The sequence below is a fragment of the Paenarthrobacter nitroguajacolicus genome (assembly GCF_029952445.1).
Classification (GTDB): domain Bacteria; phylum Actinomycetota; class Actinomycetes; order Actinomycetales; family Micrococcaceae; genus Arthrobacter; species Arthrobacter nitroguajacolicus_B.
The window spans coordinates 114,067-169,268 of record NZ_JAQPPK010000010.1; the positions used below are offsets into that span (position 1 = coordinate 114,067).

A 55,202-nucleotide genomic window follows, 5' to 3' on the forward strand; every position below is an offset into this window, starting at 1 on the left:
CGGTGGCGGATTCGGCCCAGCCGTACTTCCTCGCGGCAGATGCCACCGCTACGGCGTCCCGGCCAACAAGAACCTTCTGCTCGAAGGCCGGGACGTCGAAGAAGCTGGCCACATTCCGCCACGCGTTGGAGTGGGCCTTACCCATGAAGGCGTAACCGATCGCGGCTACACCCAACGGACGGCCGGCGGGCTGAGGGATAGCGGTCATCGTGCCTCGAACCAACCCCGGGCAGGATTGGAAACCTCCGGCGCTTCGCGGAAGACGCCGGGCTGGGCCACCCAACCCACACCGTTGGCGATGACCTTCTGGATCTGCGCCTGGTGGTACACCGGGTATTCCTGGTCGCCGGGGCTGAAGTAGAAGATCCGGCCCTTGCCGCGCGAGAACGTCACGCCTGAACGGAACACCTCTCCCCCGGAAAATGAGCTGATGAAGATCAGGTCATCGGGCTCCGGAATGTCGAACAGTTCCCCGTACATTTCCTGCTGCGGAATCACGATCGGGCTTTCAATACCCGCCGCGATCGGGTGCGACGGCTTGACCGTCCACACCAACTCCCTCTCGCCTTCGTTGCGCCACTTCAGCGAGCACGTGGTCCCCAGCAAGCGAGTAAAGATCTTGGCGAAGTGCCCCGAGTGGAGGACCACCAACCCCATGCCACCGAGCACATGCCGCTGCACCCGCTCAACCACTTCGTCAGAGACTTCCTCATGCGCAATATGGCCCCACCAGAGCAGCACGTCGGTCTGCGCCAGGACCTCTTCGGACAGGCCGTGCTCCGGATCAGCCAAAGTAGCTGTGGTGATCTCAGAGTCCGGGTAGAAGCCGCGCAGCCCTGCGGCGATGGCGCCGTGGATCCCTTCGGGGTACATCTCGCCGATGGTTGCGGGCTCGTTCCGGGCCTCGTGGACGCCTTCGTTCCAGACAACAATCTTCAATTTCGTATCAGTCATTTAGAGCACCACTTCACGTTGTTCAAGGGCGGATTTGTAGCAAGCATCGAGCACCAGGGCACGGCTCAGGGCGAGCGAGCCATCGTGGCTTCCCCACACGGTCTCACCGCCGCGGACGGCGGCAACAAAGTCGTCGACGACGGCCTGGTGGGCTCGCCCGGGTTCGGCCACCACCTCGAAGTCGGCGTTTTCGCCGTCCTTCTCGGTGAAGACGTGAACGTCCGCTACCGGGTTCTCGGAGGCGCCGACCGAGCGCAAGTCCGCACCGCCGTCGGTCCCGTAAACGGTGAAGTCCATCAGGTCCCGCTCGTCGCGGTACGTGGCCCATCCGGCTTCCAGGATCAGCGTCCCGCCGCCTTCCAAGCGGATGAACGCAGAGGCGAAGTCTTCCACTTCAAACTTGTGGCTCGCGCTTGAGGCCGTGTAGCGGGCGTTGCCGCCGAGCCCGCGCGGGCCAAGTTCGGAGTGGGTCGACGCCGAGACGGCCAGGACTTTCGGCTCGCCGAGGAGGTGCAGCGAGTAATCCAGGACGTGCACCCCGATGTCAGCCAACGGTCCGCCGCCGGCGAGCGCCGGGTTGGTGAACCAGCTGCCGAGCATCGGAATGCCCTGCCTCCTCAGCCACGACGCCTTGGCGTAGTACGGACGGCCCAGCGTGCCGGCGTCGATCACTTCCTTGAGCGCCTGGATGTCCCCGCGGCGGCGGTGGTTGAACGCGACGTCGAGAACGCGCCCCGCCTTGCGGGCGGCGTCCACCATTTGTTGACCTTCGACGGCGTTGCGCGCCAACGGCTTTTCGCTCAGCACATGGAGGCCTCGCTCAAGCGAAGCAACCGCGATGGGCGCGTGCAGGAAGGTCGGCACGGCGACGCTGACGGCGTCGAGGTCTTCGAGCTCGATCATGTCCTCCCAGCGGGCGAACGCGTGCGGGATGCTGAACTCCTCCTTCAACTGGGCAAGGAGGTCAGCTTCCATACCGGCGACGGCGACAATCTCGACGCCGTCGATGTTGCTGTACGCCTTGAGGTGCTGCTGGCCGGCCCAACCGATGCCCACAACTCCCACCTTGAGGGTTGTGGACGGGGCCTGCTGCTGAATGCTCACGTTGGTTCCTGTTCTTTCTGGGGTTACTAGGTTTGGGGTTAGCCCTTGACCGCACCGGCCGTCATGCCCGAAACGATGCGTTTCTGGCACAGCAGCACGAGGATCACGAGCGGGACGGTGATGATCACCGACGCGGCGCTTATGGTGCCGAGGGGTTGGTCGAACTCGCTGGTTCCGCTGAAGAACGCAATCGCGACAGGCACAGGTCGGGCTTCCGGCGAGGTGGTCAGCGTGACGGCCAGGAGGAATTCGTTCCAGACCGAGATGAACACCAGGATCGCGGTCGTCGCCAGGCCGGGAACCGCCAGCGGAAGGATGACTTTGCGGAACGCGGTGAACGGCGTAGCGCCATCCATGTACGCGGATTCCTCGAGCTCCCGCGGGATCTCTTTGAAGAACGACGTCAGCGTGTAGATCGCCAGCGGCAATGCGAACGTCAGCTTCGGGATGATGAGGCCAAGCAAGGTGTCGTACAGCCCGATTTCGCGCCAGATGGAGAACATCGGGGCAGCAATCGCGATGGCCGGGAACGTGGTCACCGAGAGGATCAGCGTCAGGATCATCGCCTTGCGGCGCATCTTCAGCCTGGCCAGCGCATAAGCGGCGAAGGACGCGAACACCAGCGCCACTGTTGTAGTTACGACGGCGATAATCACCGAGTTGCGCAAGGCCAGGAGGAACTCGGGGTTCTGGAAGACCACGGCGTAGTTTTCAAGGGTCGGCTGGCTCGGGAAGAGCTCGCCTTGGGACAGGCTCGCGCCCTTCTTAAGGGACGTGTTGACCAGCCAGTAGAACGGGATGAGCGAGAAGCCCATGACGGCCACCACGAACACCCACACCAAGGGGTGCAGTTTCGATTCCCCACGCAAGCGACGCTTCGGCGCCTTGCCCGCGGTGGCGAGTGCCGGCGTCGTGCGTTCTGCAGTCAGCGTGCTCATTGTTCCTCCTTCGCGACGTCGCGGATGTTGCCGCCGGCGAAGCGGACATAGATGACCGAGACCACCATGACGGTGAGGAAGGTCAGGATGGACAGCGCCGACCCTTCGCCCACCAGCCGGTTTTCGCGCAGTTGGGTGTAGGCGAGCATGGACATGGACTCGGTGCCGTTGGCGCCGCGGGTGAGGACGAACGGCAGGTCGAAGACGCGGAGGGCATCCATGGTGCGGAAGATCGCGGCGAGGACGATTGCTGGACGCAGGAGCGGCAGAGTGATGTTCACGAAGGTCTGCCATTTGCTGGCGCCGTCGAGTTCCGCGGCCTCGTACGTTTCGGCGGAGATGACCTGCAGGCCGGCCAGGATGATGAGCGCCGCGAACGGTGTAGTCTTCCAGACGTCGGCCATGACGATCACGGCCATCGCGTAGCCATGCTCGCCGAGCCAGACGACGTCGCCGCCCGGAAGCCCCAGGGTGGAGAGGACGTTGGTGACCAGGCCCATGTTGGGCTGGAACATCGTTTGCCAGGTGATGGCGCTGACCACGGTGATGATCGCGTACGGCAGCAGAACCACGGTGCGCAGGACCGCGCGGCCCTTGAATGCGAGGTTGAGCAGCAAGGCCATAGCTGTGCCGAGGATGAGTTCCAGGGTGACCGAGAGGCCTGCGAAGAGGAACGTCTGGCCGAACGCCGCCCACCACTCTCGGCTTGCGAGGGCGTTGATGTAGTTTTCCAGGCCGACAAAACGGGACAGGCCGGCGGTACGGACGCTGTACTGGTTCAGGGAAAGCCAGATCGCGTAGCCAATGGGGACTGCTGCGACCAGCGCCATGATGACCAGTGACGGGGCGGTCATGCGGAACGCGAGCTTGCGTTCGGCGCGATCGCGGCCGCTTGTCTTCGCTGGGCCGCGGCTTGGCGAGATTGTTCTGGTGGCCATGGTTAGAAGCTCGCCTTGGCGGTGGTGATTTCGTCAGCCATCTTCTTCACGGCGTCCTCGGTGGAGGTGGTGCCGGAGAGGACGGCGTAGACGTTCTTGTAGATCGCCTGCGAGATCTGCGGGTAGACCGGGGAGATCGGGCGCGGCTTGGCACCCTTCACCGAGGCGAGGAGTTCCGTGGCAAACGGCATCTTCTGCAGTACCGCGGCGTCAGAGTAGGCAGCTTCGTTGACCGGGGCCTGCGAGTAGTCCATGGCCACGTGCTTCTGCCACTCCGGGGTGGTGGCGAAGTCGATGAACGCGACAGCCCCGGCCTGGTTGGTGGAGTGGGCCGAGATCGCGAGGTTCCAGCCGCCGAGCACGCCGGAGGCCTTGCCGCCTTCCCATGCCGGCAGGGGCGCCACGCCGAAGCTGGACGCCAGCGGTGTCGCGTTCAGCAACCGGTACACGTGCGGCCAGTTGCGCTGGTATCCGAAGTCGCCGGATTCGTAGGCGAGGCGGGCCGGATCCTCGTTGTAGGTGAGGACGGCGCGGTCGGCTGAGCCGTTCTTCAGGCCGTCGCTCATGAAGTTGAGGACCTCGCGGGTTTCCTTGGAGTCGATTTTGACCTCGCCCTGGTCGTTGAGGACTTCGCCGCCTGCGCTGTAGAGCATTTCGAGGAAGTTCACCGTGAGGCCCTCGTACTGCTTGCCCTGGTAGACGTAGCCGTCGCCGGGAGCTTTGGCGGCTTCTGCGTAGAGCTGCTGCCAGGTCTCGGGCTTGGCTACTTTGTCCTTCTGGTAGTAGATCAATCCAGCGTTGGTGAAGAACGGCGAGGCCCAGTACTTGTCCTGGTACTTGGTGGTCTCCACAGTGGAGGGAATGAGCCGGTCCTTGTTGGCTTCCACCAGCTTGGTCTGGTCCAGCAGCCAGCCCTGGGAGGCGAACTCCGAGGTCCAGATGACGTCCGTGAGGAAGAGGTCGCACTCGGTGGACTTGCCCTCGAGCCGCTGCACGATCTGCGTCCGGGCTTCATCCGTGGTGGCGCCGATCTCGGTGTACTTGGCCGTGACCTTGCCGTTTGCCTTGGTGAACGCTTCCGCCGTGCCCTTGTAGATGCCGCTCGCGTCCTTGACGCCGCAGATGTTCACGGCGCCGCTGGCATTAGCGCCCGACGCCGGATCGGCAGCTGCCGCTTGTTCGGCACCTTGGGGTGCTGCTCCCCCGCCGCATGCGCTGAGGAGGAGGGCTGTGGCTATGGCGGTCGCTGCGAGGGCTTTGCGGTTTGTTGCTTTGTTCTGGAGCGGAGAAGCAGGTCGGTTCAAGTCCACGAGTGGCTCCTTTGGTGACTGTGGGGATGGGTGGCGTTCAGTGCGCGTTTTTTGGCTGTCCCGCGTTCTGAAGGTGGCTTCTTTGCCGGTATTTCTTGCGATCTATGGAATCGATTCCAAATGTGTTCCAAAAAAATCGGCCTCATGGCCGTGGAATCGATTCCAAAGTAGTTTGTCAGTGGTGACTCGGGGCTGTCAACCCTTTTTATTTGGTGGAGTCTCTGATGACGAGTTCGTGCGGAAGGAAGGTCCGGCCCTTGCGATGGGAGCCCTCGACGGTCATCCGTTCGAGGAGTTCAGCGAAGGCTACGCGCCCCATTTCGTAGGCCGGCTGCCGGACCGTGGTCAGCTCCGGGACGCACATTTCTGCTTGGGCAGAGTCATCGAAACCTGCGACTGCGACGTCGTTTGGTACACGTAGGCCGGCGTCCGTGAGCTCGCGGACACACCCTGCGGCGACTACGTCGGTCCCGCAGAAGACGGCGTCCGGAAGGTCTTTTCCTTCGAGGAGCTTCTTGGCGAGGCTACGGCCAGCATGGAATCCGAAATTGCCTTCACCAAGCAGGACCTGATCTGATTCCAAGCCCGCTTCCGCGAGTGCCTGGCGAAAGCCTTCCTCACGCAGCCGGCCTGAGCGGGCACCCCTGTGGGCGAGCATGGCCAGCTTCTTGGCGCCCGTGTCGATTAGGTGTTTGGTGATGTCGTAGGCGGCCTGACGGTCATCGATGGACACTCCAAATGCCGCCTCGGCGTCGACGATTTCACAGACCTGAATGACGCTGAGTTGCTCCGCGACTGTGTTGACGTCCTCGTCCGGCATGGTTGGGGAGAAGATCACCAGCCCGTCCACGGACCCGTTTCGGAGCATGTCGACGAGTTGCTGTTCGCGGTCACGGTCTCCGTCGGTGGCTGCGATAAGGCTGACGTAGCCGTTGTCTGCGGCCGCGTCTCCGACGCCTCGGAAGACTTCGCTGATGACCAGGGAGTCCAGGTTTTTGGCAAGGGCGAGCACGCGCATGGTTCTGTCTCTACGGAGATCCCTCGCCGAAGCAAGAGGGCGGTAGCTGAGCTCCTTGATGGCGGCGTTGACCTTCTCCTTGGCCGAGGCGCTGACCGCCGAGCTCCCGTTCAAGACACGCGACACCGTCCCTACGGACACACCCGCAGTCCTGGCGACATCCTGAACTGTCGCTCGAGCCATTCGTTTGTCCTTCCGCGAGCAGTGAGATGGTCCTTGCGGCCGCGTCACTGCCGTGCCCACTCTAGCGACTTCCGGCTCCGGGAGCCATTGGTGATGCGCGCAGATATCATTACGTGAAAGCACATACTCTGCATTCCGGGCCCGTCTCTTATTGCTGCATTCCTATTCAATCGAAACGTGCTCCATCCAATCATTCAGTCAATTGGGCCGTCCGCGGTCAATGTACCGGAGTAATCCCCATATCCGTTCGAGAAGCCGCACACTGGAGGGGATCAGGATATGTGGTACTCCCATCAAATGACGCCTCCCTGCCGCCGTCAACGACGTCTCAAAAGGTTGGACTCCGGAGCCAAGGGCCCGCCAGGGCTAAGGCGCGGGTAACATTCCCGAATTCCCTCGTACCGGGGCCTCAAGTAGGTAGTAACTTATACGCGTGCATCCGAACATGTTAGTCGGTCCAACCTACAGTGGTTGGGTGCAGCGGGGCTTGTAAGGCCGGCGCTGGTTAGCATTTGCGTAACTTCATTGGTTGGAGGGATTCGCATTTCCCGTGATCCACTGGCACTTCATCGCGAGCTCTTCGGGCAAGGCCATCAGGATGAGGACGTTAGCTCCCTGGCACGTTTGGTCGCACACAGGCGTATCAGTGTGAACAGTGGGTAGGGCAAGGGAACAAGAAGCGGCGCAGGTCACACGCTTCCCGACGGCAATCGCGGACGCTCTAGGTGTGTTTCGCTCAGTCGAATCTGCTCGCGCACGCAACCGAGTTGCACTTAAAACACAACAAATTGTGTATCTGAAGCCTGTTGGGAATACCTTGGGGACGTGGCCTCATCAAATGCTTCCGTCGGAAGACAAACACCAGCTGGAATCTTGTTCGATCCAAGCGGAACAGTTCCGGCCTACTTGTCGAGAACTGACCATCGCCGCTTGGCATCTGGGGCAAGGAATAAATGGGCTGTACGTCCGCCGGAAGAATACGGCGTATTTGTCACATCGCATGTGGAGAGCTACCTATGCTCTAACGAGCACAACTGGGGATTAGGCGTGGGATTCGTGACTCTGGGGACCAACGGAGAGCGGGTAGCTAAATTTCCTAGAGCGGCAAATGCCAATGATGAGCGGCACGGCTACCCGGTATCGGCACGGGACCGAAAGAGAGAATTTGAACACAGGCCCCCACCGGAGCTCACCTCACGGTGGCGGGATCAGGGTCTCATTTCTAATCTCGATAAGGCCCGTATTGATAAGGGGAAAGTGTGATGCGGCACGTTTCCGCCTTCTTCAACGAGCCGAACGCCTTAGACGTCTTCGCCTATCGGGGATTCTTGTTCGTATTGACTTTCAACGGACGTATACTTCAATACGACGTCGCCGAGCTCGCCAGGCAGATGCAAAGCGAAGCGGAAGAGTCCGGGCTCGCCATAGCTTATGGGCTGTTCTCTAGCAAGGGCATCGGAGCGTGGCCAGAGATGAAAACAGCCTGGCAATCCTTCCACCTGTCGGAACAAAGACTGAAGATCACACCGATTCCGATGGCACGTTCGCGTTTCGTCATTGAAGCCTCAGCGCATCTCGATATGCGTGTATTTTACAACCAAATGTTCTTGGCAACCGATACGGGCACGATACGCATACCGCTTGGACCGCGAGGAACGCTCCCCGAAGACAGAGAGGATATCGAGCTGCTAGTTGACAAACCGACTGAATCCTTGAGCACAGGCCTTGGAGCGGTCGGGGCATCGCTGGGGGACGAGGGACTGGCGGTTTTCACAAATGTAGGCAGCAAAGGGAAAAGTTCTCTAATTCGTCTAGACATTCGCTCACTGAGGAGCAGTATAGGTTGGGGAAACACGGTGAATCACCCGACGCATGATTCCTACGAAGTCCTGCCAAGCGAAGTTGCTGAAAGCAAGTCGGGACGTAGAACGTTGGTCGGCGTCCGAGCCCCTGCCGAGGTCGCCACCGACAGCGAAACGCTTGACGAAGACTCATACGCGGTCTGGGAATCTGGCCGCCTTCTCGTCGGAAACATGTCAGGAGTAGATTCCCACGGACGCTTTACTGGACGTCGTCGATCACTTACCTACTCTTCCGACGGCAGCCCGTTGTTGTGGCTAGGCGCGACTGGCAATAGGTGCATCGTCACAGAAACGCCAACTCGGGTCGAAGTTATGCGCGGAGAGGAAAGTACCGTGCTGTTTGAGGGACCAACGGCGTCCATCAGGACATTTCCTTCGTCTCAGCGCTACAGGAGGCTCATTGCATCCACAGTTGAAGGCGGCTTCCTTCTAAGCGCCGCATTCCCGACCCCTGCCTAGCCACTAGCTGAGGCTCATTTCAAAGCGTATGTCCTGCCGTCTGCTGAGCTTACGCGGGAGAACTGAGTGCGGCTAGCAACTGACAGAACCGTTAGCGCCACGTCAGTATTGAACGAGGCGAAGATATAAACGCGAACCACCGATAGCAACACTAGCGCCGCCGAGGCAACAAGGGCCAAATGCACCTGAAGGAATCGGGAAGCACCCTTAAGCTCCTCCAGCGCTGTCGTTACAACGCCGTTCGTCGTTCGCTCATCCGACGATCTTGACACAAACCAGGTCCTATCGACGTGCCCGCCACTATCCTCAAGCAATAGAGCTCCGCATTCGTGTTGCGGAGCCCTATTGTCATCACAAGCTAATTGGTCATCGGCTCGTTCTTGATGGAAACCAGAACATAACTCGTGCGAAGTCGGCGATTCGTTCCTGCCGCGCTCAAATGAGTCGCCAGGAAGTTGGCGACAACCTTATTGCCAGGAACGGAAACCAGCTGTGCCACCTCCTGCTGAAGGTTCGGGGGAACAGACGCCGAGAAGGGTTTTTGTCTCTCCGCGAGGAAGCGCATCGTCCCTGTCGACCAGGTCCATCCGTCGCATTCACCTATTAGAGTCACCGGCACGACGTCGGAGTCGGTCTCAGTTGCAGCCCTGAATAGCCGCTGAGCGCCAGCCTCACTGAGTGAAAGCTCCACGGTGGGTCGTCCTCGGGCTTCCAGCCTGCCATCGAATTTCCAATGGGAGTCGACAATGGTTTTTGCTATGTGACGGACGGCGGTTCGAGCGGGAACCGGTAGCGATTGGGCGGCCGCATCCAAGCTCTCAGCTGCACTTTCAGCCTGTACAAGAAGGTTTGCCATCGCCCGGAGGGCTTGTGCATCGAAGGAGGCAACTTCAGTTCCACGGAGGTCGGCCTGCAGAGCTTTCATGGGAGGCACCTCGAAGTGCAGACGCACCGAACCAGGGGACGGAGCTACCGACACTAAGTTGTGAGACCAACGCGAGCGCCCAGACATGCCTTTGGCTATCTGTTTGACGGCTTCGGACACCTGAACCATGAAGTAGCCAAGTGAAGCCGTGTCCGTTGCGTGCCCCTTAACACCTGCACCCCTCAAATGAAGGTCAAGGCTTTCCTGGATTGGCTTCTTGAGGTCTAGCAGGGCCGCTTCGAGATCGTCACGCTGCGCAGCCAGAGCCTCTAGGGACCGCCGTGCCATTCTGCTCGCAAAATCCTCGCCTTGGGCGGACTCCCAGCTAGCGCGGAATGATTCTAGAGTGTCAGCCATCTGCCAATCTCACCTCCAGGTAACCCTTCGATTCTCCTACACTTCGAACACCGTTGACATAGACCGCCGACCACGATTCGTGCCATACGACCGACTGGTCGATGTCGCCTCGAATCGCGTAGAAGCCGTCAACCAGTCCGCCCATCGGCTGAATCCGGCTTCCGTCTGACCGCACATCCGTAAGGAGGGTCTCAAACGTGACTTGCTGGTCCGATGTCCACGAGTTCATGTCGTTCTTGCCTATCAACGCCGCCACATCTACATCCTTAGGCGGCTCATTCTTATATGTGGCGAAGCCGCCGTTGATCCAGAGTATTGCGCTAGGGCATAGTCCCCGTAGCAGCTCTACCCAAGTGCTGAACGCAGTGAAAACCATCCTGCGATGCTCCGAACAAGGCGCTTCCTCAACGAAAAACTGTTCAATCTCCGGCAGCGTAGTACGGTGCCGACCGGGAACTAGACGCCCTTTGGCGTCCAACGAGTAACTCATCTATGGCACGACCCTGTCACGTGCATACGACATTTACCTTCGACCCCCAAGATACCCGCCCAATCAAAACCTAATCACTGAAATCTAAGCCATCGACGGCTTGAATCTCTAAAACGGGTCAAAACCGTTATCAGCAAGTTTTACGAACCGACTGGTCTGCGCCTCGGGCCATATAGCTCCCAACCCATGGCACCGCAGCAGGTCAAGCAGATCCGAATGGGGCTCGGCCGGCAAAAGGAGTGCGAAGTGCTTGACCTCCAGCGGGGTGTAGCGCTTATAGTCCACTATCTGCACCCAGTCCCTTGTGGACGTGGCTACGGGTCGACTTCGCCTTTGCTTCGTATTGTTTCATCAAAGAGGTCCCTGTACAGCGGGGCGTCGACTCAGGAGGCTTGACCTTCCAGCGCGATAGCTTGCGGCCCCTAGAGCCGAGAAGCTCCCAGAAAATTGCTCACCACGGCGCGTCCCGCTTCTCCGCTGGTCAAAACCGGACTGGGTGCCCGGCCGCCGCTACGCTGTCGTAAGTCAACTCGCCCACTAACTTGACCGAGATCTGCCCGATGAGGCTCTAGGGGGGCTTCCCCCTGCTTGGTGCAACAGAGCAGATTGCCCCTGCTTTGTTCTGCAGCTGAGCCGAGCATTGACCCTTCAGCCGGCCATCTCAAGTACTGGATACCCTCTACAGAATCCCGCAAGCCTGCACCTGGTCACGGAAGACAGAGAGGCGGACTTGGCGCGCGCCCACGGCTCCTAGAATGCGGAGCGCTGAATAAATCCCAAATGCAATCGTGCCCACCGTATCGTGCCAACCTTGTGACGGGAGCCGGAGCTCATGGATTCCCATGCTCGGCGGGTGCCGCCGCTGGGGCGCCCTCCACTGCATCATGGCCGCACGAAACGCGCACATGATGCTTTTTGCAACCAGTCCTTGAAGTTCAAGCGTTCATCGTGCTCACCTTCAGGAGTCCGTAAACGACAACCAAGAAGGTCGTCCCGGCGCTGGAGAATAAGGACCTTGACCCGCCCGCAGGCCTTAGGTCTTTCGCCCGGCCGTTTTGAACCGACTGTCACTTTTCGAGGGTGCTTTGGTATCCCAAACCCCCACCTCCCACCGCACCCCTTGACTCACACCCCCACCTTCCCTAAACTTTTCATAAAGCAGAATCTAAATTCCATAAAGCGGAAACTGAGGCCAAACACCAAGGCAGCAGCCAAGCATCCCGGAAGATAGATCAAAGCCCCTCCTCGGAAGGACCTACGATGACGTACACAGTGAACTGCTCCATCCTCCTGACGGAGCTGCCCTTGCTCGAGCGCCCCGCCGCCGCGAAGGCAGCCGGTTTTGACGCCGTCGAGTTCTGGTGGCCCTTCGCCACTTCGGTTCCCACCGACAAGGAAACAACAGAGTTTGAAACCGCCATCAAGGACGCAGGCGTTCAGCTCACGGGCCTGAACTTCAACGCCGGCAACATGCCCGGCGGCGACCGCGGCCTGGTTTCCTGGAAGGGACGTTGCTCCGAGTTCAAGGACAACATCGACGTCGTAGCCGGCATCGGTGAGCGCCTCGGCTGCAAGGCCTTCAACGCCCTCTACGGCAACCGCCAGGACGAGTTCTCCCCTGAAGAACAGGACGAACTCGCCGTCAAGAACCTCGCCGCAGCAGCTGCCGGCGTCGCACGTATTGGCGGAACTGTTCTCCTCGAGCCGGTGAGCGGCGCACCCAAGTACCCGCTCCTCACGGCCGAAGACGCACTCAAGGTCATCGCCCGCGTCAAGGCAGAATCCGGCGCACAGAACATCAAGCTCCTCGCCGACTTCTACCACCTGGCAGTCAACGGCGACGACGTCGAATCCGTCATCGAGAACCACGCCAAGGACTTCGGCCACATCCAGATCGCCGACAACCCCGGCCGCGGCGCCCCCGGAACCGGCACACTCCCCCTCGGCGAATGGATCGCCCGCAGCCGCGAACTCGGCTACGACGGCTACATCGGCCTCGAGTACAAGGAACCGCAGGAAACGGCCTTCAGCTGGGCCATCCGCCAGCGCGCCAACGCCAACTAAGCACCGCAGCCCCATCTAGGTAACAGCAAACGCTCCACTGAGCACTCAGTACGACACTTACTGTCACCTAGTTGGGTAAGCACACCCGGGTTAAAACACACACAGACTTTCAAGAAAGAGAACCACAATGAGCAACGTTGCAGTCATCGGACTCGGAATCATGGGCCTCCCCATGGCCATCAACCTCGTCAAGGCCGGCCACACGGTCACCGGTTTTAACCGCAGCCAGGACAAGATCGACAAGCTCGTCTCCGAGGGCGGCCAGGGTGCCACCAGCATCGCGGACGCAGTCAAGGACGCCGACGTCGTCATCACCATGGTCCCGGACTCCCCCGATGTTGAAGGTGTTGTAAGCGGCAAGGATGGCGTCTTCGCCAACGCGAAGAAGGGCACCATCTGGATCGACGCTTCCAGCATCCGCCCGGACGTCGCCAAGCGCCTCTCCGACGAAGCCTCCGCAGCAGGCATCCGCCCGCTCGACGCTCCCGTATCCGGCGGTGAGCAGGGCGCCATCGACGCCGTCCTGTCCATCATGGTCGGCGGCGAGGCAGCAGACTTCGAGGCAGCACAGGATGTCCTGAACGCAGTGGGCAAGACTATCGTCCACGTCGGCCCGTCCGGCTCCGGCCAGACCGTCAAGGCTGCAAACCAGCTGATCGTGGCCGTCAACATCCAGGTCCTCGGCGAGGCCATCGCCTTCCTCGAGGCCTACGGCGTTGACACCGACGCAGCATTGAAGGTCCTCGGCGGCGGCTTGGCCGGCTCCAAGGTCCTGGACCAGAAGGGTCAGAAGATGCTCGACCGCAACTTCGACCCCGGCTTCCGCCTGGCCCTCCACCACAAGGACCTCGGCATCGTCACCTCCGCAGCCCGCGAAGCCAACGTCGCCGTCCCGCTCGGCGCCGTCGTCGCACAGCTCGTCGCCGCAACCGTCAACCAGGGCGACGGCGGCCTCGACCACTCGGGCCTCTTCAAGCAGGTCCTCCAGCTCAGCGGCCGGAAGTAAGCACCGCGCCAAGGCGCGAACAAGCAGCACGGGATACCCGCCGTCGTACATAAACGACGGCGGCTCCCTCACCACACCCTTTTTCCGCCCCCAACGCGGGGCGAACCCAAGATTTCAAGGAGTACACCATGGCTAAGATGCGCACCGTTGACGCGGCAGTCGCCATCCTGGAAAAGGAAGGCGCCACCGAGGCGTTCGGCCTGCCAGGCGCAGCAATCAACCCCTTCTACTCGGCAATGCGTGCCCACGGCGGCATCCGCCACACGCTGGCCCGCCACGTTGAAGGCGCCAGCCACATGGCCGACGGTTACAGCCGCGCAGCTGATGGCAACATCGGCATCTGCATCGGCACCTCGGGCCCCGCTGGCACGGACATGATCACCGGCCTCTACGCAGCGCAGGCGGACTCGATCCCCATGCTCTGCATCACTGGCCAGGCACCCGTTGCCAAGCTGCACAAGGAAGACTTCCAGGCCGTGGACATCGAGTCCATCGCCAAGCCCTTGACCAAGTTCGCCATGACCATCCTGGAGCCGGGCCAGGTTCCGGGCGCTTTCCAGAAGGCTTTCCAGCTGATGCGCTCGGGCCGTCCGGGCCCGGTTCTGCTGGACCTGCCCATCGACGTTCAGATGGCCGAGATCGAGTTCGACATCGACGCCTACGAGCCCCTGCCCATCGAGAAGCCCAAGGCTTCCCGCAAGCAGCTGGAAAAGGCCCTGGACCTGCTGACCGCGGCCAAGCACCCGCTGATCGTCGCCGGCGGCGGCATCATCAACGCAGGCGCTTCGGCCCAACTGGTTGAGCTGGCCGAGATCCTGAACGTTCCCGTTATCCCCACACTGATGGGCTGGGGCGCCATCCCGGACGACCACCAGCTGATGGCCGGCATGGTTGGCCTGCAGACCTCGCACCGCTACGGCAACGAGACGTTCCTGCAGAGCGACTTCGTGATCGGCATCGGCAACCGTTGGGCCAACCGCCACACCGGCGGCCTGGACACCTACACGGCAGGCCGTAAGTTCGTGCACATCGACATCGAGCCGACCCAGATCGGTCGCGTTTTCTCCCCGGACTTGGGCATCGCGTCCGACGCCGGTGCGGCGCTGGACGGTCTGTTGGAGCTGGCCCGCGAGCGCCAGGCTGCAAAGACCCTGCCGGACTACTCGGGCTGGGTTGCCGAGTGCCAGGAGCGCAAGGGCTCCCTGCACCGCAAGACCAACTTCGACAACGTGCCCATCAAGCCGCAGCGTGTGTACCAGGAGATGAACAAGGCTTTCGGCCGCGACACCACCTACGTGTCCACCATTGGCCTGTCGCAGATCGCCGGCGCACAGATGCTGCACGTGTTCGGTGCCCGCAAGTGGATCAACGCAGGCCAGGCCGGCCCGCTGGGTTGGACCGCTCCCGCTGCACTGGGCGTTGTTCGGGGCACCCCGGACGCTACCGTTGTTGCCTTGTCCGGTGACTACGATTTCCAGTTCATGATCGAGGAACTGGCCGTGGGCGCACAGTTCAACCTGCCATACATCCACGTTGTGGTGAACAACAGCTACCTGGGCCTGATCCGTCAGAGCCAGCGCGGTTTCAACATGGAGCAGAACGTTTCCCTGGCTTTCGAGAACATCAACTCCCCGGAGACCAATGGCTACGGCGTTGACCACATCAAGGTTGCCGAAGGACTGGGCTGCAAGGCCATCCGCGTTGAGGACCCCAACGATCTGCCTGCCGCTTTCGACAAGGCCAAGGCACTCATGGGCGAGTTCAAGGTTCCCGTGGTTGTTGAAGTGATCCTGGAAAAGATCACCAACATCTCCATGGGCGTTGAGATCAACGGTGTGAACGAGTTCGAAGAGCTGGCAGAGACCGCGGCGGACGCACCTACCGCGATCCTGACCAAAGCGTAAGCGTCTTTCGGCACCACAACAGTAAGGAGGCACCGGAATGCGTGTTGTCATCGCCCCGGACAAATTCAAGGGCTCGCTGTCCGCGCCCGACGTTGCCAAACACCTGGCAACAGGCCTGCAGGCCGGGTTCGGTAAAGGCATAGAAGCAACACGCATTCCGGTGGCCGACGGCGGCGAAGGAACCATCGACGCCGCCATCGGCTCCGGCTTCACCCGCCGGACCACCACCGTCACCGGCCCGCTCGGCGAGCCAGTGAAAGCCGACTTCGCAGTGCGGGACCAGGAAGCTGTCATCGAAATGGCGGCGGCTTCCGGTCTCGCCCTCCTGCCGGACGGCCCCACGAGCGAAACCGCAAAAACCGCAACCAGCATCGGAACCGGCGAACTCATCCGTGCCGCTCTGGACCTCGGCTGCCGCAAGATCATCCTGGGTGTGGGCGGCAGCGCCAACACCGACGCCGGCGCAGGAGTCCTGCAGGGCCTCGGCGCCGTGTTCCTGGACAAGGACGGCAACGATCTCCATGGCGGAGGTGCCGCTCTCGCGACCCTGGACAGCATCGACTTCTCCAACTTCGATGTGCGGATTGAGGCAACAGAGTTCGTGTTGGCGTCCGACGTCGACAATCCCCTTCTGGGGGCCAGCGGAGCCCCAGCCATCTTCGGTCCGCAGAAGGGCGCAACGCCGGACGACGTCGCCTCGCTCGATAAAGCGCTGCAACACTTCGTCGACGTCCTCGCCGCAGCTACCGGGCAACACGCCAAGTACGCCGCCAAGGCAGAGGGCGCTGGAGCAGCAGGCGGCGTTGGCTACATTGCCATCGCGGCACTGAAGGCAGAGCGGCGGCCGGGCATCGACGTCGTGCTTGAATTCACTGACTTGGAACAGAGGCTGAAGGGCGCCGACCTGGTGATCACCGGAGAAGGCAGCCTGGACGAACAAAGCCTGCTCGGCAAGACACCCATGGGTGTCTCGCGGGCGGCACAAAGGGCCGGGGTTCCCGTGATCGCCGTATGCGGCCGGAGTACCCTGAGCCGGGAACAACTCACGGATGCCGGCTTCCACACGGTCCACGCCCTGACCGACCTGGAAAAAGATGTCCAAAAATGTATCGCTGAAGCAGGTCCGTTGCTTGAACAATTAGGTAAGCACATAGGCGTGTACCTGGCGGAACGGACCGAAAATAAGGAGTACCTCAATGTCTGAAGCAATCGGCGCCTATGACCTCGTTATCCGGGGCCAGCGCATCCTGACCACCGCCGGCCTCGCAGCACGCGAAGTTGGCATCCGCGACGGCGTCATCGTCGCCATCGAACCCCTGGGCAACGGCCTGACGGGCAACGAGGTCATCGAACTCGCAGACGACGAAACCCTCATCCCCGGCCTCGTGGACACCCACGTCCACGTCAACGAGCCCGGCCGGACCGAGTGGGAGGGCTTCGCCTCCGCTACCCGTGCCGCTGCTGCCGGTGGAGTGACCACCATCATCGACATGCCGCTGAACAGCATCCCGCCCACCACCAGCGTGGACGGCCTGGAGCAGAAGCGCGTAGTCGCCAAGGACCAGGCGTTCGTGGACGTCGGATTCTGGGGCGGTGCCATCCCGGGCAACAAGAAGGACCTCCGCCCGCTGCACGACGAAGGTGTTTTCGGGTTCAAGTGCTTCCTCCTGCACTCGGGCGTGGACGAGTTCCCGCACCTGGACGCGGATGAGATGGAAGAGGACATGGCTGAGCTCAAGTCCTTCGACTCCCTCATGATCGTGCACGCCGAGGACTCCCACGCGATCGACCGCGCGCCGCACCCCGGCGGCGACCACTACGAAACCTTCCTGGCCTCCCGCCCCCGCGGCGCCGAGAACAAGGCAATCGCCGAGGTCATCGAACGTGCCCGCTGGACCGGTGCCCGCGCCCACATCCTGCACCTCTCCTCCTCCGACGCGCTGCCCATGATCGCCTCTGCAAAGCGCGACGGCGTCCGCCTCACGGTTGAGACGTGCCCGCACTACCTGACGCTCATGGCCGAAGAAATCCCCGACGGCGCCACGGCCTACAAGTGCTGCCCGCCCATTCGTGAGGCCTCCAACCGCGAGCTCCTCTGGAAGGGCCTGCAGGAAGGCACCATCGACTGCATCGTCTCGGACCACTCCCCCTCCACACTGGATCTGAAGGACCTGGAAAACGGCGACTTTGCAGTGGCCTGGGGCGGCGTCTCCTCGCTGCAGCTGGGCCTGTCCCTGATCTGGACCGAAGCCCGCCACCGTGGCATCCCGCTGGAACAGGTCGTCTCGTGGATGGCCGAGAAGCCCGCAGCCCTGGCCCGCCTGCACAACAAGGGCCAGCTTGCCTTGGGCTACGACGCCGACTTCTCCATCTTCGCCCCGGACGAAGCCTTCGTTGTGGACGTCACCAAGCTCAAGCACAAGAACCCGATCACGCCGTACGACGGCCGTCCGCTGGCCGGCGTCGTCCGCAAGACCTACCTGCGCGGCACCCCGATCGACGGCCAGAACCCCGGCGGCAAGCTGCTCCGCCGCGGCAACGTTTAGGCCAACCGTCATGGCAGTCAATGCCTACGGGCCACCGCCGTCGCGCGGGTCGTCCGCGCGACGGCCTGGTTTGACCGCCCACGGCCTGGCCCTCTGGGTCAACCCGGCCGAGGGCGACGAGATCGATCCCGCAGTCTGGGAGCGGGCAGCACGCCTTGTGCTGGCCCGCGCCATGAAACTTGCCCCGGAGGCGGAAGTCCGCATCTGGCCCGCCACCGGGGCACAGCACTCCGGCGTCGGCGACACTTCCTGGGGCGGCACTCCGCAGGAAGCCGCCGACGCCGGTACCAACGGCACACTCTCCCTCGCCGATGCCCTCGCGGACGCCCGGGCAGAGGCCCGTTCCGACGGCGACGACCGTACTGAAGCGGGCGGCAGCAGCGACGTCGAGCCCGTAACGTTGGCGAGCCGCCGAAGCCAACTTGCAGTGGACCTTGCCGCTGAAGTAGTCCTGCTTGATGGTGAGCCGGTTTCCTTTACTGGCATGGAATACAAGCTGCTGCGCTACCTCGTGGTGAACTGCTCACGGGCCATCAGCCGTGAAGAATTGCAACGTTTTTTGGAGTCATTTGACCTCCCCGGCGCGGCTTTTCGCTCGATCGACGTTTATGTTGGAAGGGTGCGGCGGAAGCTCGGCTCCGCGCGCCACACCGTCGCCACCGTCCGTGGTGGCGGCTACCAGTTCGTGCCAGGCCCATATGCCACAGTGCGCGGACCTGCGGAATACAGCATCTAGATTCGCTGTTCAGTCCATTAGACAATCCGCTTTTTTGTTTGAAATGACCGCCGGTGCACACCGGTTGAATGTAAAGGATCGCCATGACCCAGAAACTCATCGTCGGAACGCAAGCACCTGACTTCGCGCTGCTCGACGCCGACGGCACCAAGGTCTCGCTGTCCGATTACCGCGGACGCAACGTCATTGTGTACTTCTACCCCAAGGCAGCCACCCCCGGCTGCACCACCGAGGCCTGCGACTTCCGCGACAACCTCGCCAGCCTGCAGGGCAAGGGCTACGACGTCATCGGGATCTCCCCGGACGGTCCCGAGGACCTCGCAAAGTTCACTGGTGAATTCGCGCTGACCTTTCCGTTGCTCTCCGACGAGGACCACAAAGTGGCCCTCGCCTACGGCGCCTGGGGCGAAAAGCTGGTTGACGGCGAAATCGTGGAAGGCCTGGTCCGCTCCACGGTGGTCCTCGACGGCGACGCCACCGTGAAGCTCACCCAGTACCAGGTTGCTGCGCAGGGCCACGTCCAGGCGCTGAAGGAAGAGCTGGGCGTCTAACCCTCGCTCACATCCCACCCCCTTGAGCGGATCGCTCGCTCACATCCCACCCCCTTGAGCCGATCGCTCGCTCACAAAACTGCACAAAACTTGTAACGCCCGCTCACCAAAATTGAGCGGGCGTTACGTTTGTCTTTACTAAACGTGACAAATACCCAGCCGCATTAGTTAATGGAGCCATGGTCTCAACCTCGCCCCTTCGCCATGCTGTCGTCGTCGAAGATGACGCCGACATCCGCGGCCTCCTCGTACTGGTCCTCGAGCAGCTCGACTTCGTGGTGACCGAGGCTCCCGACGGACTGTCCGGCGTCGAGGCCGTCCGCAGGACCAACGCCGAACTGGTGACCCTGGACATCAACCTCCCGGACATCGACGGCATGGAAGTCTGCCGACGCCTGCGCGAATTTTCGGACGCTTACGTCCTGATGCTCACCGCCAGGGCTGACGAGATCGACCGCCTCAACGGCCTGGACACCGGCGCGGACGACTACATCAACAAGCCCTTCAGCCCCAAGGAACTCCAAGCCCGCATCCGCGCGCTGTTCCGCCGGGCCCGCACGCCGGCCGCGCCCGCCGAAGACCAGCGCCAGACCGATGAGCTCGAGCGGGCGGCAGTTGTACAGCAAAGCCTCCTCCCCCGCGAAACAGTCCGGTTGGAGGGATACGACGTCGCTGGCGCCTTCCGTCCCACGCGCAGCGTTGGTGGGGACTTCTACGACTGGTACCAGACCCGCGACGGCATGCACCTGACGTTCGCCGACGCCATGGGCAAAGGAATGGGCGCCGCGCTGATAGCTGCCACCGTCCGTGCAGTGATGCGTTCCGTAGCCGACACTCCGGCCATCGATGACGCCTTCGGCTCCGCCAGCCTCACCATTGCCTCGGACCTGGATCAATCCGGTTCCTTCGCCACCATGTTCCATGCACGGCTGGACAGCGCTTCCGGGAAGCTCAGCTACATCGACGCCGGCCATGGACTTGCGCTGCACATCCCGGCCGAGGGTCCAGCGAAGCGGCTCGTCTCGGCTGGTCCGCCCGTGGGCATCCTGGATGGCCAGCACTGGCCCGCCTCCGAACTGGACCTCGCGCCGGGCGATTCCCTGGTGATCGTCAGCGACGGCGTGCTGGACGCCCACGACTCACTGGAGGACTTCGTGCGGAACGTCGAGAAAGCCGCGCGCAACGGCTCCACCTCGGACGATGTCTGCGCCGCCCTCCTCGAGTTGGCACCAGCGGCAACAGCCGAAGACGACGTGACCGCCGTCGTCGTTCGCCGTAAACCTGACGCAACGCACTAGAGCCACAAAAGGGGGGATTGTGACACGTTTCTGGACTCGGTTGATCGTTGTCCTGACAGTAATTTTGGGCGTCAACTATGTGGCGTGGCGGTGGATGGCCTCGCTGAACTGGGATGCGTGGTGGATCGCGGTGCCGCTGGTGCTCGCGGAGACGTACAGCCTGATCGACGTGATGCTGTTCGGCCTGACGGTCTGGAACATCAAGTTCCGCAAACCGCCGCCCCCTGCCCCGGACACCGCCACCGTGGACGTCTTCATCACCACCTACAACGAACCGCTGGATCTGGTGATGACCACAGCCCTGGCCGCCAAGAACATCACCTGGCCGCACAGCACCTGGATTCTCGACGACGGCGACCGCCCCGAGATGCGCCAACTCGCCGAGTCGAACGGGATTGGCTATGTGACGCGCGGCGCGGACTGGACACCGGACATGCCGCGGCACGCCAAGGCCGGAAACCTGAACAACGCGCTGATGGTCACCTCGGGCGAGTACCTGTTGATTCTCGACGCCGACCAGATCCCCGAGCCGGACATCCTGGACAAGACGCTGGGCTACTTCAACGACGACCTCGTAGCCCTGGTCCAGACTCCGCAGTACTTCATCAACGTTCCCGCCGACGATCCCCTGGGCAGCCAGGCACCACTGTTCTACGGCCCCATCCAGCAGGGCAAGGACGGATGGAACGCCGCGTTCTTCTGCGGATCCAACGCGATCCTGCGCAGGGAGGCCCTCATGCAGCTGGGCCTGGTGGGCTACGTCAAGGCCACGGAAAAGAGCATCAAGCGGGCACTGGCGGCCTCCAAGCAAGCCATCAAAAAGGCACGCCGCTCCCCCGAAGCCGAGAACCCGTTGGTCGAGCAAATGCTGAACGACGTCGAAGCCGCCACCGAATCGGCCCAGAAGGAGCTCCAGGACGGCGCCTCCCTGAGCGAGATCACGTACCGCGTTCGGCGCAAAGTGGACGACGCCGTGCGAACGCTCGTGGCCGCAGACTTCTCCGCGCTCCAATCCGACCTCGAAGAGATCGCCGCGATGGAACTGGCCCACGTCGGAGAGTCGGGCGTCACCACTGTGGCGAGTGACGCCGTCGACCGTATGTCCGGGCGCGACTGGTCGCCCCTTGGCGCGCTGGAGTCCGTCCACGCCGTACTGGACGCGATCTCCGTGGAACGCACCGACGAAGCCCAGCCGATCATGCCTCTGGCCACCATCTCCGTCACCGAGGACATGGCCACCGCGATGCGCCTGCACGGCCTGGGCTGGAAGAGCGTGTACCACCACGAAATCCTTGCCAACGGCCTGGCGCCCGAGGACATCAAAACCATGCTGACGCAGCGCCTTCGCTGGGCGCAGGGCACCATGCAGGTCCTCCTCCGCGAGAACCCGCTGGTCCAGCGCCGCCTCAAATGGGGCCAGCGGCTCATGTACTTCTCAACCATGTGGACCTACTTGAGCGGCTTCGCGGCCGTGATCTATTTCGCGGCTCCCATCATCTACCTGACGCTCGGCATCCTCCCGGTCAACAGCATCAGTTTCGACTTCTTCATCCGCTTCATCCCGTTCATGGTGGTGAACCAGCTGCTGTTCCTGGTGGCCGGCCACGGCATCCCCACCTGGCGCGGACAGCAGTACAGCCTCGCGCTGTTCCCCACCTGGATCAAAGCCTGCACGACGGCGGCACGCAACGTTTGGTTCGGCCGTCCCCTCGGGTTCGCGGTCACCCCCAAGGCCCGCCAGAGCGGTGGGCCGAGTTGGAGCCTGATCCGTCCACAGATCATCGTGGCTGTCCTGCTGGCTGTGGCCTTGATCGTTGGCCTGATCCGGTTGCTCGCCGGAATGTCCGAACCTCTGGGAACACTGGTCAACGTAGCCTGGGTGGCGTTCGACCTCGTGGTCCTGAGCGTGCTGGTCAAAGCAGTTTTGTACAAGGGTTTTGTGCCTGAAAGTGGGCCGGAAGACGTTGGGCCCGAACGCCCCGAGGAAAGGAACGCAGATGCAGTTTAGCTACGAGGTGAAAGACTCCTACGCGGAGGTGAAGAGCGTGGGCCGGTTGAACATGGTGGCCGCACCCAAGCTCCGCGAAGTAGTGGCCGAAGTTGTTGCCGCCGGCTCCAGCCGCGTGGTGGTCAACCTGGCCGAGACGGACTTCATGGATTCTTCCGGACTAGGTGCACTTATCGGCTGCCTCAAAGCTGCACGGCAAGCCGGTGGCGATCTTCGGATTGCCGCGGTCCAGCCCCAGGTCAAAATGGTCCTGGAACTGACCAACATGGACCGGGTGCTCACCGCATACGCCACAGCCGAAGACGCGTTCGGCGATGACTGACGTAGTCGCCCGCAGGGGATACCACGGGCCCTCCACCGACGAAGCCATCGACGCCATCCACAACGAGCTCGACTCCCTGTGGGACGACGCCTCCTTTGTGCCCGACATGGACCGGATGACGTTCGCCACGGCCGTCATTGAAGCAGCGGCGAACATCGTGCAGCACGCGCTCCCAGTGGCGGAAAAGCCCGTGGAGATCGACGTCGACATCAGCGTGCGCCCCGCCCGGCTGGTGGCACGAGTCAGCGCGCACAACGCCCGCGAACCGTTCGCCGACGACATGCAGGCATCGATGCCGGACTCCGAGGCGGAATCCGGACGTGGGTTGGCGCTGATCGAGGCCTTGGTGACCACGGTGACGTTCGAACGCCAGGACGGCACGAACACCTGGATCCTGACCCGCGAAACCTGACGGTGAAGGAGGGTCCGGCGGAAAGGGCGGTTACGTGAGAGAGCGTCCGGGGGTACACACGCTCTCTCACCAAACCGCCCCTTCCCACCATCGCTCTCCCACCAAACCGCCCCTTCCCACCAGCCCTCTCTCACCAAACCGCCCCTTCCCACCATCGCTCTCTCACCAAACCGCCCCTTCCCACCAGCCCTCTCTCACCAAACCGCCCCTTCCCACCATCGCTCTCTCAGGCCTTTGCGAGGGCTTCTTTCAGCGCACCCAGCACTAGGGTTACCGAGGCACTGTTGGCGTTCGGGCCCATCATGCCGATCCGCCACACGGTGTCCGCGAACTCCCCGACGCCCGAGCCGATCTCCATACTGAAGTTCTCCAAAAGGTAAGCGCGGACGGCGGCCGAGTTGACGCCGTCGGGCACTTTGACGGTGGTGAGGCTCGGCAGCCGTGAGCCTTCGGCGGCGAACAGCTCCAGCCCCATCTCCTGCAGCCCGTCCTGCAGGGCTGCGCCAGCGGCGCGGTGGCGGGCTTGCACGTTCCCAAGGCCTTCGGCGAGGATCCGGTCCAGGGCCGCTTCGAGCCCGGCGATCATGGTGACGGGCGCTGTGTGGTGATAGGTCCGGGCGCCGCTGGCCGCGCCGACGTACCCGCCGAGCAGCCCGATGTCGAGGTACCAGGACCGCGGATCCTTGACGCGGCGCTCAAAAGCGCGGTCGGACACCGTGAAGGGCGACAGTCCCGGAGGCACGCCCAGGCATTTCTGGGTTCCGGCATATCCGACGTCGATCCCCCAGTCGTCTGCCAGAAGCTCAAGTCCACCGATGGATGTAACAGCGTCGGTAATGAGCAGAGCATCTCCCTTGCCCGCGCCAAGAGCGGCGATGTCGGAGAGCACGCCCACCGACGTCTCGGCATGGACGGCCGCGATCACTTTCGGATTCGGGTGCGCGGCCAGCACTCGCTCGGCATCCACGGGCTGGCCCCATTCGTGATCCACGCGGACCACCGTAGCCCCGCAGCGCCGCGCGACCTCACACATGCGCGCCCCAAAAAGTCCGTTGACAGCGATAACTGCAACGTCGCCGTCGGACACTGTGTTCACGAAAGCCGCCTCCATGCCGCCTGAACCGGTGGCGCTCAACGGAAGGGTCCGCGCGTTGGAAGTACCCCAAACGGTCCGGAGCCCCTCGCAGGTGTGGTCGAGCCGCTCGATGAACACAGGATCCAGATGCCCCAGCACGGGGTAGGCCAACGCGGCCATGGCTTCGGGATAGCAATTGCTCGGGCCCGGACCGAACAGGAACCTGGACGTCAGAATGTCTGGCATGGCGAACTCCTTCAGCTGGTTGAGGTCATTCTGCCCCAGCGGGGTGGACAGTGCGAACTACGGAAGCCAATTTCACCGCGACATAATCTGCAGAAAAAGAAGGGTTTTCGCAGGCAGATGGCATCATGGCCTTAGTTTGGGGAATACCACAATGTGGGCGGGAACCAAGGGGTGTGGAAAGTCAGTGCCATGGTGCCTGCTTGAAGAAAAGGGGATCTTTTGAAACAACATAATGTGGGCCTCAAAGCCGTCCTGATTATCGCTGCGGCCTTGGCCACTTCGTCCTGTGCTGCCCCGTCCGCTCCGGCGCCGACGGAGACCAATCAGTCGAGTACAAATACACCAAGTCCCAGCGCGACCAGCTCCTCCGCATCCGCGTCTGCCAGCTCAAGCGCATCGCCCTCAAAGAGCCCGTCATCGACGCGGCCGACTGCAACGAGCGAATCAACTGCTGCGGGCGCTTCCTCAGGGGCGCTGGCCACCGAAAAAGCAGGCTCGTCCCTGTCGTTGTCCAACTTCTTTGAGCCTGAAAGCAGCTGGACGGAAAACCGATACGACGTGGCGGATAAATCCGGAGTGAGCGGTATCGCCACCACAATAAGCAGCTACGGAAACCCGGAGACGCTGGAACTGCGACTGGCAAATAACTTCACCACGTTCTCTTTCAACGTGGGCCAGGCCAATGATTCCAAGTCATCGGACAAGATTCTTGTGGTGCGGGTGGTAGGCAACGGCAAACAACTTGATGTCCGCAAGGTTCCTTTCAATACGATCCAGGAAATTTCTGTCCCAGCCAAGGGTGTAAATGCCCTCAAGATCGAATTCACCCTGGACGAGACTCCCTCGAGTGACTCGAAGTCCATTCTGGCTGTAGTCTCCGACGTCATTGTCGACTGACGCCGATGAACATCCCTGCCCCACCTGAGCGTCCTCCCAACAAGGACACGAAAGGCGAATCCCGCCTGAATTTGGGGACGCTCGCCGCTATTGCGACTATTGCAGCTCTCGTTGTGGCCGTTGCGACCTTCGTGCTGCAATTCTTCGGACCGTCGTGGGGAATTGGGGCCAACATCTCGCCGCAAAGCTCCGCTCAAACGAGCATTGCGGCGGAAACCCGAGGCCATCCGGCTCCCGCACCCAGCGCTAACCCTCCGGCTTCTTCACCCGGCGCAGTCCAAGGATCCTGCCTGGACGGATCATGGGCGCCGGCGTCCTGCGACAGGGCCCACTCTGCCGAGCTGGTTTCAACCAACGGCACGTGTGATCTCCAGGCCTTGACAGAGTTCGCGGGAGGCAAGACGCCCGCAGATACCTTGCGCCATGATCTTGTGCCCACAGCGCTTGATGGGGTGGGCTGCGTGGTGACTGTCCCTTCGGGGCTGACTGCCACAATCCAGAACGGTCTCTCGAGTCAGGAGCACGCGGCGCTCAGGCAGTGCTGGGACCGGTTTGCGGACCGCGATGTCAGCTGCGATCAGACTCATACAGCCGAAGTGGTTTACACGGGCTCCGGGACGGAGGCAGGAAACTGCCGGTCCCAAGCGGATGCGTATACCGCAGACGCCTTCAGCCGCTATGAGACACGACTGGAACTGCTCTCACGGGACTCGGACGGCGCCGTCAGCTGCCTCGTGCAGATCAAGGGCAGCAACGACTTGAAAGGCTCGTTGCGGAACCTTGGGACCAAAGCCCTGCCTGCTTCTCCCCGCAGCTGAGTAGCTTCACCTTCCCACTGCGGTTAAACCGGCCCCGCCCACAGAAACCCCCAATCGCAAAATGCTAAGGTTACTCACCAATACCGAAGCCGCCACGATAGGGGACAAAAGTGACGACTGAAGGAAACCAGCCCGCCAAACAGGGCGTAAAGGGTGAGGTACAACAGGACCGCTTCGTCGCCGGGCAGGACCTGACACGATGGAAGTCCCCCTTCGGCCGCACCTTGGCCCGGGGCGCCGAACGGGTCACCAAGTTCCTCGGCCCCTACGCAGCGCTCATCATCACCCTCCTGGTGGGCCTCGGCGTCACCCTGACGTTGGCGTGGGCTTTCGGCGAGGTGTACGAGTCCGTGACCGAAGCCAACGGCGTGGCAGGGCTGGACCACCCCGTCCTTGATGCAGCCAAGTCCGTGCGTTCGCCTCAGATGGACCTCGCCGTTACTGCTTATACGGACATTGGCGGAACAATAGGGATGCCCATCATTGCCTTGGCCATCATGGTGGGGTTGGCCTTGAAACGACGCTCCTGGACTCCGGTCATCCTCATACTGACCGCCGGACTTGGCTCACTCCTCATGACAATCGCCGGCAAGCGACTCTTCGGCCGCGCCCGCCCGGACCTGCTGGACGCCATCCCGCCCTACGAACACTCGCCGTCGTTCCCCAGCGGGCATTCCCTTAACTCGATCGTGATCGCCGGGATTGTGGCGTACCTGATCATCCTGCGGCTCAACACCCGGAAAGCACGGGTGCTGACCGTCGTTGTGGCCTCGGTGTTTGCACTGACCATGGGCCTGAGCCGCGTTTACCTGGGGCACCACTGGCTGACGGATGTGCTGGCCGCGTGGGCCCTTGGCATCGCTTGGCTGGCATTGGTGATCACGGCGCATCGGCTCTACCTGACAGTGCGCACACGACGCCATCACGAGGTAGTCTCTTGACACCAGCCGGGCCACTCGGCTTAACTGAATTACGTATGCTGAAATAACAGTTCCATGATGCGGAAACAAGAAAGCACAAGCTTCCTCCCCCCGAAACGGGAGTTCCGCATAGCCCACACCATGGATGCCAGCATTTTGCACGAGGATGACACAAGCATGGAGCTTGCAGTATTCAACAGTGTTGACCGGGACGAGGCCATCAGGACCCTGACCCCTTGCCTGGATATCCGCCGCTGGGTGGAGACGATCGTGGACGCACGCCCCTACGCCGGCGTCGATGAACTCCTGGCTCAGGCTGAACGCGCCGCCGAGCCGTTCACCGCCGACGAGGTGGAATCAGCAATGGCGCACCACCCCCGGATCGGCGAACGCCCCAAGGCCCAAACCACCGAGGCGGCCATGTCTCGTTCGGAGCAGGCAGGCGTGGACCCCGGCGACAACGAAACAACCACCGCACTCGCCGAAGGCAACCGCGCCTACGAGGAGAAGTTCGGAAGGGTCTTCCTGATCCGCGCCGCAGGCCGCAGCGCCCAGGAAATGCTCTCTACCCTCCAGGAACGCCTCAGCCACACCCCCGAAGAAGAAGACACAATCGTGGCTGGCCAGCTCCGCGAGATCGCATTGTTGCGCCTCTCGGGACTGATCAGCGAAGGAGTCAACGCATGAGCGTTTCACAAGTAACCACACACATCCTGGACACCGGTTCCGGTCGCCCGGCGGCGGGTGTCGCCGTCGTGCTTTACGTCCGCGAAGGCGACGACTGGACCCTGGTGGCCAAGGGCGAAACGGATGCCGATGGCCGCATCAAGACCCTCGGACCGGAGCGGATCCCCGGCGGCGCATACCGCCTGAACTTCGCCACGGGCGCGTATTACGAAGGCCTGGGCACGGAGACGTTCTTCCCGGAAGTGGACCTGAACTTCACAGTTTCCGACGCCGGCGAGCACTACCACGTACCGCTCCTGCTGAGCCCGTTCGCGTTCTCGACGTACCGCGGCAGCTAACACCACCGGGTTTTTGTACAGATAGTGCCCCTAAGGAGTCTTCTTAGGGGCATTATCTGTACACAAACCCGGAACGGTACGCTTGAAGACATGGCTTCAGAGGACACCACCCCCAACACCGCCCGACGCGAAATCACTGTTCGCCGGGCACCCAAGTTCGTTCCCTTCATGATTCTGGGCGCGGTGGTGGGCGCAATCGTGGCCGCGATCATCGCCTACGGCCGCCCGGCCGACCCCGCCTTCGATGCCAGCACAGTCTTCGGCTTCTTCCTGATCGTCTGCGCCGGCGGCGGCGTCATCCTGTTCTCCGTCCTGGCCCTGATCCTGGACCGCGTGAGCGTCAAGCGCTCCGAGCGCGCAGTGGTGGAAGCCGTTCCGGATTCGGTTCCGGATGAGGGACCAGAGAACGACGACGTCCGCTAAGTCAGGCGACCGGCCCGCCTCTTTGAGGGGTGCCAAATGTGAGACACACCGCATTTTGGGCCCAACACCCCTGTTCTGAGCATGTTCTGGCCCCGTTCGCGGGGTCATATAGGCAGCGGGGGAACGTACCACGGCCACAACATGAGACAATCGACCAGTGGCACGTGGCGACGGAAAACTTTCTCATGATCTTCTCCCCGGCGAAAAAGGCCCCCAGGACGCTTGTGGCGTCTTCGGGGTTTGGGCTCCCGGTGAAGAAGTAGCAAAACTCACCTATTACGGGCTGTATGCGCTGCAGCACCGCGGACAAGAATCGGCTGGTATTGCTACCAGTGACGGCAAGCGCATCAACGTCTATAAGGACATGGGCCTTGTGTCCCAGGTCTTCGATGAGACGACCCTGAACACCCTGACCGGGCACCTGGCCGTTGGCCACTGCCGGTACTCCACCACCGGTGCAAGCCACTGGGCCAACGCGCAGCCGACACTGGGTGCGACAGCAACCGGCACGGTCGCCCTGGCCCACAACGGCAACCTGACCAACACCGCTGAGCTCCGGGAAATGATCCTCGAGCGCAACGACGGCCAGCTGACCGGTGAAATGAAGCAGGGCAACACCTCCGACACCGCCTTGGTGACCGCGCTCCTTGAGGGCGAAGAGGGCAAGACCCTGGAGCAGACTGCGTTGGAGCTGCTGCCCAAGATCAAGGGCGGCTTCTGCTTCGTCTTCATGGATGAGGGAACCCTCTACGCAGCCCGCGATACCTACGGCATTCGTCCGCTGTGCCTTGGCCGCCTGGAACGCGGCTGGGTTGTCGCTTCCGAGCAGGCCGGCCTGGCCACCGTGGGCGCAAGCTTCATCCGTGAGATCGAGCCCGGCGAGTTCATCGCCATCGACGAGGACGGCGTCCGTTCCCAGCGCTTCGCTGAGGCAACTCCTGCCGGCTGTGTCTTCGAATACGTTTACCTGGCCCGCCCGGATGCTGCCATCGCCGGCCGCTCCGTCTACGAGGCCCGTGTTGAGATGGGCCGCCAGTTGGCCCGCGAAAACACCCATGAGGCCGACCTCGTGATCCCCGTGCCCGAGTCCGGTACTCCCGCCGCTGTTGGCTATGCCGAACAGTCGGGGATCCCGTTCGCGCACGGCTTCGTCAAGAACGCCTACGTGGGCCGCACCTTCATCCAGCCCTCGCAGACCCTGCGCCAGCTTGGTATCCGCCTGAAGCTCAATGCTTTGGAATCGGTGATCCGTGGCAAGCGCATTGTGGTGGTGGATGACTCGATCGTCCGCGGCAACACCCAGCGCGCCATCGTCAGGATGCTGCGTGAGGCGGGCGCTGCCGCTGTGCACGTCAAGATTTCTTCCCCTCCGGTCCAGTGGCCTTGCTTCTACGGCATCGACTTCGCCTCCCGCGCAGAGCTGATTGCCAACGGCGCCACCATTGAGGAGATTTCGCAGGCCATCGGCGCCGACTCGCTGGCCTACATCTCCGAAGACGGCATGATCGGGGCCACCCAGCAGCCGCGCGAACGCCTCTGCACGGCCTGCTTCACGGGCAAGTACCCGATTGAGCTGCCGCACGCGGACAAGCTGGGCAAGAACCTGCTGGAACGCACCGACCTTGGCGGCCTGGAACCGGCCGATGCCGACTCCGTGGACGATTCCGAGGATCCGGCCGAGAAGCCGGGTGCTACCGGCTGCGACCCGGGACCGGACGCCGAATTCGAGAACCTCCTTACCGACGCTGATCGTTTGACCGACGCCGACAAGAAAGAGTCTGTATGACCTCCGCAACCCCAGCCGCTGGAAACCCCGGGAACACTTCCGGCATCACTTACGCTTCTGCAGGTGTCGACGTCGAAGCCGGCGACCGCGCAGTCGAATTGATGAAGGGTGCCGTCAAGGCGACCCACAACTCGTCGGTGATTGGCGGCGTCGGCGGTTTCGCTGGCCTGTACGACGTTTCCAAGCTCCTCACCTACAAGAAGCCGCTCCTGGCAACGTCCACCGACGGCGTGGGCACCAAGGTGGCCATCGCGCAGGCCATGGACATCCACGACACCATCGGTTTCGACCTTGTGGGCATGGTGGTGGACGACATCGTCGTGGTGGGCGCTGAGCCGCTGTACATGACCGACTACATCGCGTGCGGCAAGGTTGTCCCGGAGCGCATCGCCGACATCGTCCGCGGTATCGCCGCTGCCTGCTCCGTTGCCGGTACCGCCCTTGTTGGCGGCGAAACGGCTGAGCACCCCGGCCTCCTGGGCGAGCACGAGTACGACGTCGCAGGTGCTGCGACGGGCGTTGTCGAGGCTGACGCACTCCTCGGCCCGGACCGCGTCCGTGCCGGCGACGTCGTGATCGGCATGGCCTCCTCCGGCCTGCACTCCAACGGCTACTCGCTGGTCCGCCGCGTCATCAACCACGCCGGCTGGGCATTGGACCGTCAGGTTTCCGAACTCGGCCGCACCCTGGGCGAGGAGCTCCTGGAGCCGACCCGCGTCTACGCAGCCGACTGCCTGGACCTGGCCCGCACCTTCCCGGTTTCGGCCGGTGCAGCGGTCCACGGCTTCAGCCACGTCACCGGTGGTGGCCTGGCCGCCAACCTGGCACGCGTCCTCCCGCAGGGCCTCGTGGCGACGGTTGACCGCAACACCTGGGAACTCCCGGCCATCTTCAAGCTCGTCTCCGAGCTCGGCAATGTTCCGCTGGCTGACCTCGAGCGCACGCTGAACCTCGGCGTTGGCATGGTTGCGATCGTTTCCCCCGAAGCAGCAGACGCAGCAGTGGCCCGCCTCAACGACCGCGGACTGCCGTCCTGGGTCATGGGTACTGTTTCGGCGGACTCTGACTCGATCGACAAGACCGGCCCGGACTACGTCCAGGGTGCCAAGGGCGTCGACGGCGGTGCCGTCCGTTTGGTGAATGCCTACGCCTAGGCGATCCAAGCCATAGCAACAAGAGCGGCCGGGCAGTTTCAACTGCCCGGCCGCTCTTGTTTTGCTAAGCTTCCGTCACAGCACCGCTGACAGGAACGCGCGTGTCCGCTCATGCTGCGGGTGGTTGATGACTGTTTCGGCCGCACCTTCTTCGATGATGCGGCCATCGTGCATGAACACCACCCTGTCCGCGACGTCCCGTGCAAACCCCATCTCGTGGGTCACAACGATCATGGTCATCCCGGATTTGGCCAGGTCCTTCATTACCCGCAGGACCTCCCCCACAAGCTCCGGATCCAGCGCCGACGTCGGCTCGTCGAACAGCATCAGCTTGGGTTGCATGCACAACGCCCTGGCGATCGCCACCCGCTGCTGCTGCCCACCGGAAAGGTGTCGCGGATAGGCGTGCGCCTTTTGCTCCAACCCCACCTGTTCGAGCAAGCCAAGCGCCCGACGCCGGACCTCGTCCTTACGCTGTTTCAGCACCCTGAGCGGGGCCTCCATAAGGTTCTCCAAAACGGTCATATGGGGGAACAGGTTGAAGTGCTGGAAGACCATACCAATGTCGGTGCGGTCTGCGCAGATCTCGTTATGGGACTGTTCGTGGAGCTTGTCGCCCTTGATCCGGTATCCCACCACCCTGTCCTCAACCCAGAGCAGGCCGCCGTCGATCTTCTCCAGATGGTTCACGCACCGAAGAAAGGTGCTCTTTCCGGAACCGGAGGCCCCGATCAGGCAGACCACTTCACCGCTGCTGACTTCGAGGTCGATTCCTTTGAGGACCTGGTGGGGGCCGAAGCTCTTCCGAACATCCTGGGCCCGAACCAGCGGCACTTGGCCGGTTGCGTTGATGGATTCGATGGTCATGATGCGTTGCCCTTTCCTGTGGCCAGCGGCGAGTGGACCCTGAAGAATTTCCGGAGGCGCTCCACGGGAGTCGGCGGCACTGTGCGGGAGGTGCCTCGGGAGAACCGGCGTTCCAAATATCCCTGGCCGATGCTGAACACAGTGGTGATGATGATGTACCAAATGCTCGCTACCAGGAGCAGTGGAACCACCTGCAGATTCTTGGAGTAGATGATCTGCGCGGAATAGAGGAGTTCAGGAACGGCAAGCACGCTGACCAGCGAGGTGGTCTTGAGCATGCCGATGAATTCGTTCCCGGTGGGCGGGATAATAACGCGCATTGCCTGGGGCAGTACAACCCGCGTGAGGGTCTGGATGCGGGACATGCCCAGGGCTCCTGCGGCTTCGCTCTGCCCTTGCTCAATCGACTGAATGCCGGCACGCACGATTTCCGACATGTACGCGGCCTCGTTCAGGCCCAGTCCCAGGATTGCCGCGGCCAAAGGCGTGATGAGTTGGTTGGCATCGAGGCTGACCCCTGGGATGCCGAACGTTATTTCCGGATACAGCGCGGACAGGTTGAACCAGAACAGTAGCTGAACCAGCACAGGAGTGCCGCGGAAGATGGTGACGTAGGCGCTTGCGGACGCCTTGACCACTGGATTGGCGGACAACTGCATGACCGCCAGGACCACGCCCAGCCCCACACCCAAAGCCATGCACACCACCGTCAGGAAAAGCGTGATGCCTATGCCATTGACTATCGCGACGTCGCGAAAATACAGGGACACTTTGTCCCAGCCGAAGCGCGGATTGGTCAGCGCCGAGATCACCAGCAGAATCACGACGGCGGCTACTGCCGTCCCAGCCACCCAACGCCATGGGTGCCGCGCAGGCACCACGGTGAAACGACCGTGCCCCGTTGCTGTAGCCGTAGGATTCATCAGTCCACTCATCGGGAAGCACCTGCCTCGACTGCGTCCGCGCTGATGGTCACCGTCTGGGGAATCCCGTACCTGGTGTTGATCTGTTGGTAGGTATCGCTGACCACGAGGGATTTCACGGCCGCAACAATGGAGGCAGTCAGGGGCGAATCCTTGGGCAAGGCGATGCCCACGGGCGTGGGATCGTAGTCCTGGTCACCTGCGAGTTCAAATGCCCCGTCGGAGAGCTTGCTGGCATACCCGGTGCCAATGAGGCCGGAAAGGACGCTGTCCACCCGCCCGGAGATCAGTGCCAGATTGGCTTCGTTCTGGGATGGGAAGAGCTGGATGTCTATTGGCTCTTTGCCGGCGTCCGTGCATTGCAGGGAGAACGCGGGGAGGGTCTCGATTCCCTGCGTCGTTCCCTTCTCGCCACCAACCCTGGTGCCGCACAGTTTCATCGGATCCAGGGACAAGTTCTTCGGGTTACCCGCCTTGACCGCCAGCCCGGAGCCGCTGCTCTGGTAGGCGGCAAAGTCAGCGTTCTTCCGGCGTTCATCCGTGACATTGAAACCGGAGATGCCGACGTCGTATTTGTGCGAACTGACGCCCGGGAGGATGGTGTCGAAAGTCGCGGGCGTCATGGTGACTTTCAGGCCCAGCGTCTCCCCCAGCGCCTTGGCGAAGTCCGCGTCCCAACCAATGACTGTCTTGTTATCGTCCGCGTAGAACTCGTACGGAGGGAAGGTGGGGTCCGTGCCGACTACAAGGGTTCCCCTGGCTTTGACGTCCGCTGGCAACAGATCAGCTGCAGCCTTGTTGAACGCGGCGGCGGGGATCGTGTCCTGGGGACCAGTTGAGACTGCGGATTCCTTTCCTGCGTCAAGGGAGGCCGTGGTACAGCCGGACATTCCGACGGTTGCTGCCAGGAGCAGCGCGCCGGTTCTCATGATGTTAGGACGGGACATGGTTACCTTCCGGGGGTGTTGTTCCGTGGTCAACGGCGATGTTGACCAGGGTGGTGCCGACGTTGACGATTGCGGGGTGCCGCACGATGGCGACCACTCCGTCAACCGGTGAATGGAAATCTTTGGGAAGCCTGTCCAGCTCTTCCACTGAATGGACCCGTGCCACGACGTCACCCGCGCTGACCGTCTGCCCGAGAGACACCACGGGTTCAAAGAGCCCTGCCATGGTGGAATGCACCGCTGAATGTGCGGTCAGTTCCACCCAGCGTATTGGCCCGTCCGTGCCGGTCACGTCCGATGGATTGGGCTCGTCTTTGAGTACGCCCCAGTGGCCGAGAAGGGAGCGAAGACCGGCCCTGGCCCGGTTCAGGATGGGCAGCGAAACCGTTCCCCGTCCACCAAGTTCGGTTGAGATCATGGGGATTCCGGCCAGGTCGGCAGCGCCGCTGATGGAGCCAGCTTTCAGCATTGGTTTGACTGCTACGGAGTAGGGCACGTTGAAGGCCGAGACGGCCGCTACCTTCTCGGCCCAAAGTTCTGGAGTGGGGCCGAGATAGACGAACGCAGAGGGTACGTACTCCGAAGCGATACCGCCGGAGTGGATATCCATGACGTAATCGGCCATGGGGATGAGTTCTTCGGACACAATGGAAGCGATCTGCTGTGCCGGGCCACCAGCTGGCCGTCCCGGCATGGCGCGGTTGAGGTTTACGCCGTCGACACTGGCTACGCGACGCCCTTCCCGCACAGCGGAGATGTTCAGGGCAGGCAGAATGACCAGCCTTCCGGCTACGTCATCGACCCGAACGGATCGGATCAGTTCCTGGAGCAGGATCTGGCCTTCGTATTCGTCGCCGTGGGTCCCCGCCAACAGCAGGACCGTTGGCCCGTCGCCACCGCTGATGACGGCGATGGGTGAAGGTATGACTGAAGCGTCATTTTCATTGTCCGAGTGCTCGATCTCCAGATAGCCCAGCTGCTTACCGACCGCGGCGAAGTCGATGCCGGAGATACGGGGAATGTGCAAAGTCATGGAGCTGCTCTCTTCAGGCTTGGAGGAATTGGATTCAATGTATACAGTGAATCCAGTGATGTAAAGCACGTAGACTCAAATGAGTTTTTATCGATGAGGGGATGGGGCGAATGCCTGCGCAAGCAGCCAGGAAAGTGCGGCCACTAAGTGAGCACGTCTACGACAGGATCAGCAACGACATCGTCAATGGCGTAGTTGCTCCCGGAGCTCCGCTCGTACAAGAGCAAATCGCTGAAGAATACGGAGTCTCGCGCACCCCCGTCCGCGATGCCCTCACACGATTGGTCCACGAAGGCCTGGCGACGCTTGAGCCCGGGGCCGGCTATTTCGCCACTGCACTTACGCGATCAGAGGTCGAAGAGGTGTACGAGGTCCGTAAGGCGCTTGAGGTCATGGCCATCCGGCAAGGCGGCGCAAAATACAGTGACCTTGAGCTGGCCCGGCTGGAATTGCTGATCGCCGAAGGCTCGGCAAGTACCGACGCCGAAGAGTTGTTCACCGCAACCCGCGCCTTCCACCTAAGCCTGGCGGCGACTTCCCCCAACAGCTTCCTGCTGAAGACACTTCAAACCGTATGGGACAACCCCGTGCAACGACTCATCAGCCGCTCCTATCCCTTGGATCAGGGGAAGCTTGACCGGGTAGCGGACGCGCACCGAAAGATTGTGGCAGCGGCCCGCGCGGGCGATCTGGAAGCCCTGATTCCGCTTTTGGACCTCTGCCACGTGAAGGACCAGTAAGTCCTAGACCTGGATCAGGCTGAGCACCCCGCCCTGCGGATCCATGATGGTGGCCAGCGATCCTTGCTCCGTCCGGTCATCGGGTTCCACCAGGAGTTCTCCCCCGGCCGCTACGGCGGCGTCGGCGGCCTTGCGGACATCGGTCACACCGAAGTACACCTGCCATGCGGCGTCCTCGCCCTCCTCGGCAGGAACGACGCCGGCCACCTCCTCACCGTTCACCATCAGCGTGCTGTAGCTGCCGCCGTCGTCCTGGGGGTACTCGGTGACCTCGTACCGGAAAAGCTGCTGGAAAAACGCGACGGCGGCCTGGGGCTCGGGCGTCAGAAGTTCAGTCCACGCGAGCGCGCCAGGCTCGTTATACAGGTGGCTTCCAAGATGCGTTCCTGCCTGCCAAATCCCCGTGGTTCCTCCGCCCGCTGCCTCTATGAACGCCAACACGCCGGTGTCCGCAACAGCCTCGGGGCCGAACTGGAGCTTCCCGCCGGCATGCGCAACGTCCCGGGTCACGTCCTCCGCATCCGTGGCGGCGAGGTAGATGTTCCACTGTCCATGTGTCCCGGCGGCTTCCTGCATGGGGTTCTGCGGGGCGATCACCGCCACCAACTGCTCCTTCACGAAGGCCTGCGCATAACTGCGCCCGTCCGGGGTTGGCAGGTCCTTGTACGTCCAGCCGAACACGTGCTGGTAGAAAGCCTTGGCGGCCTCGACATCCCTGGTCTGAAGGTCCGCCCAGCAGGGCTCGCCGCTCGCGTAGTGCTTTCTCTCAGTCATGCCAGTAATCCTGTCATGAGGTCGGAGCATCACAACAGTGACGAAAAAAGGACCCCCAGGGTACGCCAATGAACGGCGTGCCCTGGGGGCCCTTTTCAAAAGATGTACGGCATCCGGAGATGCGCGATGACCTTATGTACGACGGCGGTACGCAACTCAGTGCCAGAGGCACCTGTTGATTGCGACAGCTATCCGATACGGCGGGTGTCTACCTCGTCGTCATCATCTTCCGCGTACTTGTCCTCATAGGCCGAATAGTCCGGCTCCGGGGGATCTTCGGGGAAGTGGCTCTTTACACGACTGGATGGGCCCGTGAGCTCGCGCTCAAGTGCCGAATAGTCAGTGTTCGGGGAGTAGTACTTGATGTCCCGAGCCTGCTTGGTAGCTTTTGCCTTTTGACGGCCGCGCCCCATGGCGTGACCCCCTTTTGTACTTGGACCGGAGGTGGTCACCTTGGCTATCGGTGAGGCCCCGGAATGTTTGGTCAATTTGTCGTATGTCTAGATTACATGCTTTCGGGGGTGCCCGTGCGCCACATCAGCCCCAAGTCCGGGTCCAACACCGCCAAAACCAGCCGCAGGCACCTCCAAGCAGCCGAAAATTGGGTAGAGTCGGGCTCAATGCGGCTCCACAGCAGGAAGGCACAACCCGGAATATGAGCCAGGACAACACCCCATCGCGTGATGGTTCGCCACACGATCAGGGCAAGGATGGCGCGTCCCCCGTGCCTGAAACACCTCCCCAGGCATCCGGTGAACAACCGCAAGCGGCCCCGTGGACCCCGCCCTCAGGCCTTCAACCGGATCCCGCACCAGAGCTTGACCCTGACTTCGTGCCGAATCGGGGCGAGCAGCCGGATCCCACCCAGCCGCCTTATCCCTGGCAGCAGCCCTACCCAGCCCAACAGCCCTACCCCGGCCAGGCGCCGGCAACAGGCCAGGCGCCGGCAACGGGCCAGGCGCCGGCAACGGGCCAGGAATGGCGGCCAGAGACGCACGGCGATCCGGTCAAGCGCCAGCGCCTGGTCATCGGCGGAATCGTGGTTGGCGTCCTGGTCCTTATCGGCGTAGTCATCTGGGTGCTGCTCAACTTGCTCGGCAGCCGCCCCGAAGCCCCCGTGGCCAGTCCCAGCGCAACATCCAACCCCGGCCCGCTCCCCCGCGATACGAACTCGAAGGACTTCCAGGTCGGCGACTGCTTTGCCAGCTTCGACGCCAATGCCTCCCAAGCCCGGGCGGTAGCGTGCGATACCGAACACTCTGCCCAGCTCGGGGCTGTTTTCAGCTACGGAGCTGACGAGTCCTTCCCCGGCGCCACCGCGTTGCGGGACAAAGGCAGGGAAGTCTGCAAGACCGTGAAGCTCAACAAAGCGGCCGCCAACTACGTACTGCTCCAGCAGAACGTGTACCCCAGCAGCACCAGCTGGGACCGTGGCGACCGCCGCGTCGATTGCTTCATCGTGGTGGACTCCGGCAACACCATCAAGGAAGACCTCCTCGACAAGTAACGCCGGCGGACGCTACTTTCTGCGGACGGTGAGGCCGGTGCCTACAGGCGCGCCGCCGTCGGGGTTCGACAACGCCTCCAGCCTCTCGATGGTGAGTTCGTCCACGTCAGCGGCGGTATCCACCAGCACGGTATCGCCGTCGCTGATTTCGCCCGCCAGGATTTCCTTGGCCAGGCGGTCGCCGATCTCGCGCTGGACGAGCCGCCGCAGAGGCCGGGCTCCGTACGCGGGATCGTAGCCGGACATGGCCAACCAGGCGCGGGCACCGTCGGTCACTTCCAAAGAGAGCCTGCGGTCCCGGAGCCTCTTGCCGAGCTCGGCTACGTGCAGTTCCACAATCCGCGCGAGTTCCTCAACGGACAGCGGATCGAAGAGCACGATCTCGTCCAGGCGGTTCAGGAATTCCGGCTTGAACGATGCCTGGACCACGGCCATGACGGCATCGCGCTTGGCCTTGGCATCCAGCGACGGATCCACCAGGAACTGGCTTCCGGAGTTGGACGTCAGCACCAGGATAGTGTTGCGGAAGTCCACGGTGCGGCCTTGGCCGTCGGTGAGGCGGCCGTCGTCGAGTACTTGCAGGAGGATGTCGAACACCTCCGGGTGCGCCTTCTCAACTTCGTCCAGGAGCACCACGGAGTATGGTCGACGACGCACTGCCTCGGTCAGCTGGCCGCCTTCCTCATAGCCCACGTATCCCGGAGGAGCACCGACCAGGCGGGCCACTGCATGCTTTTCGCTGTACTCGGACATGTCGATGCGGATCATGGCGCGTTCGTCATCGAAGAGGAAGTCAGCCAAGGCCTTGGCCAGCTCGGTTTTACCAACGCCGGTGGGACCCAGGAACAGGAACGAGCCGGTGGGACGGTTGGGATCGCTGATGCCTGCACGGGCACGCCGCACGGCATCGGACACAGCCTGCACCGCCTTGCTTTGACCGATCAGGCGCTTGCCGAGCTCTTCTTCCATGTGCAGCAGCTTCTGGGACTCGCCCTGGAGCATGCGGCCGGCCGGGATGCCTGTCCAAGCGGAAATGACCTCGGCGATGTCGTCCGCGGTGACGTCCTCCGCCACCATCAGCTCCGACTTCGATTCGCCGCGTGCAGACTCTTCTTCGGCTGCGGCGCTCAGTTCCCGTTCCAGCGCGGGCAGTTCGCCGTAGAGAATGCGCGACGCCGATTCGAGGTCGCCTTCGCGCTGGTGCTTATCAGCTGCCGAACGCAGCTCGTCTATCTTGGCCTTCAGGTCACCCACCCTGTTCAGCCCGGCCTTCTCAGCTTCCCAGCGCGCGTTGAGGGCGTTGAGCTCTTCCTTCTTGTCCGCCATGTCAGCGCGGAGCGCGGCAAGCCGCTCAACCGACGCCGGATCGGTTTCGTTCTGGAGGGCCAGTTCTTCCATGGTCAAACGGTCGACGGCGCGGCGGAGCTGGTCGATCTCTTCCGGCGCCGAGTCGATCTCCATGCGGAGCCGGGACGCGGCCTCATCCACGAGGTCGATGGCCTTGTCCGGGAGTTGCCGGCCCGAAATGTAGCGGTTGGACAGCGTGGCGGCGGCCACCAGCGCGGAGTCGGCAATGGCTACCTTGTGGTGTGCCTCGTAGCGCTCCTTCAGGCCACGGAGGATGCCGATGGTGTCCTCAACGCTGGGCTCACCGACATAGACCTGCTGGAAGCGCCGCTCCAGGGCAGGGTCCTTCTCGATGTTTTCGCGGTATTCGTCCAGGGTGGTGGCACCAATCAGGCGCAGTTCACCGCGGGCCAGCATGGGCTTGAGCATGTTGCCGGCGTCCATGGCGCTCTCGCCGGTCGCTCCGGCGCCCACTACCGTGTGGATTTCGTCGATGAACGTGACGATCTGCCCGTTGGAGTTCTTGATCTCCTCAAGCACTGCCTTGAGGCGTTCTTCAAACTCACCGCGATACTTGGCACCGGCCACCATGGATGCCAGGTCCAGCGCGATGAGGGTCTTGCCGCGCAGGCTCTCAGGGACGTCACCAGCGACCATGCGCTGGGCGAGTCCCTCGACAACGGCAGTCTTACCGACGCCCGGCTCGCCGATCAGCACGGGGTTGTTCTTGGTGCGGCGGCTCAAGACCTGGACGACGCGGCGGATCTCGCTGTCGCGCCCGATCACCGGGTCCAGCTTGCCCGAACGGGCCACCGCGGTCAGGTCAGTGCCGAACTTCTCCAGGGCTTGGAAGGTGTTTTCGGGATCCGGAGAGTTGACGTTCCTGTCACCGCGGACACCCGGCAGGGCAGCGAGAAGCGCCTCATGGGAGGCGCCGGCGTCGCGCATTAACTTCCCGACGGCGTCACTTCCGGCCGAGAGCCCCAGCAGCAGATGCTCGGTGGAGACGAAGGAGTCGCCGAGTTTGTCGGCGTCGGCTTGGGCGGCTTGGATGGCCTGTACTGCCTGGCGGGAAAGCTGGGCCTGCTGGACGGAGGTGCCGGAGGATGATGGCAGGGCCTTGATGGCCGAACTTGCCTGCACGCTCACGGCGTCCGGATCAGCTCCAGTAGCACGCAACAGGGCGACGGCAACGCCCTCGCGCTGGTCCATGAGGGCCTTGAGCAGGTGCGCAGGTTCTACTTGAGGATTGCCCGCAGTTGAGGCATTCATGGCGGCCGCAGAAAGGGCCTCCTGGCTTTTGGTAGTGAATTTGACGTCCAAAGAGAGCTCCCTTTCTGGAGTGTGACCAATACTTTCAAAGTTGAGTCTACTACGCTCAAGTTTGATTTTGCGGCCGTTGGTTCAATGTTTGCCCACGGCGAAACGGGTGTCCAGAGCTACCCGGTTAGGCTGGGGTCATGGATACCATCTCCACCACTGAAGAGCTCGAAGACCTGATCGGATTGCCCCTGGAGCGCACCCGGAAAAAGGTCCGCACCTCGCTCAGCGAATTCGACCGGCAATGGCTGGCCGCCAGCCCGTTCTGCGTCCTCTCGACGACGGATGCGAACGGCCGCGTGGATGCCTCGCCCAAGGGGGACCCTGCCGGTTTCATCCATGTCCTGGACGAGCACACCATCGCCATTCCGGAGCGCCCCGGAAACAAGCTGGCGTTCGGCTTCCACAACATCCTGGAGAACCCCAATGTCGGCATCCTCTCCGTGGTTCCCGGCCGGACGGACACCCTGCGGATCAACGGCACAGCACGTATTGTGCGCGACGCGGACTTCTTCGACCAGATGGTGGTCAAAGGGCACAGGCCGCGCGCCGCCGTCGTGGTTTCGGTGGAGGAAGTGTTCACGCACTGCGGCAAGGCGTTCATGCGCAGCGGGCTGTGGCAGCCGGAAACGTGGGATCCCGAAAACCTTCCCAGCATCGCGGTGCTCGCCCAGGCCTACACCCAGCCCGAAACGCCGCTGGAAGAGCTTGAGTCCTACTACGGCCCGTCGTACGCCGAGCGGATGTACCGGGACTAGGCCTTAGGCGGGATAGACCGACACCAGCGCCGACTTCACCACGAACCGCACTTCCATTCCCGGAGCCAGGCCAAGGTCCGCGGAGGCGGCCGGGGTGATGTCGGCGGACAGGGTGTTGCTGGGTCCGGAACTGGCACGAACGCGGACCTGGTCGCCGTGGGGCTCGAGGTCGGTGATGGTCACCGGGAAAGAATTGCGGGGACTTCCGTGCACGTCGCCCAGGAAGACGGAAACGCTCGACGGCGGAAACGCTGCGACGCCTGCCTGGCCCGCCACGAGTGACCAATCAGGATCGTGCTGTCCTGCGAAAACCCGGCCATCCGGCGTCGTGATCCCTTCCTGGCCGAGAGTGCCGGCGACGAGATTGAGTCCTGCGAGTCCGGCTGCGAAGTGGCTCCTGGGCCGTTCCAGGACCTGGCGCGTCGGCCCTTCTTCGACGATCCGGCCGCTTTCCACCACGATCACGCGATCAGCCAGCATGTAGGCGTCCAGGACATCGTGCGTGACGATGATGGCCTTCCGGTCAGCCAGGACGCGCTTCAGCACCCGGCGCAGCAGCGGGGCCGTATGGATGTCCAGGGCTGCCATTGGTTCGTCGAGCAGCAGCAGCTCGGGCTCAGCGGCCAGGGCCCTCGCCACCGCTACGCGCTGGGCCTGGCCTCCGGACAACTGGGCAGGTTTCCGGTTCGCGAGGGCCAGCGCGTCCACCTCGTCCAGCCAGTGGCGGGCGACCTCGCGGGCTTCGGTCCTGGAAGCGCCGGTACTCCGCGGCCCGAAGGCCACGTTATCCAGCACGTTCAGGTGCGGAAACAGCAACGCTTCCTGGGCCAACAGGGCCGTGCCCCGCAGGTGCGGCGCGCTCCACCGACGCGTGCCGCCGTCGAGCGTGAACAGTTCCCTGCCGCCGAGGCGGGCCGAACCCGACTCCGGCCTCAGCAACCCTGAGATTACGCCGAGCAGCGTGGATTTGCCGGCACCGTTCGGGCCCAGAATGGCCAGGGTTTCAGAGGGGCCCAGACTCAGGGACATCTCGAAGTTGCGGGCCGGCAGGCTGGCGGTGAGGTCGAATGTCACAACTGTTCCTTCACAGGCGCGCTGGACCGGCGACGACCATAACTCAGGCCAACCACAGCAACGGCCACAGCCACCAGGAGCAGTGACAGCGCAACGGCGGCATCGGCGTCGGTCTCGCGCTGGAGGTAAATCTCCAACGGCAGGGTCCTGGTGACGCCTTGGAGGCTGCCCGCGAAGGTGAGCGTTGCGCCGAATTCGCCGAGGCTGCGGGCAAAGGAGAGCACGGCGCCGGACGCGAGCCCCGGCAGGACCAGCGGGAGGGTGACTCGACGCAGAACGGTGGTGGGCCGGGCGCCGAGGGTGGCGGCCACGGCGTCGTACTTGCTGCCGGCCGTGCGCAAGGCTCCCTCGAGGCTGACCACCAGGAACGGCAGGGCCACGAACGTCTGGGCCAGGACCACCGCAGTGGTGGAGAACGCGATCTGGATCCCGGCCACCTCCAGGGACTTACCCAGCAAGCCCTGGCGGCCAAAGGTGTAGAGCAACGCGATACCGCCGACGACCGGTGGCAGCACCAGCGGAAGGAGGACGAAAGCCCGGAGCAGCCGCTGGCCAGGGAAGGGCTGGCGGGCAAGAACGAGTGCCAGGGGGACGCCCAGGACAACGCACAATGCCGTACTCGCCGCCGAGGTCCGCAGGCTCAACCCGAGCGCTGTCAGGGAAGATTCGGAGGTGATGAGGGGAATGAACTGTGGCCAATTGACCTTGGCCACCATCGCCACCAACGGCAGCAGGATGAAAAGCGACCCTGCTGCCGCGATGACGTAAACCCATGACGGGACACCTGTGTAGCCAGTGCCGCTGCGTCGATTCATGGAGTCCTTATGTTGGCCGGCAACGCCCTTACGGGGTGCCGAATCCGGCGTCGTCCAGGACCTTCTTGCCGTCTGCGCTGGTGACCGCTGCAATGAAAGCCTGGGCGAGTTCCTTGTTCTTGCTCGCGCCCAATGTAGCAATCGGATAGGTGTTCACGGCCTTGTCCGACTCCGGGAACGGGATTCCCTTGACCTTCTCACCGGCGGTCTTGACGTCCGTGACGTACACCAGGCCGGCGTCCGCTTCCTGGGAAGTAACCTTGCCCAGGACGTCAGTCACGGAGGATTCTTCGCTGACCGGGGCCAGGGTGGTTCCAGTTGCCTTTTCAATGGTTTCGGTGGCCGACCCACAGGGAACCTGCGGGGCGCAGACAACTACCTTCACGCCGGACTTGGCGAGATCGGCGAAGGAAGCGATCGACGCCGGGTTGCTTGGCGGGACGGCAATCTCCAGGACGTTGGTGGCGAAGTTGGTGGCGGTACCGTCGATGAGCTTGGCGTCGGACAGCTTGGCCATGTTCTTGGTATCGGCCGAGGCGAAGACGTCTGCCGGTGCGCCCTGGGTGATCTGGGTGACCAGGCCCGATGATCCGGCGAAGTTCAAGGTGACCTTGGTGCCGGGGTTCTTGGCCTCGAAGTCGCTGGCGAGCTTGGTGAAGGTAGCCTTCAGGGATGCTGCGGCGAAAACGGTGATCTCACCGGATATCGACGAGGAGGAGCTGGCCGGGCTCGTTGCTGCCGGAGTGTTGCTGCTGCCCGCGCAGCCGGCCACGCCTGCAGCCAGCGCCCCTGCGGCCAGCAGCGCAGTGATGGTCTTGCGGCTGATGCTCATATGATGCTCTTTCCCTGGGGTGTTTCGATAATGACGTTGGTTGCCTTGACCACGGCCGTGGCGACAGAACCTAGCTCCAGCCCAAGTTCCCGCACAGCCTCGCTGCTCATGAGGGACACCACACGGAACGGTCCGCACTGAAGCTCCACCTGGGCCATGACCTTGTCCGCGGTGATGCCGGTTACCAGGCCCACGAAGCGGTTCCGGGCCGAGCTGCCGGACCTCGACTGGTCGTCTGGAAGGTGGGATTGGCTGCGGGCGATCGTTGCGAGCTCCAGGCCGTCCACTGCCAGGCGCCCAGCTGGATCCTTCTGCGGAGTGAGCGTCCCGTTTTCCGTCCAGCGCCTCACGGTGTCGTCGCTGACACCGAGGAACCGGGCGGCTTCGGAGATTCGTATTTGCGGCATGGAATGAGTGTAGTGCCGTATTTGCGCTCGTGTGCGCCCCATGTTGCCGCAAACGCAATGTGACTTTGGGTTGGGGACGTGGCGGCGGGGTCGTTGCTTCGGCGCACCCTTACCCGCGGAATGCACCCGTAAGCTCTGGCGCGCGGGGAGCATCCGGTGTCCGGCATCACCCTGGCCGCTGAGCAGTTCGCATCGGCTGACCCAGAGGCCGAAAAGGGGGTCGCTGAAGCCGTGCGGAGGTGCATGGCCACGGCGGGCTATGACTACACGCCCGTTTCATCGGGACAGGAGTCCGTGGACCTTAAGAACTTCATCGGTTTCGACAGCCTCACCGTGGAAACTGCGCGCACTTTCGGCTACGCATCGTCCAAGCCCAAGGGGCCGGGTGAGCCTGCGCCGGATTCCACCCTGGGAAAGCTCATGGCTGATCCCGGCTTTCAGCAGGCCCTCAACGGCGGCGGTTCCCCGGAACAAAACGTGGTCCGGTCCTCAGCAGGAACGGGCATGTTGTGGGGAGGTTGCAACGCCGAAGGTATCACCGCCATCTACGGGAACGCCGACAAGTACATGAGGGCAACCGGCTTGGCTCTCAACTCGCTGATGGTCGCCACCAACGCCGCCGGCCAGGACGCCGGGGTCCAGTCCGCCGTCGAGTCCTGGAAAGAATGCATGTCCACAACAGCCTTCCCTTACAGCCATCCCGGCGAAGCAGTCTCTGCGGGCCACGAGGCCGGCGGCCAGAAGGAGCTGAAGATCGCCGTCACGGATGCCACCTGCCGCGAAAGCACCGGCTTCGATGCGAAGATCACCACAGTGCTGGACAAGTACCTGACCACTCGGATGAAGGAATTGGAAGCCGAAGTGGCTGACGTGAAGCAGATCCGCCACGAAGCTTCGGAGCGCGCGCAGCTGTTGCTGGGGTAGTCCGCCGGGCGGGACGCTGGGTTGCCGGCTGGGACGCTGGGTTGCCGGCCGGGTTGCCTTCTGGCAACTGGGAATGATCGCCCGGGACTACACTTTGGCCATGGCCATCTACGTCGATCCGCCCCTGTGGCCGGCCCACGGCACAGTCTTCTCGCATCTGGTTTCGGACAAGTCGCTGGATGAGCTGCATGCCTTCGCAGCATCCGCCGGAGTACCCGAGCGCGCCTTCGACGGAGACCACTACGACGTTCCCGAACGCCGCTACGATGACTTGGTCCAGGCCGGCGCCATCCCCGTGGAAGCCCGGATCCTGGTACGCAAACTGATTGCCAGCGGGCTGCGCATTCCGGCCCGCGAACGCAGCAAAGCCCTGACCGTTCCGCTGCTGGAACGCTGGAATACCACGTACCCAGGGCACGAAGAATTGGGCCTTGAACTCCTTGAACGATGGGGCGAAGACGGGCGGAAATACCATAGCCGGACCCACCTGTTGGCCGTCCTCGAAGCCTTGGACATCCTTACCGAGCCAGCCTTGCCCGCCCGCTCCGTTGCCCTGGCAGCTTGGTTTCATGACGCCGTCTATGAAGGAGTGGCCGGGCAGGACGAGGAAGAGTCGGCCGTCCTGGCCGAGGATCGATTGACCGCTGCGGGCCTGGCTCCAGCGGACGTGGCAGAAGTTGCCCGACTGGTCCGGCTCACATCCACCCACAGACCCGAACCAGGCGACCATGCCGGGGCCCTGCTCTGCGATGCGGATCTCTCCGTCCTGGGCGGGGACGAGCAGTCCTACGCACGGTATCTTGCTGCCGTCCGCGAAGACTACGCCCACGTCGGTGACGCCGACTTCGCCAAGGGGCGGGCCGCCGTCGTACGTCAGCTCCTGGACCTCGACCCGCTGTTCCACAGCGAACGCGCCAAGGGCCTCTGGCTCGACGCTGCGCGCCGGAACCTCGCAGCCGAATTGGCGTGAGCCCCTTGCTCAGCGAACCCGGCGCGGCGCAGCGGCAGCTTCCGTACTCGGTGCGGTTCGAATGGGGGCTCGACGGCGCCCGTGCGGTGGTTCCCGGAGCAGACCTTGCGGTTGTGGTTGACGTCCTCTCGTTCACCACATGCGTCAGCGTGGCGGTCGAACGCGGGGCGGCCGTGTTTCCCTATCCCCTCCGGGACGCCGGGGCGAGTGAATTTGCGGCTCACCATGAGGCCTCGCTCGCGGGACCGCGCGGCTCTGAAGGACTGAGTCTGTCACCCGTAAGTCTCCGCGCGGCGCGGACGCTGGGCCGGGTGGTCTTGCCGTCCCCCAACGGTTCCACGATCAGCCACGAACTCGCTGCAACCGCCCGGCAAGTGGTCGCCGTCTCGCTTCGGAACGCGGCCGCAACTGCTGACTGGGCCCTCGCCACGCTGCCCGAAGATGCCGTCATTGCCGTGATCGCTGCGGGTGAGAAGTGGGGCCATGCTGGGCTGCGGCCAGCTTTGGAGGACGAGCTCGGGGCCGGGGCGTTCATTGCCGGGCTTGCAGCGGCGGGGCGGCACAATTTCTCGCCGGAATCGGCGGCTGCTGCAGCGGCTTTCGACGCCGCGGAACCCCACCTTGCAGCTGTTTTGCGTGGCTGTTCCAGCGGGCGCGAACTGGTGGATGCAGGGTACTCCGAGGACGTTGCCATCGCGGCGGAATTGGACGCAAGCTCCGCGGTGGCCGTGTTGAAGGATGGGGCGTACCAGGTTGTTTAGGCCTCGCTTTTAGCCGTGCGCGAGGAGTTCCAAAGCAATAACAGCCAGGCCGAGCGCGAACTCGGCACCCAGCGCAATGAGCTTCTTCCACCAGGCCATCTCCACCCTGCGGACGGCCAAGTAGCCGATCAGGACCAGTGCGCTGACCAGGGCAATGGTGGAGGCGCGCAGGGACGTTTCAACGCTCCATCGGCCCAGGGCGGCCACCCCGATAAAGATCAGCGGAAGAACCACCGCCCCGAATGCGCCGAAGCTGGTGCCGGCCATATGCGACAACTCGTAGCGGGTTGGGGTTTTCGCATGGACGGCCAGGTGCGATACGAGGTCGGCCACGAAGACCGCCAGAAGGGTTCCCACCACCGTGATAGCCAACGTGGAAGCAGCCTCGCCCGCGGTGAGTGACTCCGCGTGCGACTGCATGGCAAGGACAACTGCCAAGCCGGTGAACGTTACGTAGACCCGTTCTTTGAGGGCCTCGGCCCGGTGCTGTGCGCTGGGGGCGGCGGGGTTGCTCATCCGCCTAGGTTATAGCTGGAGAACGGGGTCGAGCTACCATGGAGGTGTGACATCCTATCTCCATTCCACGCTGCACGCTGCTCCCGCTATCGAACGCGTCCTGGCCGTCCGCGGCGTCGGCGGGTACCGGCAGTATCGGATTCCGGCCCTGGCTGTTTCCAGTCGTGGCACACTTCTGGCGGCGTTCGATGGCAGACCCAACCTGGACGACCTCCCCAACCCCATAGATCTTCTGCTCCGACGCAGCTACGACAACGGGGTCACGTGGGGGCCGCAGCAACTGGTTCGCACGGGTTCCGGACTCCAGGGTTTCGGTGATCCCAGCCTGCTGGTTGACGCTGAAACCGGGCGCATCTTCATGTTCCACGCGGCCGGAACTCACGCGGGTTTCTTCGAGGCCGTTGCCGGTTTGGAGCCGGATGACGACGTGCAACACGCGGATGTCAGCTATTCAGACGACGACGGCGACACCTGGCAACATCGTCGGCTCACCGCCCAGCTCAAACTGGCCCATCCCGGAATCACGGGACTGTTCGCGGCCGCTGGGCAGGGCATCCAGATTCACACCGGTACTTTTGCGGGTCGATTGGTGCAACAGTATGTGCTGTTGGTTGGCGGTTCCATCATGGCCGCTTCCGCGTTCAGCGACGACCACGGCGATACCTGGACTTTGGGCTCGCTGATCGGGCCGGACCCCTCAGGTGTCGCACCAAACGAGAACAAAGTTGTGTGCCTGGATGATGGCCGGTTGCTGATGCATTCGCGTGCCACCCCGCTCCGGATGTCGGCCATATCCGAGGACGGCGGGCAGACGTGGGGTCCCCTTCAGCCCGTGCCGGATTTACCGGATCCGAGCGACAACGGATCACTGGCGCGCTTCGATGGGCTGGGTGGTGTTGGGCCGGGCTCAGTTGGGCTCGACGGTGTTGGGACTTCAACCTGGCTGCTGGCGAGCAACAACCAGGACCCTCATCTGCGTCGCAACACGGTGCTGAGCCTATCCCCCGACAACGGCGCCACGTGGCCGGTCAAGCTGGTGGTGTGCCCGGGAAGTTCGGCCTACTCCACCGTGACGCGGCTCCCGGACGGAAACATCGGCGTGCTCTACGAACGTCAGGGCTACAGGGAGATCGTGTTCGCTTCGATCCCTGCCGAGCAGCTCACGGGGCAACTCTCCGCTCCACTGCGGGCTGTCGCGGATGCGTTGGAATCGGCTGACCTCGGGTTTCACATGGAACTGCGGTCCGTTACCCCTGGCAGGCCTGCCGTGTGGAAGAACGCGGGAGAATTCCACGTGGTTCCGTCCAACAGCGACGGCCAATGGGACGTCCAAACGTGGAAGGAAATCGGGCAGGGCTACACGGGAGACCAAGTCCTCGGCACACGCGAAGCCCAGGATCTCAACTACGGCCCCATCATTCCGGGCTATAAAGCCGGGGACATCCTCGCCTTCACCGGACGGGTCCGAAACTGCGCCACCCGGGTGATCACCGGCGTCGTACTTCACGGGCCGCACGGCAATCAGGCCGACTTCCCGGCCACAGACCTTCAACCCGGCGAACACGTTCTGTACTTCACGCCGGGTTACACGATCACTGAATCCGACATCGGCCAGGACACGCTGGAACTCACGTTCGCCGTAGAGGCCGACAGCGGGACCGGGCGTTCGGTGAGGCGGTTCAGTTTCGATCTGCGCACCGGAGCCGTGGCTGCTTTCCAGCGGTAGTTGCGTCCTAGCGGTAGCTGCGTCCTAGCGGTAACTGCGGACGAACGGCTGGTTGGTTGGAACGATCTGCTTGCCCAAGGGCATCAGGGATACGGGGATCAGCTTCAGGTTGGCGATGGCCAGCGGGATGCCGACGATAGTGATGGCCATTGCGAAAGCCGTGACCACGTGGCCGATGGCAATCCAAATGCCTGCAACGAGCAGCCAGATTACGTTGCCCAGGAGTGCGAAAACCCCGGAACCGCCCGGTTTCTCAACCACCATTTGACCGAAGGGCCACAGGCAGTAGGCGCCGATCCGGAACGACGCGATGCCCCACGGGATCGTGACGATGAGGACACAGCAAATGATCCCGGCCGCGAAGTAACCCAGGGCCAGCCAAAAACCGCCGAAGACAAGCCAGATGATGTTAAGCAGCGTTTTCATACTCTCCATTCTGCCTTGCGGCCCGGACAAAAAGCCTCGGGGTCTGCCCTGAGATCCCCCTGATTTTGGCCTCCAACGCTCTCTCACATCCCACCCCCTTCCGGCCGATCCTCCATCACATCCCGCCCCCATCCCCCAAACCCTCACTCACACCCCACCCCCATCCCCAAACCCTCACTCACATCCCACCCCCATCCCCCAAACCCTCACTCACATCCCACCCCCATCCCCTCACTCACATCCCACGTGCTTCCGCCAACCCTGAACGTGAAAGAGCGTCACCCTCAAAAGGCACGGAAGCGAAAGAGGGTTGGCCTGAAGGGGGTCGGACGTGATCGAGCGTTGGCCTGAAAGGGCACGAACGTGATCGAGCGTTGGCCTGAAAGGGCACGAACGTGATCGAGCGTTGGCCTGAAAGGGCACGAACGTGATCGAGGGTTGGCCTGAAGGGGCGCGGAAGTGAAGGAGGGTTGGCCCGAAGGGGGAGGGATGTGATCGAGGATCAGGCTTTGGCGGCTTCGACGAACGCCCGGATCTTAGCCAGGTCCTTCACGCCACGGGACGCCTCAACGCCGGAGGAAACGTCTACGCCCCACGCCCCGGCCGCGGACGCAGCGAAAGCAACGTTGCCCGGTTCCAAGCCACCGGCGAGCAGCCATTCGCGGCCGTCCAACCCTTTTTCCCTAACGGATGAGTAGTCCCAGGACTCCCCCGAGCCAGGCACTGCAGCGTCGATCAGGAACACGTCCTCGCCCAGGTCAGCGAACTCGTCCTGGGTCGCACCCATGGTGACGGCCCGGATGAGGTGCATACCGGCGTCGTGCACTGTCTTGACGTCGTCGGCTGTGCGGTGACCGTGCAGCTGGACCCATTCCAACCCGGCAGCACGGGCAGTTGCGACGGCGTCGGCGGCGGGCTCGTGGCGGAAGACCCCGACGGCATTGACAGTAGAGGGCACCAAGGGCAGCAGAATCCGGACCTGCTCCGGGCTGACTTCACGCGGGCTGGCGGTGAGGACGAAACCTACGGCATCGGCACCGGCGTCGACGGCTTCCTGCACGGATTCGGGCGTGCTCAAGCCGCACACTTTGACGAACATTCCCGTGCCTCCAACCAATTCCGCAACGTTTTCCACATATGACGTTAGCAAGCCACAACGGCAACGAAGAAGCGCCGTCCACCACTAGGCTGGTCGAATGGAGATTATCCGTTTTGCCGATATCCGTCCCGAACCGTGGCGCAACGGGGGCGGGGTGACCCGCGAGCTCGCAAGCCACCCCAAAGCTGCATCCGCCCAGGACGGTGCTTGGGATTGGCGCGTCAGCATCGCGGATGTCTCAAAAGCCGGCGATTTCTCCGTGTTCCCGGGCATGGAGCGGGTCATCACCATCATCGACGGCGAGCTCCTTCTTCTGACCGTGGACGGCTCGGAACACCCGTTGGAGAAGTACCGTCCGTTCCGTTTCTCCGGAGAGGCGGCTTCGTCGGCAACCCTGCCCACGGGAGACATCCGGGACCTGAACGTGATCGCACGCGAGGGCGCCTTCAAGGGCTACACGTCGATCGTTGAGATTTCCAAGAAACGCGCACACCCGGTGTTCGAAGGGCAGTTGGCAGTGCTGTTGGAGGGCAAGGCAACGGTTGCGCCCGGCGCCGATGAAGAGTCCGACGGCGATGCTCCGGCAACCAGCCCTGGCGAACCGGTCGATTTGGCCCGGTACGACGCCGTGGTCGGCTCGGACACACGGAGTCCCGAAATCTCGGGCCGGGGCTTTGTTGCCGTGATCTCGATCGACCACGTCGGGTGACCTTCGCCACCACAAGTGGCCACCCTGCGCGGGAGTTGCTAGCCTGAAATGAAGGTTCCGCTCTGGAACCTCCGGACGACGGTTCAGTACCCGGCACGCGACAAGACTGGCCAAAGGAAATGTCATGTCGTGGTTAATTCTCATCTTCTCCGGCGCGTTCGAGGCCGTCTGGGCTGCAGCACTGCACCGTTCCAAAGGCTTCCGTAAACCTGTACCCACAGTCGTTTTCCTCGTTGCCGTCATCGCGAGCATGGGCGGACTCGCGATCGCGATGCAATCCATCCCCACGGGCACGGCTTATGCAGTGTGGGTGGGTGTCGGCGTGGTGCTGACAGCGGCCTACGCAATGATCACCAAGGTTGAACCCACGACGACGGCCCGGCTGCTCCTGCTTGCGGGCATCGGCGCGTGCGTGGTCGGCCTGAAGGTGGTGGCGTAGCCATGAGTACCGAAACGAACACCAGAAACACAGGCATCTTCTGGATCATCCTGTTGGCCTCAGCCATTCTTGAAGCCGTGTGGGCCACTGCCCTGGGCCTGTCCAACGGCTTCACGCAACTCCTGCCCACCGTGGTCTTTGCCGTCACCGCGGTCCTGAGCATGCTCGGATTGGGTATCGCGGTCAAGCGCATCCCGCTCGGCACCGCCTATGCAGTGTGGGTGGGTATCGGCGCTGCCCTGACCGTTGGCTGGGCCATGATCACGGGCGTAGAATCTGCGAGCCCGCTGAAGCTCCTGTTCATCGCGGGGATCGTCGGATGTGCTGCCGGTTTGAAGGCGTTGCCCTCCGGGAAACCGCAAACCGACTTCGAGTAGTCCCGGCTACCGGCCCCATTTCGTGTGCCCGCTGCGCATTAGACGTTGCGCAGCATCGAATGCGCAGCGGATCTACGAATCGGCCGGCACCACCCCGTGCGGGTGTTCCGCTAACCATCGAGTGCGCAGCTAAGCATCGAATCGGCGGCCGCGTGGGTAGCGGACCCCCGAATGCGCAGCGGGGTTGAAGCCCTGACCTCCGGGAAACCGCAAACCGACTTCGAGTAGTCCCGGCCTACCGGCCCCATTTCGTGGGCCCGCTGCGCATTAGACGTTGCGCACCATCGAGTGCGCAGCGGACCAACGAATCGGCCGGCGCAGCCCCTGTGCCGGTGCTCAGCTAAGCATCGAATGTGCAGCGGCGCATCGAATCGGGCAAGGCAAAGCGTGCATCCGCCGGAATACCAGCCGCACCCAAGGGGTTCACGACTTCAAGAGCACCCAAACGCGCATTGGAGACGTTCATGACTGCAGTTCAGCTCGGAGATGGCCTCACTGTCAGCCCCCTCGGCTTCGGAGGCATGGCCCTCACACCCGTCTATGGCGGAATCGACCCCGAGGCAGGCCTGGAAACCCTGAGGCATGCCGTGGACGCCGGGATCACGTTCATCGACACCGCCGACGTATACGGCGCAGGCAGCAACGAGGAACTCGTGGGCAGGCTCCTCAAGGAACGCCGCAACGAGATCCAGGTAGCCACGAAATTCGGGATTGAGGGCAACCCCGCGGACGGATACACGGGAGTCCGCGGGGATGCACCCTACGTCAGGCAGGCGGCAGAGGCGAGCCTCCGGCGCTTGGGCACTGACGTGATTGACCTCTACTACATGCACCGCCGTGACCTCCGCGTTCCGATAGTGGAAACCGTGGAGGCCATGGTGGAGCTGGTCCGTGAGGGCAAGATCCGGCACCTCGGCTTGTCCGAAGTGACAGCCGAGGAGCTCAGGCAGGCCAACGCCGTCCATCCCATTGCCGCGGTCCAGAGTGAATGGTCAATCTGGAGCAGGGATGTTGAGCTCAATGTCGTGCCTGCGGCCAAGGAGCTTGGCGTTGGGTTCGTGCCTTATTCGCCGCTGGGCCGCGGGTTCCTCACAGGAACCGTCAACGCCGGCGATCTTGGCGAGAATGACTTCCGGCACAAGATCCCCCGTTTTGGCGACGAGGCACTTGATGCGAACCAGGCCGTGGTGGCAGCGGTCCGCGAGGTAGCCGCGCAACTCGAAGCTACCCCGGCGCAGGTTGCTTTGGCCTGGCTCTTTGAACAGGGCCGCCGCATAGGCATCCCCGTGGTCCCCATCCCTGGCACGCGCAAGGCGCACCGGATCGATGAGAACCTCGGCTCACTGTCCCTGCAACTGGGGACAGCGCAGCTTGAGGTGCTCGACCAAGCCGCTGCCGCCGTCGTGGGTTCACGCTCCGCCGACCCCAACTGGGTCTCGCAGGGCCGCGAAGCGAACAACGTAGGCTGAACGGATGGACACGCTTATTCACTCAACTCTTGACGTCACCATCCGCAGCATTTCGGTCAGCGAGATGAACAACAACGTGTACTTGTTGACCTCGAAGTCCACAGGTGCGCAATTGTTGATCGACGCCGCCGACGACCTTCCAGCGATTCAGCAACTTCTGCAGGACGCCGCCGCCGATACAGCCGAGCCCGCCAAGCTGGTCCGGATCGCAACCACCCACCAGCACTGGGACCACGTCCGTGCGTTGGCGGAGCTGGTGGAAGTCACAGGGGCAACCACGTCAGCAGGAGCGGACGACGCCGATGCGCTGCCGGTTCCGGTGGATGTCCGGCTTGGCCACGGCGACGTCGAGCGGTTCGGGGACGTCGAAATCCGGGCAATCCACCTGCGTGGACATACCCCGGGTTCGATCGCCTTCGTGTACCAGGATCCGGAAGGGCCGGCCCACATTTTCAGTGGCGACTCATTGTTTCCAGGCGGCGTCGGCAACACACAGAACGATCCTGCACGCTTCACGTCTCTGTTGAACGACGTGTCGGAACGACTGTTCGACGCTTATCCGGACCAAACCCTCGTGCACCCTGGCCATGGACTGCCCACGACACTCGGCGCCGAGCGGCCACACTTGGAAGAGTGGCGCGCCCGGGGCTGGTGATTAGCGGCCGCGACGCTCGTTCGAAGCCGGAGCCGAAGCGCGGCGCGGGCCGCTGCGT

At 62.9% G+C, this 55,202-nt stretch carries 57 protein-coding genes, 1 pseudogene and 1 riboswitch (1 of these 59 running past the window's edge); of the genes and pseudogenes, 32 read left to right on the forward strand and 26 right to left on the reverse strand.

Annotated features, from left to right (window positions below; genetic code table 11):
* From PJL15_RS09345 to PJL15_RS09375, 7 genes are all read right to left on the reverse strand, one after another.
* Positions 1 to 208 carry the 5' portion of a Gfo/Idh/MocA family protein gene (locus PJL15_RS09345; RefSeq protein ID WP_281450873.1) on the reverse strand. The gene continues 986 nt to the left of window position 1, outside the view, so 208 of the gene's 1,194 nt are visible here — the first part of the coding sequence; it begins with the start codon at positions 206 to 208; its stop codon lies beyond the left edge, outside the window.
* Entirely contained in the window at positions 205 to 954 is a 750-nt protein-coding gene (locus tag PJL15_RS09350; protein ID WP_281450874.1) for a ThuA domain-containing protein, read from the reverse strand. The genes PJL15_RS09345 and PJL15_RS09350 overlap by 4 nt, the downstream gene beginning before the upstream one ends.
* Positions 955 to 2,058: a Gfo/Idh/MocA family protein gene (locus PJL15_RS09355; protein ID WP_281450875.1), complete on the reverse strand. Its 1,104-nt coding sequence runs from the start codon at positions 2,056 to 2,058 to the stop codon at positions 955 to 957.
* Between the two features lie 38 nt (positions 2,059 to 2,096).
* The gene (locus PJL15_RS09360) at positions 2,097 to 2,996 is read right to left on the reverse strand and encodes a carbohydrate ABC transporter permease (RefSeq protein WP_281450876.1); all 900 of its coding nucleotides are present in this window, start codon (positions 2,994 to 2,996) and stop codon (positions 2,097 to 2,099) included.
* Positions 2,993 to 3,934 (reverse strand): carbohydrate ABC transporter permease, encoded by a 942-nt coding sequence (locus PJL15_RS09365; protein ID WP_281450877.1) that lies wholly within the window; start codon positions 3,932 to 3,934, stop codon positions 2,993 to 2,995. The genes PJL15_RS09360 and PJL15_RS09365 overlap by 4 nt, the downstream gene beginning before the upstream one ends.
* A 2-nt stretch (positions 3,935 to 3,936) precedes the next feature.
* The gene (locus tag PJL15_RS09370) at positions 3,937 to 5,244 is read right to left on the reverse strand and encodes an ABC transporter substrate-binding protein (RefSeq protein WP_281450878.1); all 1,308 of its coding nucleotides are present in this window, start codon (positions 5,242 to 5,244) and stop codon (positions 3,937 to 3,939) included.
* A 205-nt stretch (positions 5,245 to 5,449) separates the two neighbouring features.
* The gene (locus tag PJL15_RS09375; RefSeq protein WP_281450879.1) at positions 5,450 to 6,445 is read right to left on the reverse strand and encodes a LacI family DNA-binding transcriptional regulator; all 996 of its coding nucleotides are present in this window, start codon (positions 6,443 to 6,445) and stop codon (positions 5,450 to 5,452) included.
* Between the two features lie 1,259 nt (positions 6,446 to 7,704).
* Here PJL15_RS09375 and PJL15_RS09380 point away from each other — a divergent pair.
* Positions 7,705 to 8,766, forward strand: a complete 1,062-nt coding sequence (locus PJL15_RS09380; protein WP_281450880.1) for a hypothetical protein — start codon at positions 7,705 to 7,707, stop codon at positions 8,764 to 8,766.
* A 358-nt stretch (positions 8,767 to 9,124) separates the two neighbouring features.
* On the opposite strand, the gene PJL15_RS09385 is transcribed toward PJL15_RS09380, so the two are convergent.
* Positions 9,125 to 9,979, reverse strand: a complete 855-nt coding sequence (locus PJL15_RS09385) for a hypothetical protein (protein ID WP_281450881.1) — start codon at positions 9,977 to 9,979, stop codon at positions 9,125 to 9,127.
* 61 nt (positions 9,980 to 10,040) lie between these two features.
* On the reverse strand, positions 10,041 to 10,538 hold the full coding sequence (locus PJL15_RS22705; RefSeq protein ID WP_432443810.1) for a DUF6932 family protein: 498 nt from the start codon (positions 10,536 to 10,538) through the stop codon (positions 10,041 to 10,043).
* Between the two features lie 1,260 nt (positions 10,539 to 11,798).
* Here PJL15_RS22705 and PJL15_RS09395 point away from each other — a divergent pair.
* The 11 genes and pseudogenes from PJL15_RS09395 (at position 11,799) to PJL15_RS09445 (ending at position 23,385) form a co-directional block, all read left to right on the forward strand.
* Positions 11,799 to 12,602 carry a hydroxypyruvate isomerase family protein gene (locus PJL15_RS09395; RefSeq protein WP_281450883.1) on the forward strand — a complete coding sequence of 268 codons (804 nt, stop codon included), beginning with the start codon at positions 11,799 to 11,801 and terminating at the stop codon, positions 12,600 to 12,602.
* Positions 12,603 to 12,723: 121 nt separating this feature from the next.
* Positions 12,724 to 13,608, forward strand: a pseudogene (locus PJL15_RS09400) (2-hydroxy-3-oxopropionate reductase); the annotation flags it as partial.
* 128 nt (positions 13,609 to 13,736) lie between these two features.
* Complete coding sequence (gene gcl, locus PJL15_RS09405; protein ID WP_281450884.1) at positions 13,737 to 15,512, forward strand: glyoxylate carboligase; 1,776 nt, start codon at positions 13,737 to 13,739, stop codon at positions 15,510 to 15,512.
* 37 nt (positions 15,513 to 15,549) lie between these two features.
* Positions 15,550 to 16,716: a glycerate kinase gene (locus tag PJL15_RS09410; protein WP_281450885.1), complete on the forward strand. Its 1,167-nt coding sequence runs from the start codon at positions 15,550 to 15,552 to the stop codon at positions 16,714 to 16,716.
* Positions 16,709 to 18,058 carry an allantoinase AllB gene (gene allB, locus PJL15_RS09415; RefSeq protein WP_281450886.1) on the forward strand — a complete coding sequence of 450 codons (1,350 nt, stop codon included), beginning with the start codon at positions 16,709 to 16,711 and terminating at the stop codon, positions 18,056 to 18,058. Before PJL15_RS09410 ends, allB begins: the two co-directional genes overlap by 8 nt.
* Before the next feature lie 10 nt (positions 18,059 to 18,068).
* On the forward strand, positions 18,069 to 18,794 hold the full coding sequence (locus tag PJL15_RS09420; protein WP_281450887.1) for a winged helix-turn-helix domain-containing protein: 726 nt from the start codon (positions 18,069 to 18,071) through the stop codon (positions 18,792 to 18,794).
* Positions 18,795 to 18,877: 83 nt separating this feature from the next.
* Positions 18,878 to 19,345, forward strand: coding sequence for a thioredoxin-dependent thiol peroxidase (gene bcp, locus PJL15_RS09425; RefSeq protein ID WP_281450888.1), 468 nt, complete (start codon positions 18,878 to 18,880; stop codon positions 19,343 to 19,345).
* A gap of 179 nt (positions 19,346 to 19,524) precedes the next feature.
* A complete protein-coding gene (locus PJL15_RS09430) occupies positions 19,525 to 20,643 on the forward strand; it encodes a PP2C family protein-serine/threonine phosphatase (RefSeq protein WP_281450889.1) in 1,119 nt (372 codons plus the stop codon).
* 19 nt (positions 20,644 to 20,662) lie between these two features.
* Positions 20,663 to 22,651 (forward strand): glycosyltransferase family 2 protein, encoded by a 1,989-nt coding sequence (locus tag PJL15_RS09435; protein ID WP_281450890.1) that lies wholly within the window; start codon positions 20,663 to 20,665, stop codon positions 22,649 to 22,651.
* On the forward strand, positions 22,641 to 22,973 hold the full coding sequence (locus PJL15_RS09440) for an STAS domain-containing protein (protein WP_281450891.1): 333 nt from the start codon (positions 22,641 to 22,643) through the stop codon (positions 22,971 to 22,973). Before PJL15_RS09435 ends, PJL15_RS09440 begins: the two co-directional genes overlap by 11 nt.
* A complete protein-coding gene (locus PJL15_RS09445; protein WP_281450892.1) occupies positions 22,966 to 23,385 on the forward strand; it encodes an ATP-binding protein in 420 nt (139 codons plus the stop codon). Before PJL15_RS09440 ends, PJL15_RS09445 begins: the two co-directional genes overlap by 8 nt.
* A gap of 226 nt (positions 23,386 to 23,611) precedes the next feature.
* On the opposite strand, the gene PJL15_RS09450 is transcribed toward PJL15_RS09445, so the two are convergent.
* The gene (locus PJL15_RS09450) at positions 23,612 to 24,706 is read right to left on the reverse strand and encodes a pyridoxal-phosphate-dependent aminotransferase family protein (protein WP_281450893.1); all 1,095 of its coding nucleotides are present in this window, start codon (positions 24,704 to 24,706) and stop codon (positions 23,612 to 23,614) included.
* A 323-nt stretch (positions 24,707 to 25,029) separates the two neighbouring features.
* Entirely contained in the window at positions 25,030 to 25,221 is a 192-nt protein-coding gene (locus PJL15_RS09455; protein ID WP_281450894.1) for a hypothetical protein, read from the reverse strand.
* A 61-nt stretch (positions 25,222 to 25,282) separates the two neighbouring features.
* On the opposite strand from PJL15_RS09455, the gene PJL15_RS09460 reads away from it, so the two are divergent.
* From PJL15_RS09460 to purM, 8 genes are all read left to right on the forward strand, one after another.
* On the forward strand, positions 25,283 to 25,603 hold the full coding sequence (locus PJL15_RS09460) for a hypothetical protein (protein WP_281450895.1): 321 nt from the start codon (positions 25,283 to 25,285) through the stop codon (positions 25,601 to 25,603).
* A gap of 5 nt (positions 25,604 to 25,608) precedes the next feature.
* On the forward strand, positions 25,609 to 26,421 hold the full coding sequence (locus tag PJL15_RS09465) for a hypothetical protein (RefSeq protein WP_281450896.1): 813 nt from the start codon (positions 25,609 to 25,611) through the stop codon (positions 26,419 to 26,421).
* Between the two features lie 110 nt (positions 26,422 to 26,531).
* A complete protein-coding gene (locus PJL15_RS09470; protein WP_281450897.1) occupies positions 26,532 to 27,362 on the forward strand; it encodes a phosphatase PAP2 family protein in 831 nt (276 codons plus the stop codon).
* A gap of 156 nt (positions 27,363 to 27,518) precedes the next feature.
* Positions 27,519 to 28,028: a 2-oxo-4-hydroxy-4-carboxy-5-ureidoimidazoline decarboxylase gene (uraD, locus tag PJL15_RS09475; protein WP_281450898.1), complete on the forward strand. Its 510-nt coding sequence runs from the start codon at positions 27,519 to 27,521 to the stop codon at positions 28,026 to 28,028.
* Positions 28,025 to 28,366, forward strand: a complete 342-nt coding sequence (gene uraH / locus PJL15_RS09480; protein ID WP_017199951.1) for a hydroxyisourate hydrolase — start codon at positions 28,025 to 28,027, stop codon at positions 28,364 to 28,366. Before uraD ends, uraH begins: the two co-directional genes overlap by 4 nt.
* A 90-nt stretch (positions 28,367 to 28,456) precedes the next feature.
* Complete coding sequence (locus PJL15_RS09485) at positions 28,457 to 28,789, forward strand: hypothetical protein (protein WP_281450899.1); 333 nt, start codon at positions 28,457 to 28,459, stop codon at positions 28,787 to 28,789.
* A gap of 157 nt (positions 28,790 to 28,946) precedes the next feature.
* Positions 28,947 to 30,575, forward strand: coding sequence for an amidophosphoribosyltransferase (gene purF, locus PJL15_RS09490; RefSeq protein ID WP_281450900.1), 1,629 nt, complete (start codon positions 28,947 to 28,949; stop codon positions 30,573 to 30,575).
* A complete protein-coding gene (gene purM, locus PJL15_RS09495; RefSeq protein WP_281450901.1) occupies positions 30,572 to 31,729 on the forward strand; it encodes a phosphoribosylformylglycinamidine cyclo-ligase in 1,158 nt (385 codons plus the stop codon). Before purF ends, purM begins: the two co-directional genes overlap by 4 nt.
* Positions 31,730 to 31,804: 75 nt before the next feature.
* On the opposite strand, the gene PJL15_RS09500 is transcribed toward purM, so the two are convergent.
* Genes PJL15_RS09500 through PJL15_RS09515 form a run of 4 tightly spaced genes read right to left on the reverse strand, consistent with a single transcriptional unit; the run spans position 31,805 to position 35,499 of the window.
* Positions 31,805 to 32,596: an amino acid ABC transporter ATP-binding protein gene (locus PJL15_RS09500; RefSeq protein WP_281450902.1), complete on the reverse strand. Its 792-nt coding sequence runs from the start codon at positions 32,594 to 32,596 to the stop codon at positions 31,805 to 31,807.
* Positions 32,593 to 33,519 (reverse strand): amino acid ABC transporter permease, encoded by a 927-nt coding sequence (locus PJL15_RS09505; protein ID WP_281450903.1) that lies wholly within the window; start codon positions 33,517 to 33,519, stop codon positions 32,593 to 32,595. The genes PJL15_RS09500 and PJL15_RS09505 overlap by 4 nt, the downstream gene beginning before the upstream one ends.
* An 8-nt stretch (positions 33,520 to 33,527) precedes the next feature.
* Positions 33,528 to 34,466, reverse strand: coding sequence for an ABC transporter substrate-binding protein (locus PJL15_RS09510; protein ID WP_281450904.1), 939 nt, complete (start codon positions 34,464 to 34,466; stop codon positions 33,528 to 33,530).
* A complete protein-coding gene (locus PJL15_RS09515; protein ID WP_281450905.1) occupies positions 34,453 to 35,499 on the reverse strand; it encodes a succinylglutamate desuccinylase/aspartoacylase domain-containing protein in 1,047 nt (348 codons plus the stop codon). The genes PJL15_RS09510 and PJL15_RS09515 overlap by 14 nt, the downstream gene beginning before the upstream one ends.
* Before the next feature lie 110 nt (positions 35,500 to 35,609).
* Here PJL15_RS09515 and PJL15_RS09520 point away from each other — a divergent pair, with 110 nt between their 5' ends.
* A complete protein-coding gene (locus PJL15_RS09520; protein ID WP_281450906.1) occupies positions 35,610 to 36,239 on the forward strand; it encodes a GntR family transcriptional regulator in 630 nt (209 codons plus the stop codon).
* A 3-nt stretch (positions 36,240 to 36,242) separates the two neighbouring features.
* Here PJL15_RS09520 and PJL15_RS09525 read toward each other — a convergent pair whose 3' ends face one another.
* A complete protein-coding gene (locus PJL15_RS09525) occupies positions 36,243 to 37,013 on the reverse strand; it encodes a VOC family protein (RefSeq protein WP_281450907.1) in 771 nt (256 codons plus the stop codon).
* Between the two features lie 188 nt (positions 37,014 to 37,201).
* A complete protein-coding gene (locus PJL15_RS09530; protein WP_024818182.1) occupies positions 37,202 to 37,426 on the reverse strand; it encodes a DUF3073 domain-containing protein in 225 nt (74 codons plus the stop codon).
* Positions 37,427 to 37,668: 242 nt separating this feature from the next.
* Between PJL15_RS09530 and PJL15_RS09535 the strand changes: the two genes are divergently transcribed.
* Complete coding sequence (locus PJL15_RS09535) at positions 37,669 to 38,520, forward strand: septum formation family protein (protein WP_281450908.1); 852 nt, start codon at positions 37,669 to 37,671, stop codon at positions 38,518 to 38,520.
* A gap of 12 nt (positions 38,521 to 38,532) precedes the next feature.
* Here the strand turns inward: PJL15_RS09535 and clpB are convergent, their stop codons facing one another.
* On the reverse strand, positions 38,533 to 41,190 hold the full coding sequence (clpB, locus tag PJL15_RS09540) for an ATP-dependent chaperone ClpB (RefSeq protein ID WP_281450909.1): 2,658 nt from the start codon (positions 41,188 to 41,190) through the stop codon (positions 38,533 to 38,535).
* Positions 41,191 to 41,327: 137 nt separating this feature from the next.
* Between clpB and PJL15_RS09545 the strand changes: the two genes are divergently transcribed.
* On the forward strand, positions 41,328 to 41,945 hold the full coding sequence (locus PJL15_RS09545; RefSeq protein ID WP_281450910.1) for a pyridoxamine 5'-phosphate oxidase family protein: 618 nt from the start codon (positions 41,328 to 41,330) through the stop codon (positions 41,943 to 41,945).
* Positions 41,946 to 41,948: 3 nt separating this feature from the next.
* Here PJL15_RS09545 and PJL15_RS09550 read toward each other — a convergent pair whose 3' ends face one another.
* The 4 genes from PJL15_RS09550 to PJL15_RS09565 are packed head-to-tail and all read right to left on the reverse strand — an operon-like array spanning position 41,949 to position 45,073.
* Entirely contained in the window at positions 41,949 to 43,019 is a 1,071-nt protein-coding gene (locus tag PJL15_RS09550; protein WP_281450911.1) for a sulfate/molybdate ABC transporter ATP-binding protein, read from the reverse strand.
* Positions 43,016 to 43,834: an ABC transporter permease gene (locus tag PJL15_RS09555; protein WP_281450912.1), complete on the reverse strand. Its 819-nt coding sequence runs from the start codon at positions 43,832 to 43,834 to the stop codon at positions 43,016 to 43,018. The genes PJL15_RS09550 and PJL15_RS09555 overlap by 4 nt, the downstream gene beginning before the upstream one ends.
* Positions 43,835 to 43,862: 28 nt before the next feature.
* Entirely contained in the window at positions 43,863 to 44,666 is an 804-nt protein-coding gene (modA, locus tag PJL15_RS09560; RefSeq protein ID WP_281450913.1) for a molybdate ABC transporter substrate-binding protein, read from the reverse strand.
* On the reverse strand, positions 44,663 to 45,073 hold the full coding sequence (locus PJL15_RS09565; RefSeq protein WP_281450914.1) for a TOBE domain-containing protein: 411 nt from the start codon (positions 45,071 to 45,073) through the stop codon (positions 44,663 to 44,665). Before PJL15_RS09565 ends, modA begins: the two co-directional genes overlap by 4 nt.
* A 156-nt stretch (positions 45,074 to 45,229) precedes the next feature.
* Between PJL15_RS09565 and PJL15_RS09570 the strand changes: the two genes are divergently transcribed.
* The 3 genes from PJL15_RS09570 to PJL15_RS09580 all read left to right on the forward strand — a co-directional run bounded on the left by PJL15_RS09570 (position 45,230) and on the right by PJL15_RS09580 (position 47,728).
* The gene (locus PJL15_RS09570; RefSeq protein WP_281450915.1) at positions 45,230 to 45,997 is read left to right on the forward strand and encodes a hypothetical protein; all 768 of its coding nucleotides are present in this window, start codon (positions 45,230 to 45,232) and stop codon (positions 45,995 to 45,997) included.
* Positions 45,998 to 46,097: 100 nt separating this feature from the next.
* Positions 46,098 to 46,967 carry a DUF4031 domain-containing protein gene (locus PJL15_RS09575; RefSeq protein WP_281450916.1) on the forward strand — a complete coding sequence of 290 codons (870 nt, stop codon included), beginning with the start codon at positions 46,098 to 46,100 and terminating at the stop codon, positions 46,965 to 46,967.
* Positions 46,964 to 47,728, forward strand: a complete 765-nt coding sequence (locus tag PJL15_RS09580) for a 2-phosphosulfolactate phosphatase (RefSeq protein ID WP_281450917.1) — start codon at positions 46,964 to 46,966, stop codon at positions 47,726 to 47,728. The genes PJL15_RS09575 and PJL15_RS09580 overlap by 4 nt, the downstream gene beginning before the upstream one ends.
* Before the next feature lie 9 nt (positions 47,729 to 47,737).
* On the opposite strand, the gene PJL15_RS09585 is transcribed toward PJL15_RS09580, so the two are convergent.
* Positions 47,738 to 48,244, reverse strand: coding sequence for a hypothetical protein (locus tag PJL15_RS09585; protein WP_281450918.1), 507 nt, complete (start codon positions 48,242 to 48,244; stop codon positions 47,738 to 47,740).
* 46 nt (positions 48,245 to 48,290) lie between these two features.
* On the opposite strand from PJL15_RS09585, the gene PJL15_RS09590 reads away from it, so the two are divergent.
* A complete protein-coding gene (locus PJL15_RS09590) occupies positions 48,291 to 49,970 on the forward strand; it encodes a sialidase family protein (RefSeq protein WP_281450919.1) in 1,680 nt (559 codons plus the stop codon).
* 24 nt (positions 49,971 to 49,994) lie between these two features.
* Here the strand turns inward: PJL15_RS09590 and PJL15_RS09595 are convergent, their stop codons facing one another.
* Both PJL15_RS09595 and PJL15_RS09600 read right to left on the reverse strand, forming a co-directional pair.
* Positions 49,995 to 50,396 carry a YccF domain-containing protein gene (locus PJL15_RS09595; protein WP_281450920.1) on the reverse strand — a complete coding sequence of 134 codons (402 nt, stop codon included), beginning with the start codon at positions 50,394 to 50,396 and terminating at the stop codon, positions 49,995 to 49,997.
* 502 nt (positions 50,397 to 50,898) lie between these two features.
* Positions 50,899 to 51,495: a phosphoribosylanthranilate isomerase gene (locus tag PJL15_RS09600; RefSeq protein ID WP_281450921.1), complete on the reverse strand. Its 597-nt coding sequence runs from the start codon at positions 51,493 to 51,495 to the stop codon at positions 50,899 to 50,901.
* Between the two features lie 97 nt (positions 51,496 to 51,592).
* Between PJL15_RS09600 and PJL15_RS09605 the strand changes: the two genes are divergently transcribed.
* The 3 genes from PJL15_RS09605 (at position 51,593) to PJL15_RS09615 (ending at position 53,020) form a co-directional block, all read left to right on the forward strand.
* Positions 51,593 to 52,204 (forward strand): HutD/Ves family protein, encoded by a 612-nt coding sequence (locus PJL15_RS09605; protein WP_281450922.1) that lies wholly within the window; start codon positions 51,593 to 51,595, stop codon positions 52,202 to 52,204.
* Positions 52,205 to 52,253: 49 nt separating this feature from the next.
* Positions 52,254 to 52,319: riboswitch (guanidine-III (ykkC-III) riboswitch) on the forward strand.
* A 9-nt stretch (positions 52,320 to 52,328) separates the two neighbouring features.
* Complete coding sequence (locus PJL15_RS09610; RefSeq protein ID WP_281450923.1) at positions 52,329 to 52,643, forward strand: DMT family transporter; 315 nt, start codon at positions 52,329 to 52,331, stop codon at positions 52,641 to 52,643.
* A gap of 2 nt (positions 52,644 to 52,645) precedes the next feature.
* Complete coding sequence (locus PJL15_RS09615) at positions 52,646 to 53,020, forward strand: DMT family transporter (RefSeq protein ID WP_281450924.1); 375 nt, start codon at positions 52,646 to 52,648, stop codon at positions 53,018 to 53,020.
* A gap of 340 nt (positions 53,021 to 53,360) precedes the next feature.
* Here PJL15_RS09615 and PJL15_RS09620 read toward each other — a convergent pair whose 3' ends face one another.
* Entirely contained in the window at positions 53,361 to 53,486 is a 126-nt protein-coding gene (locus PJL15_RS09620; RefSeq protein ID WP_281450925.1) for a hypothetical protein, read from the reverse strand.
* Between PJL15_RS09620 and PJL15_RS09625 the strand changes: the two genes are divergently transcribed.
* Positions 53,485 to 54,489, forward strand: a complete 1,005-nt coding sequence (locus tag PJL15_RS09625) for an aldo/keto reductase (protein WP_281450926.1) — start codon at positions 53,485 to 53,487, stop codon at positions 54,487 to 54,489. The genes PJL15_RS09620 and PJL15_RS09625 overlap by 2 nt on opposite strands.
* Before the next feature lie 4 nt (positions 54,490 to 54,493).
* The gene (locus tag PJL15_RS09630; protein ID WP_281450927.1) at positions 54,494 to 55,144 is read left to right on the forward strand and encodes an MBL fold metallo-hydrolase; all 651 of its coding nucleotides are present in this window, start codon (positions 54,494 to 54,496) and stop codon (positions 55,142 to 55,144) included.
* Positions 55,145 to 55,202: the final 58 nt, after the last annotated feature.

Excerpts from the sequence above, each read along its gene's own strand:
- PJL15_RS09605 (WP_281450922.1), top strand. The coding sequence starts at position 51,593 with ATGGAGATTATCCGTTTTGCCGATATCCGTCCCGAACCGTGGCGCAAC.
- PJL15_RS09515 (WP_281450905.1), bottom strand. The coding sequence starts at position 35,499 with ATGACTTTGCACATTCCCCGTATCTCCGGCATCGACTTCGCCGCGGTC.
- uraH (WP_017199951.1), top strand. The coding sequence starts at position 28,025 with ATGAGCGTTTCACAAGTAACCACACACATCCTGGACACCGGTTCCGGT.
- PJL15_RS09525 (WP_281450907.1), bottom strand. The coding sequence starts at position 37,013 with ATGACTGAGAGAAAGCACTACGCGAGCGGCGAGCCCTGCTGGGCGGAC.
- allB (WP_281450886.1), top strand. The coding sequence starts at position 16,709 with ATGTCTGAAGCAATCGGCGCCTATGACCTCGTTATCCGGGGCCAGCGC.
- PJL15_RS22705 (WP_432443810.1), bottom strand. The coding sequence starts at position 10,538 with ATGAGTTACTCGTTGGACGCCAAAGGGCGTCTAGTTCCCGGTCGGCAC.
- PJL15_RS09375 (WP_281450879.1), bottom strand. The coding sequence starts at position 6,445 with ATGGCTCGAGCGACAGTTCAGGATGTCGCCAGGACTGCGGGTGTGTCC.
- PJL15_RS09555 (WP_281450912.1), bottom strand. The coding sequence starts at position 43,834 with ATGAATCGACGCAGCGGCACTGGCTACACAGGTGTCCCGTCATGGGTT.
- modA (WP_281450913.1), bottom strand. The coding sequence starts at position 44,666 with ATGAGCATCAGCCGCAAGACCATCACTGCGCTGCTGGCCGCAGGGGCG.
- PJL15_RS09520 (WP_281450906.1), top strand. The coding sequence starts at position 35,610 with ATGCCTGCGCAAGCAGCCAGGAAAGTGCGGCCACTAAGTGAGCACGTC.
- uraD (WP_281450898.1), top strand. The coding sequence starts at position 27,519 with ATGGAGCTTGCAGTATTCAACAGTGTTGACCGGGACGAGGCCATCAGG.
- purM (WP_281450901.1), top strand. The coding sequence starts at position 30,572 with ATGACCTCCGCAACCCCAGCCGCTGGAAACCCCGGGAACACTTCCGGC.
- PJL15_RS09600 (WP_281450921.1), bottom strand. The coding sequence starts at position 51,495 with ATGTTCGTCAAAGTGTGCGGCTTGAGCACGCCCGAATCCGTGCAGGAA.
- PJL15_RS09575 (WP_281450916.1), top strand. The coding sequence starts at position 46,098 with ATGGCCATCTACGTCGATCCGCCCCTGTGGCCGGCCCACGGCACAGTC.
- PJL15_RS09630 (WP_281450927.1), top strand. The coding sequence starts at position 54,494 with ATGGACACGCTTATTCACTCAACTCTTGACGTCACCATCCGCAGCATT.
- PJL15_RS09365 (WP_281450877.1), bottom strand. The coding sequence starts at position 3,934 with ATGGCCACCAGAACAATCTCGCCAAGCCGCGGCCCAGCGAAGACAAGC.
- PJL15_RS09510 (WP_281450904.1), bottom strand. The coding sequence starts at position 34,466 with ATGTCCCGTCCTAACATCATGAGAACCGGCGCGCTGCTCCTGGCAGCA.
- gcl (WP_281450884.1), top strand. The coding sequence starts at position 13,737 with ATGGCTAAGATGCGCACCGTTGACGCGGCAGTCGCCATCCTGGAAAAG.
- PJL15_RS09395 (WP_281450883.1), top strand. The coding sequence starts at position 11,799 with ATGACGTACACAGTGAACTGCTCCATCCTCCTGACGGAGCTGCCCTTG.
- PJL15_RS09485 (WP_281450899.1), top strand. The coding sequence starts at position 28,457 with ATGGCTTCAGAGGACACCACCCCCAACACCGCCCGACGCGAAATCACT.
- PJL15_RS09615 (WP_281450924.1), top strand. The coding sequence starts at position 52,646 with ATGAGTACCGAAACGAACACCAGAAACACAGGCATCTTCTGGATCATC.
- PJL15_RS09620 (WP_281450925.1), bottom strand. The coding sequence starts at position 53,486 with ATGAACGTCTCCAATGCGCGTTTGGGTGCTCTTGAAGTCGTGAACCCC.
- PJL15_RS09530 (WP_024818182.1), bottom strand. The coding sequence starts at position 37,426 with ATGGGGCGCGGCCGTCAAAAGGCAAAAGCTACCAAGCAGGCTCGGGAC.
- PJL15_RS09545 (WP_281450910.1), top strand. The coding sequence starts at position 41,328 with ATGGATACCATCTCCACCACTGAAGAGCTCGAAGACCTGATCGGATTG.
- PJL15_RS09610 (WP_281450923.1), top strand. The coding sequence starts at position 52,329 with ATGTCGTGGTTAATTCTCATCTTCTCCGGCGCGTTCGAGGCCGTCTGG.
- PJL15_RS09465 (WP_281450896.1), top strand. The coding sequence starts at position 25,609 with ATGAACATCCCTGCCCCACCTGAGCGTCCTCCCAACAAGGACACGAAA.
- PJL15_RS09565 (WP_281450914.1), bottom strand. The coding sequence starts at position 45,073 with ATGCCGCAAATACGAATCTCCGAAGCCGCCCGGTTCCTCGGTGTCAGC.
- PJL15_RS09450 (WP_281450893.1), bottom strand. The coding sequence starts at position 24,706 with ATGCCAGACATTCTGACGTCCAGGTTCCTGTTCGGTCCGGGCCCGAGC.
- PJL15_RS09420 (WP_281450887.1), top strand. The coding sequence starts at position 18,069 with ATGGCAGTCAATGCCTACGGGCCACCGCCGTCGCGCGGGTCGTCCGCG.
- PJL15_RS09360 (WP_281450876.1), bottom strand. The coding sequence starts at position 2,996 with ATGAGCACGCTGACTGCAGAACGCACGACGCCGGCACTCGCCACCGCG.
- PJL15_RS09595 (WP_281450920.1), bottom strand. The coding sequence starts at position 50,396 with ATGAAAACGCTGCTTAACATCATCTGGCTTGTCTTCGGCGGTTTTTGG.
- PJL15_RS09430 (WP_281450889.1), top strand. The coding sequence starts at position 19,525 with ATGGTCTCAACCTCGCCCCTTCGCCATGCTGTCGTCGTCGAAGATGAC.
- PJL15_RS09410 (WP_281450885.1), top strand. The coding sequence starts at position 15,550 with ATGCGTGTTGTCATCGCCCCGGACAAATTCAAGGGCTCGCTGTCCGCG.
- PJL15_RS09585 (WP_281450918.1), bottom strand. The coding sequence starts at position 48,244 with ATGAGCAACCCCGCCGCCCCCAGCGCACAGCACCGGGCCGAGGCCCTC.
- PJL15_RS09440 (WP_281450891.1), top strand. The coding sequence starts at position 22,641 with ATGCAGTTTAGCTACGAGGTGAAAGACTCCTACGCGGAGGTGAAGAGC.
- PJL15_RS09535 (WP_281450908.1), top strand. The coding sequence starts at position 37,669 with ATGAGCCAGGACAACACCCCATCGCGTGATGGTTCGCCACACGATCAG.
- PJL15_RS09445 (WP_281450892.1), top strand. The coding sequence starts at position 22,966 with ATGACTGACGTAGTCGCCCGCAGGGGATACCACGGGCCCTCCACCGAC.
- bcp (WP_281450888.1), top strand. The coding sequence starts at position 18,878 with ATGACCCAGAAACTCATCGTCGGAACGCAAGCACCTGACTTCGCGCTG.
- PJL15_RS09350 (WP_281450874.1), bottom strand. The coding sequence starts at position 954 with ATGACTGATACGAAATTGAAGATTGTTGTCTGGAACGAAGGCGTCCAC.
- PJL15_RS09625 (WP_281450926.1), top strand. The coding sequence starts at position 53,485 with ATGACTGCAGTTCAGCTCGGAGATGGCCTCACTGTCAGCCCCCTCGGC.
- PJL15_RS09500 (WP_281450902.1), bottom strand. The coding sequence starts at position 32,596 with ATGACCATCGAATCCATCAACGCAACCGGCCAAGTGCCGCTGGTTCGG.
- PJL15_RS09385 (WP_281450881.1), bottom strand. The coding sequence starts at position 9,979 with ATGGCACGGCGGTCCCTAGAGGCTCTGGCTGCGCAGCGTGACGATCTC.
- PJL15_RS09505 (WP_281450903.1), bottom strand. The coding sequence starts at position 33,519 with ATGAATCCTACGGCTACAGCAACGGGGCACGGTCGTTTCACCGTGGTG.